This window comes from Amycolatopsis mediterranei (genome assembly GCF_026017845.1).
Taxonomy (GTDB): domain Bacteria; phylum Actinomycetota; class Actinomycetes; order Mycobacteriales; family Pseudonocardiaceae; genus Amycolatopsis; species Amycolatopsis mediterranei.
This window is the reverse complement of the sequence record NZ_CP100416.1, coordinates 5,886,158-5,943,828: the sequence shown is the minus strand read 5'-3', so window position 1 is coordinate 5,943,828 and position 57,671 is coordinate 5,886,158. Positions and strand designations below refer to the sequence as shown.

Sequence of the window (57,671 nt, the reverse complement as noted above, 5' to 3'; positions counted from 1 at the left end):
CGTCCGGCGTGGCCTGCACCGAGCGCTGGTACCAGCGGCGTCGCCAGGAGAGGTAGCCGTTGACCACCATCTTCCGCAGGTACAGCTCCGGCCGGTCGGCCGCGGCCACCCGGCGCCACTGCTGGTGCGCGCGCACGAGCGCGTCCTGCACCACGTCCTGCGCCAGTTCGCGGTCGCCGGTCAGGACGGCCGCGAACCGCACCGATCCGGGCAGTTCCGCCCGTGCGAACTCTTCGAAGTGCACATCAAGTCAGATGCGCCGACCCCGGCATCCTGTTGCGTTTCCGCCGGAAATTCCCGGCGAGCCGTGGGACCGCTCCCAGAATCTCGGACGCCGGCGCAACAGAGTGCGCGGCAGGCGGCGTCTTGAGGGTGTGCGGTGCGAAGGGTTCTCCCGGGGACAGCGGCCCGGGGCGGAGGAGAGTGCGATGGCCGATCTCGACGAGTTGCGCCGCACCCTGCGGGCGCAGGAGGCCTTGGCGCCCGATCCCGGTGCGGTTCTCGCCGCCGCACTCCGGCAGCTGCGGCGACGCGGCCGGGGCAGCCGGTGACCAGGGATCCGGCAAGGGCCGGCAGCGCGCGGACGGCGGCACCTCGGCCGCCGGAGGCAGGAACGTCGATTGCGGTGCAGGGCAGGAAATCCACCGGTGGTCAGCCGAGGATTCCCGCGCTGCCGCTGAGCTGAATGGGGGTCACTCCGATGATGTCCGAACCAGGCGCCAGTTCCCGGAGAGCGGTGTTGAAGTACCTCGGCGCGGGCGGTGGCGTGGTGGCCGCCGGCGCCGTGCTGTCCGCGTGCACCGGGGTCCAGCAAGCCCAGAACGGCGGGCATTCCGGGCCGTTCCCAGGCAATCCGGGGTGGCGGTTCGTGTTCGTCAACCACGTCACCACCAACTCCTTCTTCGTCCCGACCCGGTCCGGGCTCGCCGACGCGGCGGCGCTGCTCGGCGTGCCCGAGCCCCAGTGGACCGGCTCGGAAAACGGCAACGTCGCCCAGATGGCGAGCGCGATGGAGACCGCGATCAACAGCAAGGTCGACGGCATCGCCGTCGCGCTGACCGACGACCACGCCTTCGTCGAGCTCACCAAGCGGGCGCTGGGCCAGGGCATCCCGGTGATCGCCTACAACGCCAGTGCGGCCGGCAACTACCCGCTCACCTACGTCGGCCAGGACCTGTACCTCTCCGGTTTCCGGATGGGACAGCGCATCGCGCAGAAGATCACCTCCGGGGACATCCTGGTCGGCATCTCCCAGCCGGGCGGCAACAACGTCCAGCCGCGGCTGGACGGCATCACCGATGCGCTGAAGCAGACCGCGCCCGGCGTGCGCGTCCAGTCGGTGAACACCGGGGCCGAGCAGGCCGGCGAGCTGAACGCGATGACCGCCGCGTTCACCGGGAACTCCGCGGCGAAGGGGATCTACGCGGTCGACGCCGGCAGCACCGCCGCGTGCGCGAAGCTGGTCGCCGATCGCGGCCTGGCGGGCAAGGTCGGCGCCGGCGGATTCGACCTGCTCGACGACACGGTCGCCGGAGTCAAGGGCGGCGCGCTCGACTTCACCATCGACCAGTCCCCGTACCTGCAGGGGTTCCTGTCCGTGCTCTACCTGTACCTGTTCCGGCTGTCCGGCACGCTGGTCGCGCCGCCGGCCACCGACACCGGCCTCACGTTCGTCACCAAGGAGAACGTCGGCCCGTACGCGACGGCCCACAGCCGGTTCGAGGGCGGCGACAACAAGGACGTCATCGGGATGCCGAGCGCGATCCCGCTGCCGCCGGCGTCGGTGCCGGGCCGGTAGCGGGGGGATGTCGATGAGACCCTGGCTGCTCGGCGTGATGCGGGTCAAGGAACTCAGCATCCTGCTGGTCACGATCGCCGCCGGAAGCTACTTCACGGTGACCAGTGCCGCGTTCAACTCCCCGGACAACTACCAGACGATCGCCCAGTACGTCGCCCCGTGGGCGATCATCGCCGCGGGGCAGGTGATGCTGCTGATCTGCGGCGAAATCGACCTCTCCGCCGGGTTCGTGTTCACCCTCGCCCCGTTCCTGCTCATGCTGTTCTTCGTCAACGGCTGGCCGCTGTGGCTCGCGCTGCCCGGCGCGATCGTGGTGAGCACGCTGGTCGGGGTGGTGAACGGGCTGATCCGGACCCTGCTGAACATCCCGTCGTTCATCACCACCCTGGGCATGGCGTTCCTGTTGCAGGGCCTGGTCCTGATCATCTCGAACGCCCGCCCGGTCGGTGCGCCGAAGGACAGCTGGGTGGTCGACGTCTTCGGGGGCGCGCGCTGGACCGAGTTCCTGTGGGCGGCCGGGGTGGTCGTCGTCATGCAGGTGGTGCTCTCGGCGACCCGGTTCGGCATCCACACCCAGGCCACCGGCGGGAACCCGGTCGGCGCCGCGGAGTCCGGCATCGCGGTGAACCGCGTGAAGGTGGTCAACTTCGCGATCACCAGCACCCTGGCCGGGCTCGCCGGCATCCTGCAGGGCACCCGGGTCGGCTCGTACGACCCGACCAACGGCGGGTTCACCACGATGTTCTTCGCGGTCGCGTCGGCCGTGATCGGCGGCACGGCGCTGCTCGGCGGATCCGGCACGGTGGTCGGCGCGTTCCTCGGCGCGCTGCTGCTCGGCATCGTGTTCGACGGGTTCAACCTGACCGGGGTCAGCGCGAACGCGTTCAACATCGTCCTCGGCGCCGCCATCCTGGTCGCGATGGTGCTCAACGTGACCCTGATCATGGTGCGCAAGCGCGCCGGCTCCCGGGAGCTGACATGACCGCCGACGTCATCCGGGTCGAGGGGGTCCGCAAGCAGTTCGGCCCGGTCACCGCGCTCGCCGACATCACCCTCCACGTGCGGCGCGGCGAGGTCCTCGGGCTCATCGGGGACAACGGCGCCGGGAAGTCGACGCTGATCAAGATCCTCACCGGCTACCACCAGCCCGACGGCGGCCGCATCCTGTTCGAAGGCGAGCCGACGACGCTGAAGTCGGTGGTGCACGCGAGGTCACTGGGCATCGAGACGGTGTTCCAGGACCTGGCGATGGTCGACGACCTGCCCGTCTACCTGAACCTGCACCTGAACCGCGAACTGACCCACCGCCCGCTCCCGTTCCTCAAGCGCGGCGAAATGAAACGCCGCGCCCGGGAGGCCCTCGACTCGATCGGCATCGACATCCCGTCGGTGACCGCCGAAGTGGGCATGCTCTCCGGTGGCCAGCGCCAGGCGATCGCGGTCGCCCGCTCGGTGTATTCGAAGGCGAAGCTGCTGCTGCTCGACGAACCGCTCGCCGCGATGGGCGCCAAGGAAAGCGCGCTGATCCTGCGCCTGCTGCAGGAGCTGAAACGCCGCGGCGACATCGCGATCATCCTCATCGCCCACAACTACGGGCAGGTGATCGACGTCTGCGACCGGGTGAACCTGCTGCAGCACGGCGAGATCACCTTCGACCGCCCGGCCGCGGAGACGTCGGTGGCCGAGCTCCTCGAGCTGGTGAACGCGGAGTACCGCCTCGGCGGATCGTGAAAGCCACGGTGGACTCCTGGTCAAGCTCGGGCCGCGGCCCACCGCGTGCGGTGGACGATCCCGGCGACCAGGGCGATCAGGAGCGCCGCGGCGCCGACGACGAGCAGGGCCGGGGAGAGGCCGGTCGTGGCCGCGGCCAGCGCGAGCACGATGAGCGGGCTGGCGAACTGGCCGATGAACAGCGCCGAGGTCCAGATGCCGGTGCCCCGGCCGCGCTGGGCGAACGTCAGGCTGCCCAGCGCCCAGGTGAGCAGGGCGGGCAGCAGCAGCCCGTTGCCGAAGCCGGTCACGACGGCGCCGAGCACCACGACCGGGACCGAGGTGGCCAGCGCGAGGACGAGGATGCCGAGTCCGCACAGGACGAACGCCGCGGGGATGGTGGCGGCGGGACCCCGCTTGGCGAGCCGGGGGAACAGGTACGCCGCGACGGCGGTGGCCAGTGAGCCGGCCGCGCTGACCAGCCCGACGGTGGCCGTGGCGGTGACGCCGATGCCGTCGAGCACATAGGACAGTTCGACGATGAGGACGTAGAACACGAGGCCGCCGGCCAAGGTGACGCCGACCGGCGCCAGGAAAGCGCGCCACGGCAGGGGCGGGAGCTTTTCCCCGGTCCGGGTCTGCGACGGCGGCCGGATGACCCGCGCGGCGGCGAACGCGAGCGGCAGGCTGACCGCGTAGAGCCAGAACGGCGTCCGCCAGCCCCACGAGCCGAGCAGGCCGCCGACGGCGAAGAAAACCGTTGCGGCGACGGTGGTGTAGACGGTCTGCAGGCCGAAGTACCGGTCCCGCTCGGCTCCGTGGAAGTAGTCGGCGAGCAAGGTCGTGCAGCACGTCATGATCGCGGCCTCGGTGAGCCCGACCAGCACCCGGCTCGCGACGATCAGCGGCAGGGACGACAGCCACAGCGGCGCGGTCCCGAGGAACGCGTACACGACGAGCGCGCCCACCAGCAGCCGCTTGCGGCCGAGCCGGTCGACGACGCGGCCGGCGATCGACGCGGTGAGCCCGATGACCAGCGCGGGCACGGTCAGCACGATCGGGGTGAGGGTGGCGACGCCCGGCGTGCCGGCGAACGCGTCCTGGATGCGGGGCAGGACGGGGGCGAGCAGCACCGCGCCGAGCACCGAAAGGCAACTGGCCAGCAGCAGCACGACCGCCTGGGCGGGGCCGGCCTGCCGGCCGCCGGCGGGATCGGTGGTGAGCGGGGGAGCGGAGACGGACTGATCGGACACGGGCAGCTCCGGGAGACACCGAGCCGGTCTTCGGCGACCGGCGTGTGCGTCGAAGTGTCAGCCCCGGTGCGGGGATACGGAAATCACTTCCGCCGAAGCGGCGCATCGACGCCGTCGATGCCGATCACCGCCGCCACCGTCCGCATGACGACGTCCCGCAGGTAGCGGTGCTCGGGGTCGGCGTCGTACATCGGGTGCCACCACATGGCTTCGACCAGCGGGGCCGCATCGAACGGGCACGCCACGGCGCGCACGCCGAGCTCGTCCGGGATCCCGTCCGCCAGGCGCCGCTGGAGCAGGGCGACCCGGTCGGTGCCCGCGATGAGCCCTGGCACGGTCAGGAACGTCTCGGTGACCACCTGGACGTGCGGCTCGATCCCGAGCATGCGCATCTGCCGCGCGGCGGGCGTGGACGCGGTGGGGCCGTGGTAGGTGACGACCCACGGCATCGTCTCCAGCTGCGCGACGGTCAGCGACGCCCCGACGCCGGTGTTGTCCGCGGCGACCAGGCACACCCATTCGTCGCGGTAGAGGTCCGCGTGCGGCAGGTCGTCGACGAACCCGTGCGGGATGACCAGCAGGTCGGTGTGGACGAGTTCGTGCACGGCCGCGTCGACCATCTTCGGGGTGTTCGCGGGGAACCGCAGCCGGGTGCCCGGCGCTTCTTCGGCGAGCCGGGCGGCGATTCCCGATCCGAGCACGGCGATGCCGTAGTCGCTCATCAGCATCGAGAACTCGCGGGTGGACGACGCGGGATCGAAGTCGGGTTCGGCCGCGAAGACCCGTTCGGCGCCGGACAGGGCGACCCGCACGCGTTCCTTGAGCTGTACGGCCAGCGGCGTCAGCCGGTACTGGTTGCCGGCCCGGGTCAGCAGGTCGTCGTGGAAGTGCCGGCGCAGCCGGCCCAGCTGGGCGGACACCGCCGGCTGACCGAGTCCCATCCGCTCGGCCGCACGCGTGACGCTGCGCTCCTGCAGCAGCGCGTCCAGGGCCACCAGCAGGTTCAGGTCCAACCGGGCGAGGTTCACAGCCGACCACAGTATCAACGCCGCTGATACCGCACATTAACGATTTCGTCTTCCCTGATACCGCCCGCGCACCGAGAGTGAAGGCGTGGACCGAACCGATCCCGAGGGCGCGATCGCGGCGGCGGCCCAGCGGTGCTCCAACTGGGGCCGCTGGGGTGCCGGCGACGTCCTCGGCACCCTGAACTTCCTCGACGACGCCAAGCGCCGCGAAGGCGCCGCGCTCGTCCGGCGCGGCGCGAGTTTCTCGCTCGCGCAACGCTTCGACGCCGACGGGCCGCAGAAGGGCTGGCGGCGGCGCACCAACCCGGTGCACACCATGCTCGACACCGGCACGGACGCCGAACGCGGCACGCAGGGCTTCCCGCACGGCATCGGCGGCGCCGACGACGTGGTGTCCATGCCGCTGCAGGCCTCGACGCAGTGGGACGGCCTCGGGCACATCTTCGACCACGGCCTCGCCTACAACGGCCGGCGCGCGGGGGACGTCGTGACCAGCGAGGGCGACCGCGTCACCGGCATCGAAACCACGGCCGGGCTGCTCGCGGGCCGTGGCGTGCTGCTGGACGTGGGCCGGGTGTTCGGAACCGGCGGCGAGCTGGCCGACGGCTTCGCGATCACCGCGGACCACCTGGAGGCGACGATCGCCGAGCACGGCAGCACCGCGCGCGTCGGCCGCGGCGACCTCCTGCTGGTGCGGACCGGGCGGCTCGCCCGCGCCCGGCGGGAAGGCTGGGGCGACTACGCCGGCGGCGACTCGCCCGGCCTGTCCTTCTCCACAGTGGACTGGCTGTACGGCTCGGAGATCGCCGGCGTCGCGACCGACACCTGGGGCGTCGAAGTCCGGCCGAACGAGTTCGACGACGCCTTCCAGCCCCTGCACCAGGTGGCCATCCCGCACCTCGGCCTGTTCCTCGGCGAGATGTGGGACCTCGACACCCTCGCCGCCGACTGCGCGGCCGACGGCGTCCACGAGTTCTGGCTCACCGCCGCCCCGCTGCCGGTGACCGGCGCGGTCGGCGCACCGGTCGCGCCCATCGCCGTCAAGTAACGCCCAGGACGAAGGAGTCCTCACATGCCCGCGGTAACGAAGGTGCTGGTGGTCGGCGGCGGTCTCGCCGGGGCCGCCACGGCTGTCCTGCTCGCGCAGGAAGGCGTCGCCGTCGACCTCGTCGAGCTCAAGCCGGACGTCGCGGCCATCGGGTCGGGAATCACGCTGCAGGGCAACGCCTTGCGCGAGCTGCGCCGGCTCGGGGTGTGGCCGCGGGCCGAGGCGGCCGGGTACCCCTTCGACTGCCTCGGCCTGTGCGCACCGGACGGGACCCTGCTGGCCGAGATCCCCGACGTCCGCAGCGGCGGGCCCGACCTGCCCGCCTCGATGGGCATGCCGCGGCCGGCGCTGGCCCGGATCCTGCTGGACCGCGTCCGCGAGACCGGCGTGAAGATCCGCTTCGGCGACACCGTGACCCGGCTCGACCAGGACGGCTCCGGCGTCGGAGTCGCGCTCGCCTCGGGGACGGCCGGCCGGTACGACCTCGTGGTCGGCGCCGACGGCATCCACTCGGCGATCCGCGGAATGATCGGCATCGACGTCACGCCGCAGCCGATCGGCATGGGGATCTGGCGCGCGTTCGGGCCGCGTCCGGCGTCGATCACCCACACCGACCTGTGCTACGGCGGCCCGTCCTACATCGCCGGGTACACACCGACCGGTCCGGACTCCCTCTACGCGTTCGTCGTCGAGGACTTCCGGGACCACAGTGGACTGACGCCGCCGGAGCGGCTCGCCACCCTGCGCCGGCTCGCCGCCGCCTACCACGGGCCGTGGGACGAGATCCGGTCCACATTGGATGATGCGAGCCGGGTGAACTACACGCGGTTCGAGACGCACGTCGTGCCGAAGCCGTGGCACCGCGGCCGGGTCGTGCTCGTCGGCGACGCCGCGCACTCCTGCCCGCCCACCCTCGCCCAAGGCGGCGCCCAGGCCCTCGAAGACGCGGCGGTGCTGGCCGAGCTGCTGCTCAGCCGGGACGGTGTCGACGACGACCTCTGGGCGGAGTTCACCGCCCGCCGCCACGACCGCGCGAAGACCGTCGTCGAGGCTTCCAACCGGATCGGCCGGTGGCTGCTCGACCACGAGCAGGGCGACGTGCCCGGCCTGGTCCGCCGCATCGGCGACCTCGTGTCCCAGCCCGCCTGACCAGCCGCCTGAAAGGACGAAGACCGTGACCGACCGCCTGATCACCCACCTGCGGCACGTCGACCTCGCCGTGCCCGACCTCGCGCGCCAGCAGGACTTCTACACCGGCGCCTGGGGCCTCGCCGAGGAGCACTCCGACACCGGGATCACCTTCCTCGCCGCCGAAGGGTCGCCGGAGCAGTACGTCGTCCGGCTGCGGCACGCCGCGGACAAGCGGATCGACCTGATCGCCTTCGGCGTCGCGACGGCCGCCGACGTCGACACCCTGGCCGGCCGCCTGGCCGCGGCCGGGATCACGCTCGTGCACGAGCCCCGCGCGCTGGACACCCCGGGCGGCGGATACGGGTTCCGGTTCTTCGACAACGAAGGCCGCACGATCGAGATCAGCGCGGACGTCGGGACGCGCGCCCACCGCCGGATCGAGGAGGGCGAGTCCGTCCCGGTGCGACTGTCGCACGTGGTCGTCAACTCCGCCGACCCCGAAGGCACCCGGGCCTTCTACGAACGCCACCTCGGGTTCCGCCTCTCCGACACGCTGATGCACCCGCGGATGGGGGCGATGATGTACTTCCTGCGGATCAACGCGTGGCACCACAGCCTGGCGATCGCCCGCGGCCCGCACCCGGCGCTGCACCACGCGTCGTTCGAGCTGCGCGGCCTCGACGAGTACATGCGCGGCACCGGGCGGCTGCTGCGCGCCGGCGTCGAGAAGATCTGGGGTCCGGGCCGGCACCTGGCCGGCCACAACACCTTCAGCTACTTCCTCGACCCGCACGGCAACACCGTCGAGTACACCACCGAGCTGGAGCAGGTCGACGAGGACGGCTGGCACCCGCAGCTGCACGACTTCTCGAAGCCGGAGGTGTCCGACCAGTGGGGCACCGCGAACGCGATGAACGAGTTCGTCGCGCGGAAGTCGTTCAACGACCCCGACAAGGGCCTCTTCGTGGCCCCGCCGGTCTGATGCGGCTCGCCACCTACGAACACCGCGGCGCGGTGCGCGCCGGCGTGGTCTCCGGTGACGGCGTCCACGCCTTCCCGGCCGGGGTGACGGTGCTGGACCTGGTGCGGTCCGGCCTGCCGGTCGCCCTCGATGCCGGTGTCCTCGATGGACCGTCGGTGCCGCTGACCGAGGTGCGGCTGCTGCCGCCGCTCGAACCGCCGTCCGTCCGGGACTTCGTCGCCTTCGAGGAGCACGTCGAGGGCATGGTCGCTCCCGGTCCGGTGCCGCCGGAGTGGTACGAAGCGCCGACGTTCTACTTCACCAACCCGGCCGCGCTGGCCGGCGCGCACGACGACGTCCCGATCCCGCCCGGCTCGCGGTTGTTCGACTTCGAGCTGGAGGTCGCGGCCGTGCTGGGCCCGGACGGCATCTTCGGCTACACCATCTTCAACGACTGGTCGGCCCGCGACCTCCAGCGCCGCGAGATGAAGGTGGGACTGGGGCCCGCGAAGGGAAAGGATTCCGTCACGACGCTCGGGCCGTGGCTGGTGACCGCGGACGAGTTCACTGTGGACGAAGACGGGTTCCTCGATCTGGACCTGCGGGTGTCGGTCAACGGCGTCGAGATCGGGCACGACCGGCTGGCCAACATGGGCTGGCCGTTCGAGGAGCTCGTCGCCTACGCCGCCCGCGGCACCCGGCTCCGGCCCGGCGACGTGCTGGGCTCGGGTACCTGCGGCAACGGCGGCTGCCTCGCCGAGCTGTGGGGCCGCCGCGGTGCGCAGGACCCGCCGCCGCTGCGGCCCGGTGACGTCGTCGAGATGACCGTGGAGGGCATCGGCAGCATCCGCAACACGGTCGTCGCCGGGATCGACCTGCCGCCGGTCCGCCCGGCCCGCACCCGGGACCGGGCGCGGTGAGGGGCAAGACCGTGCTGGTCACCGGCGCCGGGCAGGGCCTCGGCGCGGCGGTGGCCCGGCGCCTGGCCGCGGACGGCGCCACGGTCATCGGCGCCGACCTCGCCGAGACCGCGGACCTGCCCGGCGTCGACTACCGGCAGCTCGACGTGACGGACTCCGCCGGGTGGGCCCGGCTCGTGGCCGGGCTGGACCGGATCGACGGCCTGGTCGCGAACGCGGGCGTCACCTGGCGGGCCCGGCTCGGCGAGCTGGACCCGGCCGACCTGGCCCGCGTGCTGGAGGTCAACGTGGGCGGCGTCCACCGGGCGGTGCGGGCGGTCCTGCCGGTGATGCCGACCGGCGGGTCGATCGTCGTGGTGGGCTCGGCCGCCGCGCTGACCGGCCACTTCCCGGTGGCTTACACCGCGAGCAAGTGGGCGTTGCGCGGCTTCACCCGGGCGGCCTGCCTCGAACTGGGTGGCCGCGGCATCCGCGTCAACGCCGTGCACCCCGGGTACGTCGACACGCCGATGACCGCGTCGGCACCACCCGCGTTCCGCGCGGCGAACGTCGCCGAGACCCCGCTGGGGCGGACCGGTACGGCCGCCGAGGTCGCCGCCGTCGTCGCGTTCCTGCTCGGCGACGAGGCCTCCTACATCTCCGGTGCCGACATCCCGGTGGACGGCGGGATGACCGCGCACGGCGGTGTGAAGTCGATCAGCGAAGCAGCACGAACCTGAGAGGAACCCCCGTGTTCGAGTACTTCCCCGGCAACTACGTCTGGAACCTCGGCGTCGTCGCCACCCTCAACAGCGGCGGCCTCATCGACGAGGTCGACCGCGCCTGCCGTCCCATCCGCGAAGCCGCCGCCCAGGGCGAGGACGCCGGCACCCGGGATTTCCTGCGGGCGTGGACGGCGCTGACCGACCAGCTCGTCGGCCAGGCCGAAGAGGCCGAGAAGGCCGGCCACGCCCGCACCGCCGGGCAGCTCTACGCCCGCGCGGCCAACTACCTGTGCCAGGCCGAACGCTTGCAGAGCGCGTCCACGCCCGGCCGGCTCGACACCTACCGCCGCGTGCTGGAACTGCAGCAGAAGGCCATGGATCCCGCGGTGACCCGCGTGGCGGTGCCCTTCGAGCGGACGACGTTGCCCGCGTACTTCAGCTCGGCGGGCCCCGGGGCGCCGGTGATGATCATGTGGAACGGCCTGGACTCGACGAAGGAGCACATGTATTCGTCCGGGCACTGGGCCGAGCTGGCCGCCCGCGGCATCTCCTGCCTGATGGTCGACTGCCCGGGTTCGGGCGAGGCGCTGCGCGTCCAGGGCCTGACGGCGCGCGTCGAGACGGAAGGCTGGGCCACGGCGTGCGTGGACTACCTGGAATCCCGCAACGACGTCGACCCCACCCGCATCGGCCTGGTCGGCTGGTCCTTGGGCGGCTACTACGCCCCCCGCGCGGCGGCGTTCGAGAAGCGCCTGGCACTCGTGGTCGCCTGGGGCGCCAACCACAACTGGGGTGCGGTGCAGCGAAGGCGTCTGGAGCGCGAGGGCGAACGTCCGGTGCCGCACTACTGGGAGCACGTGCTGTGGGTCTGGGGCCACGACAACCTCGAGACGTTCCCCGAATTCGCGGACGCGGTGCACCTCGACGGCGTCGTCGAGCACATCACGGTGCCGTTCTTGATTTGCCACGGCGAAAACGACCGCCAGATCCCGGTGGCCTACGCGCGCCGTTCGTACGAGCAGGCGGTGAACAGCCCCCACCGCCGGTTGAGGCTGTTCACCGCGGAGGAGGGCGCGACGGAGCACATCGGCCTCGACCACCTGTCCCACACGAGCACGTACATCGCCGACTGGGTCGCCGACACCCTGGCGCAGTAGCCGCCGGCACGCTCTCAACCCCGAACTCGTCGGGCCTGGTCGATCCCGTCAGAGGAGCTCCGCATCTTGCTCGACGCAGAGGAGGGCCGGGCCGTCGGCGGCGAAGAGCGCCGCCATGGCTTCGTCGAGCTGGTCGCGTGCGGTGACGCTGATGCCCGTCGCGCCGCAGAGTTCGGCGTAGGCGGCCCAGTCCGGGTTGACCAGGGACGTCTGCCACACCGGGTAGTCCCCGGCAAGCTGCTCCTTGCTGATCTTGCCGAGGGCGTTGTTGTTCAGCAGCAGGTGCTTCACCGGGATGCCGTACTTGACGGCGGTGGTCAGCTCGGTCGCGTACTGCCCGAACCCGCCGTCGCCGGTGACCGCCACGATCGGACGGTCCGGCGCCGCCGCCCACGCGCCCAGCGCGGCCGGGTAGCCGAATCCGATGGAGCCGAGGTAGCCCGACATCAAGACCGGCTGGCCCTTCGACTCCAGGTAGCGTCCCAGCGAGTACGCGTGGTTGCCGACGTCCACCGTCACCACGGCGTCCTCCGGCAGGTGCCGGGACAGCGCGTCGAACACCGCCGCCGCCGAGACGCCCCGGCCGCGGTCGTCGGCGACGCGGCGGGCCTTCTCGGCCCGCCAGATCGCCCAGCGGGCAGCGACGTCGGGCCGCTGGTCCTCGGCCTTCGTCTCCCGCAGCTCCGCGGTCAGGGCCCCGAGGGCGAGCCGGGCGTCGCCCAGCAGCGCGGTCGTCACCGCGTCGAACCGGCCGATCGCGGCCGGGTCGTCGTCGAGCTGCAGGATCGGTTTGTACGCGGCGATGCCGGTGTGGTTGCTGAACGACGCACCGACGGCGATCAGCAGGTCGGCTTCGTTCATCAGCCAGCTGGCCGCCGGCGTCCCGCTGCGGCCGAGCACGCCCGCGCCGAGCGGATGGGTGTCGGGCACCAGTCCCTTGGCCTTGAACGTGGTGAGCACCGGGGCGCCGAGGCGTTCGGCCAGCGCGGTGACCTCGGCGGCGGCGTCCCGGGCGCCGTGGCCGACGACGAACACCGGCCGCCGGGCGTCGCGGACGAGCGCGGCCGCCGCGGTGACCGAGGCGGCGTCCGGTGGCCCGGACCGGCGCACCCAGCGTCCGTCCGGGGTGGCCGGCGTGGCGTCGCTCGGCTGCACCTGGACCTCGTCGGGCAGGACCAGGTGCGCCACGCCCCGCCGGTCGAGGGCATGCTTGACCGCCAGCGCGGCCAGCTCGGCGTGGTCACTTCCACTGTGGACGGTGGTGGTGGACACGGCGACGTCGCGGAAGACCGCCGAGAGGTCGACGTCCTGGAACGCGCCGCGGCCGAGGACCTTCGACGGCACCTGTCCTGAGATCGCGAGCACCGGCGCGCCGTCGAGCTTGGCGTCGTAGAGCCCGGTGAGCAGGTTCGTCGAGCCCGGCCCGGCGATCGCGAAGCACGCCGCGGGGCGTCCGGTGAGCTTGCCGTACGCGCTCGCCGCGAACGCCGCCGCGCCTTCGTGCCGGATCCCGACGTACGTCAGCTCGCCGCGGGCTTCGGCGCGCCGCAACGCTTCGGCGAAGCCGAGGTTCGAATGCCCGACCATGCCGAACACGTGCCGGACACCCCAGGCGACGAGCGTCTCGACCAGCACATCGGCGACCGTCCGCACCGCGGCGGCGGGCTCGGGCAGCTCCACGAAGACGCCGTCGGGGCGTTCCTCGACCGGGTAGGTGGTGACGGCGTCCCCGAAGCCTTCGGGTGGCTGCCCGGTCAGCGGGTCGTAGTCGTAGCCGTGCCAGGGGCAGCGCAGCCAGCCCTTCTCGATCGAGCCTTCGCCGAGCGGCCCGCCCTGGTGCGGGCAGCGGTTTTCCAACGCGCCGAGCCGCGCGCCACACCGCGACAGCGCGACGCTGCGGCCGTCCACGGTGACGCTGCGCACGCGGCCGTCCGCGGGCACGTCGGCGGGGTCCACCCGATGCCAGTCCGCCATGTAACGCCTCCAGGGTTCCGGGACACTGCGGTGACGGCTGGCTCAGTGCCCGGAACCCTCCCGGGCGTTACACGAGGAGTTCGAATGGACTGGGAACCCACCAGGCGGTCCCTGCACGGGGTGGCCGAGCTGCTGCTCGCCGGCCCGCAGCACCGCGCGACCGGGCGCATCGACCTGTCCGTGGTCGACGGCGGTTTCGCGACGGCCGCCGAGCCCGCGCTGCGCGTCGAAGGGGACGAGCTCCGTGCGGGTTCCGCCCGGGTGCGACTCACCGGGCGCACGTACACCGACGTGGCGGCGGAGGTGGGTCTCGAGGCGGGCGAACCCGCGGGCGTCTACTCCGGCGGTCCCGGCGTCCGGCCCGGCGAGACGATCGTCTTCGCCGCCGACCCGCTGAAGCTCCTGCTCCGGGCCTTCGCCGACGGGGACCGCGCGCTGCGCGAGTTCGCGCCGGACGCCGCCCCGGTGCTGTGGCCCGAACACTTCGACGTCGCGATCGCCGTCGACGAGGTCAACTACGGCGTCTCCCCGGGCGATGGCTACCTCGGCGAGCCCTACGCCTACGTCGGCCCGTTCGAACCGGAGAGCGGCGAGTTCTGGAACGCCCCCTTCGGTGCCGCCCGCCCGATGCGCGAGCTGACGGACGTGGCCGCGGTGGTGCAGTTCTTCGCCACCGGCCGGCGTCTCGTCCACGAACGGTGACACGAAGGCAGCTGACCGCCGGCCTGTTTCCCAGTGGTTCTTACCAATCGCTTACGTTGGCCGATCGGCGGTGTCTGCCGAGGTGGTGAGTCTCTAACGTCAGTCTGTGCCGCCGTCCCGTTTTCCCTTGTACAGCAAGGAAAGGACGAGTACATGGACACGTCTCTGGTTCGTCGCCTGGTGGCCGAGCTCGCCGGCACGGCCATCCTGTGCCTGTTCGGCATCGGCGCCGCGGTTGCCGTCGCGGCGGCCCGTGCGGGTGGGCCCGGTCTGCTGATCGTCGCGCTGGCGCACGGGCTCGCACTGGCCGTCGCGATCTACGCCTTCGGTTCGGTGTCGGGCGGGCACTTCAACCCGACGGTCACCGTCGCACTGGCCGCGCGCGGCCGGTTCTCCTGGCGGGAGGTCCCCGCCTACGTAGTCGCGCAGCTCGCCGGCGGCGTGCTCGGTGCCGCGCTGGTCTATGCCACCTACGCCGACACGGCCACCGCGGCCGGGCTGGGCGCCACGACCTTCGGCGCCGGGGCCGGCTACGTCCAGGCGCTGGTGGCCGAGGCGATCGGCGCTTTCATCCTGGTCACCGCGGTGTTCGCGCTGGCTGTCGCGCCGGACGCGCCCAGGGGCGTGGCCGGCATCGGGATCGGGCTCGCGCTGGCCACCCAGATCATGGTGTTCGGTCCGCTCACGGGTGCCTCGGTGAACCTGGCCCGCACCTTCGGCCCGGACATCGTGCTGTTCTTCGCCGGCCAGGGTGTTGCGTGGTCCCAGCTTTTCGCCTATCTCGCCGGCCCGCTCGTCGGCGGTCTGGCCGCCGCGTTCCTGAGCGACTACCTCGTCACCCGCCGCCCGGCGGTCGAGGCCGGGGTGTGACGTGAACGGCGACGACCCGTGCCGCACCTGTGCTCTGCGAACCGCCGCGGCGCTCGGCTGGACCCTCGACGACGCCCCGCCCACGGTGGTGCCGCGACATCGCTGTCCGGTGCAGCGGAACGATCGGGCCAAGCCGACGGACAAGGGGGAACGACCGATCGCGGATGGCTGAGCCGCCGGAGCTGCCGGCCGGGTACCACGCCCGGGCCTTGCGCTGGACCCGCTCGATCTCGCTCGGTCGTCCGGGTCCGGGCAGCCGCCTACGATGGTTGTCCAGGGAGGTCCTGGCTGACCATGAAGACTGGTGATACTCAGGCGCACCGGGCCGGTGCGGCCGATCCGGTGGCGACGCCGTCGACTTTGCTGTACCTGGTGAAGCAGGTCGAACTGTCCGTGCGCGCCGGACTCGACGCCCTCGTCCGTCCGGCGGACATCACGACGCTGCAGTACACCGCCTTGACCGTCCTCGAACGCCACCCCGATCTCACCGCCGCGCGGCTGGCCCGGCACTCGTTCGTCACCGACCAGAGCATGGCCGACATGGTGACGACGCTGCTGAACCGCGGCCTGATCGAGCGCCATCGCGACCCCGCCGACCGCCGCCGCCTCGTCATCGCCCTGACGCCCGCCGGGCAGCGGCTGCTCGACCGGCTCCGGCCGGAGGTGGCCGCGTTGCAGGACCGGATGCTCTCGCTGCTTTCCGACGGCCAGGCCGGCGAACTGCAACGCTCGCTGGAACTGTGCCGTCGCGCCCTGCTCGAGCACGGGGTCGAAAGTGACCCCGCACCTCGCGCGGTGGACGAAAAATCACGGAAGAAGCCCACCTTCAGGCGATAGTCAGGAAACCTGTACATCTGGTTTTCGGTGTGGTTTGCTTCACAATCGTGAGTGAGACCGTCGCCCCCTCCGGCCCGGCTGCACCAGTGGAGCTCCGACGGGGCACCTTGGTGTCTGCGGCAGCGGCCGTCGCCATCGCCCAGATCGGCCTGTCCATCCCGGCCGTCATCAACGGCTTCATCAACCAGGACCTGCACACCTCGTCGACGACGCTGACCTGGATCTCCGACGCCTTCCTGGTTCCGGTGACCCTGCTCGAGCTGTCCTTCGGCGTGGTCGGCGACCTCTTCGGACGCAAGCGGCTGCTGGCCGCCGGCGCCGCGCTGATGGCCGTGGGCGGGTTGCTCGGCTTCTTCACGCCCAGCGGCGGCACCGGGGTGCTCATCACCGGTCAGGTGGTTTCCGGCATCGGAGCCGCGGCGATCTTCCCGACGTCGATCGCGATGCTCGCCGCGGGTACGCAGAGCGTCCGGCAGCGCGCGCACTCCATCTCGATCTGGGCCGCCGCCCTCACCGGCGCCGGTTTCATCTCGCCGGTGCTGGCCGGCCTGCTGGCGCGCATCCCCCATTCGGGCGGTGCGTACGCGAGCTGGCGCTACGCCTTCCTCGCCATGGCGGTCCTGGCCGTGGTCAGCTGTGCGATCACCCTGGTGGGTGCGCAGAACTCCGCAGCGCCGGTGGGCCGGTCGCTGGACTGGCCGGGCCAGATCACCATCGCGGTGTCCCTGTTCGCGCTGCTGTACGCGGTGATCCAGGGAGCCGACGACGGCTGGGGCAGCGTTCCGGTGATCGGCGGGTTCGTCGTGGCCGTCGTGTTCATGGTGCTGTTCGTGGTGATCGAGCGCCGGGTGGACCGGCCGTTGATCCGCTTGGACCTGTTCGGCAACCGGATGTTCACGGTCTCCGCGGTGGTGACGGTCGTCGGCATGTTCGCCTACCTGGGCACCGCGTATGCGACGAGCATCCGGCTGTCGGCCATCCAGGAGTACACCCCGCTCGCGACGTCCCTCGGCTTCTTCTGCCTGAACGTGATGGGCGTGGTGCTGTTCCCGGTCAGCACCCGGGTGGTCGAGCGCTTCAGCCCCGGCGTCGTGCTCGGCACCGGGATGGCGCTGATCGGGATCGGCGACTTCGTGCTCGCCGCCATCCCGGCCACGAACCTCTCCATCGGGGCGGTCGCGGCTCCGCTGCTGGTCGTCGGCGCCGGGTTCAAGCTGGCCGTCACTTCCATCACCGTCGTCGCGGTCAACAGCGTCCCGACGTCCAAAGCCGGCATGGCCAGCGGGGCGACGAGCATGTTGCGCGACGGCGGCCTGACGCTCGGGCCCGCCATCGTGGGCGCGATCGCGCTGACGAACGCCGCGAACGCGATCAACGCCGAAATCGCCTCGTCCCCTTCTCTCAAGTCCGCATTGGACAGTTTCTACGCCGCACCGCAGCACGTCCCCGCCGCCCAGCGCCCGGCGGTGGAAGCGGCCGTCCACGCGGTGAAGTCCGGCCCGCTCGGGGAGAACGGCGTCCCGGCGACGGTACCGGGACCCGACGGCACACCGATCCCGTTCAACCCCCTCAAAGACGTCGCGTTCCACGCCCTTTCCCACGCCTACGCCATCGGCTACCTGGTGTGCGGCATCGCCGCCGCGGCGGCCGCCCTCATCGCGTTGACGCTGCTGGGCCGACGGCGAAACCAGGACGTGTTCACCGGACCCGACGCGGACGAACGGCCCTGAGCGCAGCCGGCACGGCCCGCCGCAGAACAACCTGAAGCGCTTGTTCAATCGACGTTCGTGTAGAAGGAGTGGAGGGCCGCCGCGAGCTGGCCGGGGGCTTCCATGGCCACGTAGTGGCCGATCCGTTCGATGTGAACGGCGGTCACGTCGGTGGCGACCTGCTGCAGCGTGGCGGGTGTGAAGTTCGCCGAGCGACCTGCCACCGCGAGTACGGGCATGTCCAGCTTCCGAGTCGCGAGCCGGCGGAGTTCTTCGCCGTCGGAGAGCAGCGACCGGTACAGGCCGGCGGCGCCGGCGAAGGCGTCGGGTCGGGCGTAGGAGCGGACGAGCTCGTCGATGTCGGCGTCGGTGAACGCGCCGGGGTTCGCGGTGAGGGAGGGGATCGCGTAGTCGGCGATGAACTCCCGCTCACGTCCGGCGAGGAGCATTTCCGGGATGCCGGGAGCGGCGAGGACGCCGATGTGCCAGGCGCCGCCGTGGGTGACGTCGGCGAGCCTCTCGGCGCCGAATCCCGGGAGTCCGGTCTCGATTCCGGTGTAGCTGCGGACGAGTTCGGGGTGGGTTGCGGCGACCCGGAACGTCGCGGGGCCGCTGATGTCCTGGCCGGTGAGGTGGACGGGACCGACGTCCAGGCGGGTGATCAGGTCGCTGAGGTCGTTCGCCGCGGTCGCGCTGTCGTGCTCGCGGGTGGCGGTGGCGGAGTCGCCGAATCCGCGAAGGTCGACGGCGAACACCCGGTGGTGCGCGCTGAGCAGGGGGATCAGCTTGTGGAACACCCACCAGGTCTCGGGGAAGCCGTGCACGAGCAGGACGGGAGATCCGGTGGTGCCGGCGGCGACGTAGTGCAGTTCGGTGTCGTTGAGGCTGATCCGGTGGTGGTCGACACCGGGGATGGTGGCGGCGAGGCGGTCCATGAGGTCCCTTCGAGCAGATGGACAAGTTACTTGTCGAACCCTAGGGGATGGACAAGTAACTTGTCTATATGGCCGGGCCTCGTATGATCGGCCGCATGGCGCAGTCCAGTGGTGCCGAGCTCGCGCTTCTGCTGCTCGGCGGGTTCCATTCGATGGTCGACGAGGTGAACGTGGAGCTCGCGAAGCGCGGCCACCGAGGCGTCCGCCCGGTGCACGAGTTCGCGTTGCGCGCGGTGGAGGCGGGTGCGGACACCGCCTCCGAGCTCGGTCGCCGGTTGTCGGTGACCAAGCAGGCGGCGGCGCAGACCATCGCCGTGCTGGAGGACTTCGGCTACGTCGACCGCGAGCCCGACCCGAGCGACGGACGCCGCAAGCGCGTGCGGGTCACTCCGCGAGGCCGCGAGCTGATGGCCATCGGCGGTGCCCTGTTCGACGACGTGCGCGGCCGCTGGGCAGCCCGGATCGGACCCGAGCAGCTCGAGACCCTGGAAGCGCACCTGGCCCAGCTCACCGAACGACGCTCGTTCACCGCGGAGGACCTGCAGGACTGATCCCGCGGCCCCGGCCGGGATCAAGTTCGCTCGGGGACTCAGTGCCCGGTCCAGCAGGCCATGATGTCGGCACCGACGCGGCGGGCGGCTTCGGACCTGGACAGCGGCGGTTGCCCGAACCGGCCGGGCAGACCGCCGACGTCGATCCGCAGGACCATGAAGTCCTTGTGCACGACGAGTGATCCGTCCGGTTCGCGGTAGGCCTCCTGGCCGAGGCCGGGCACCGTGACCGGCCGCGTGACGTGGCTTCGCAGGGCGGTGAAGTACGAGGCCGCGGCGGCGGTGCCGGCGAGTTCCTTGACCGACAACGTCATCGTGCCGACCGGGTAGGGGTAGCGGCAGGAGTACAGGTGGTCCGACCAGGTCGGCGTCACCGGCCGGGCGAGTTCGAGCTGGAGGCTGAGCGAGATCTCGTGCTGCGCCTCGTCCGCGCAGACCATCGACGCCGCCTTCGACGGCGTGTCGGAGGGGAGGTGGGACGGCGCCGCGGACGGTGGGCCGGCCGGAGCCGGCGGCCTGCCGCAGCCGGCGGCCACGACCGCGGCGGCCGCGAGCAACGAGACCACGATCAGCCGGATCACGGGAACCTCCGTCCGGGGGCGGGGATGTCGGCGTCGAACCTCGCCGGCACCACGGGCGAAGGGGATGCGCCGGTGGTGCCGCATCCCCTCGGCGCCGGGCGCGGTCGACCGTCGCTACTGGACACCGGTGGGCCGGCCGCAGTCCTTGCCCGCGTCGAGGCACATGGTGACCATGTGCTGCAGCTCCTTGACGTCCCAGGCGTTGAAGAAGTCGGCGTGCATGCTGTAGGTCCCCATCCCGGCCGAGGTCTTCAGGACGGCGCCGTTGGCGGTGGGGTACTTGAACAGGATGCTCAGCATCGGAATGGGCACCGGGAACCCGGCCGGGCACACGTTCTTGGTGCTGTAGGCGACGTGGCTGACGTGGTCGGGGCTGTCCAGGTGGACACCGTCCCAGCAGTCGGCGAAGTTCACCCGCACGTGCAGCTGCTCGCCGGAGGCGCAGTTCGGTGCCTCAGGCAGTGTCGGTGCGGTCGTCGAGCAGCCCCACAGGATGTTCTGGGCCTGCGAAGGGTTGGTGGCCCTCGCGTTGCCGGCGATCTCCTTGAAGCCGAACGGATAGGGCTGCACGTTCTTCTTGCCGTTGGTCAGGTAGTAGATGGTGTCGCTCGCGGTGTGCACCGCCGTGGTGCCGCTGTACAGCGTCGGTGCCCAGTACGAGGCGAAGTCGAGGTTGTTGACGCAGTTGGTGGTTCCGGCCCGGAGGCTGGCCGCGGTGGAGTTCGCGTCCGCCGCGGGATTGGACACGTAGTCGTGCAGGTGTGCCGACGCGCCGGGCTGGTTGGGGAAGAGAATGGCGTCGTCCTGATTCGTGTGCGTGTAGCTGCACAGGTTTTCGAACTTTCCGGTGAAACCGCCGCCGCCCACCGCGGCCGCATCCGGCACGCCGGTCGCGATGAGGCAGGCGAGTGCGACGCCGCCGGCTGCGACTGTGCGGGTTGCCGGACGTCGAAGAGACTTTCGTAGCCCGAGTCGCATGGTCTTGGTGCTCCTTCGCTGGAGTTGCAGGCCCGCGCTCAGCGTAGAGCGGTGACGATGTGGTGATCATGTGGAGCAGATTTGAATTCTCACATCTTGCCTTCGCCTCCATTCGAGCAACGCCGCGGGCGCGTCTCTGGCGTTCGACGATCACGCTCGTTAAAATGCACTCACCATGCGGCTGCTGATCGTCGAGGACGAGGGTTACATGGCGAAACTGCTGGGCCGTGGTTTCGCCGAAGAAGGCTACGCGACCGACATCGCCGAAAGCGGTTCCCAGGCACTGGTGACCGCCGCGTCGATGGAACACGACGCGGCGATCCTCGACGTGATGCTCCCGGACGTGGACGGCTTCGAGCTGTGCGCCCGGCTGCGGCAGTCGGGCTGGCACGTGCCGGTCCTGATGCTCACCGCCCGCGACTCGGTGTCCGATCGGGTCAAAGGCCTGGACGCGGGCGCCGACGACTACCTGTGCAAGCCCTTCAGCTTCGTCGAACTGTGCGCGCGGGTGCGCGCGCTGACCCGCCGCGCGGGTATCGGGCGTGACGTCGCCGTGCGGCTGCAGGCCGGCTCGCTCAGGCTGGACCCATTGAGCCGCCGGGTCTGGTCCGGCCCGTCGGAGGTCTACCTCTCGGCGACGGAGTTCACGCTCCTCGAACTGCTGATGCACCACCAGGACCAGGTGCTGACCCGCTCGCGGATCCTCGACCAGGTCTGGGGCTACCGCTATCCGGTCACCTCGAACGTGGTCGACCAATATGTCCGCTACCTGCGGCACAAAGTCGGCCAGGACCTGATCGAGACCGTTCGCGGCGTCGGCTACCGGTTGCGGGTCACGTGCCCCTGAACCTTCCGGTCCGGACGCGCTTGACGGCCGTGTACGTGCTCACCGCCGCGGTGCTCACGGCGATCGGCATCGTCCTGTTCGCGGCGACCCTCGACCTGGGTCTGGACCACCGGCTGGACGGCCAGCTGCGGTCGCGGGCGGTCCGGCTGGCCAGGGTGGTCGCGCGGGACGGCCCGGCCGCCGTGCACGCCATGACCCCGGCGCACGCGAACCTGCTGATCCAGCTGATCGACCCGAGCGGGAAGGCCGCCGCCGGGTCCCCCGACCTCGGCGGCGTCACGCTCCTCGACGCGGGCCAGGTCAAGTCCGCCCGGCGGGGCGGCGGCTACCGGACGGTCGGCACCGGGCCGGACTACCGCCTGTACGCGACACCGGCGGAAACCGCGGCCGGCACCTGGACCGTCGTCGTGGCGACGCCATTGGACCTGCAGAACGACCTGACCAGGCGCGTGACCTGGTGGCTGAGCGGTGCCGCGGCCGTGACGGTGCTCGTCGGCGGCTGGGGCGCCTGGCTGCTGGCGGGCGCCGCGCTGAGACCCGTGGAACAGCTGCGCCGCGAGGTCTCCGGGATATCCGAGACCGATCCGTCCACGCCGGTGCGGGTGCCCGGCACCGGGGACGAGGTCGCCGCGCTGGCCGAGACCATGAACGCCCTGCTGGCCAGGATCTCGGCCGGACTCACGCGCCAGCGGCAGTTCGTCGCGGATGCCTCGCACGAGGTCCGGACTCCGTTGACGAACCTGCGGACCACTTTGGAGCTGGCCGGTGCGCCGGGTCGCAGCTTGCCGGAGTTGCGGGAGGCCGTCCGCCATGCGGAACAGGAGACGATCCGGCTCGGCCGGCTGGTCGACGACCTGCTGGTGCTCGCGGCCGACGACGACCACGTGCCCGTCGACCGGATGCCGGGCCAGCCGGTGCTGCCGTTGCTGGACGCCGCCGTCACCGCCGCCCGGCCGGTCGCCGCCGGGAAGGAAGTCGACCTGCGAGTGGTGGCCGACGGCAGCCTGGCGGCGCCGCTGCATCCGGGACGGATCCGCCAGGTGCTGGACAACCTGCTCGCCAACGCGCTCCGCCACGCCCCGCCGGGGTCGGAAGTCGTGCTCTCGGCCACCGCTGACGGCGACGGCCTGCTGATCGAGGTGGCCGACGAGGGACCGGGATTCGCGGACGGATTCGCCGAGCAGGCGTTCGAACGCTTCCGCCGGGCCGACACCGCCCGCTCCCGCGCCGGTGGCGGCAGCGGCCTCGGTCTCGCGGTGGTGCGGGCCGTCGCGCGGGCACACGGCGGCGAGGCGGCCGCCGCGAACCGGCCCTCCGGTGGCGCCCGGGTCGGCATCCGGATCCCGCTCGGCTGACGCCGGGGCGCTTCGGTGTCCGCGGTGGTGCTCAGTCGGCGGTCGTGCGGGCGCCGAGCAGTTCCCGGATGTGTGCCGTGGCGGTCGCGAACCCCGGTGCGGCCATCGTCGCCACGTAGTCCCGGTCCCGGGGGAGGTCGACGTCGACGATCTCCAGCACGCTGCCGGGCCGGCTGCTCATGACGATCACCCGGTTCGACAGGTAGACGGCCTCGGCGATGGAGTGGGTGACCAGCAGGACAGTGGTCGCGGTCTCTCGCCAGATCCGGCGCAGCTCGACGTTCATCTGCTCACGCGTCAACGCGTCGAGCGCGCCGAAGGGCTCGTCCATCAGCAGTACCGGCGGCTCGTGCACCAGCGCCCGGCACAGGGAAACCCGTTGCTGCATACCGCCGGAGAGCTCGTGCGGCAGTGCGTCCTCGAACCCCCGCAGGCCGGTCATCCCGATCAGCGCCTCGACCCGTTCGCTCGCGCTGCCCCGGGGCAGGTGCCGCAGTTCCGCCTGCAGCGCGATGTTGCGCCGGACGGACCGCCATTCGAGCAGGGCGGCGCGCTGGAAGACGTAGCCGATGTCCGGCCGTGGCGCGGTGACGGGCAGGCCGAACAGCGACGCGGTGCCCGCCGACGGCTTCGTCAGGCCCGCGATCACCTTGAGCAGGGTCGACTTCCCGCAGCCCGAAGGGCCGACGATGGAGACGAACTCACCGGGTGCGACGTCGAAGGACACGTCCCGCAACGCGGTGACCCGGGTGCGGCGGGCGGTGAACCGCACCGACACCTGCTCCATGGTCACCGCGGCGGAGCCGTCCCCGTCCGGCCGTGAGGTCGCATCGGGCCGGAACCTCGTCCAGGTCGTCATTTCACGCCTTCGGGGCAAAGCCGGCGTCCCAGTATTCGCTGGGGGAGCCGGGGTTCTTCAGGACTCCGGACCTGGCGAACGTGTCGATGGTCGCCTGCCAGTCTTCGGCGGTGTCGACGCCGGGCGCCGAGGTTCGGGTGCGGTCGGTGTGCAGCAGCTTGATGGTGTCCTGCCACGACGTGGTCAGCACGCCGGCCGGGGGCAGCTGGGGGTTCACGCCGGCCATCGAGGCCACCGCGGCCGCCGGGTCGCCGATCGCGGCGGTGAAGGACTCGCTGACGGCCGCCACCAGCTCCCGGACCAGGCCGGGGCGGCTCTTGATGGTCGAGTCGTTCGCGACCAGGCCGGTGCTGTAGAAGTCCAAGCCGTGTTCGGCGAACCGGAGGAAGGACACCTGCTTGCCGCTCTTGTCGGCGAGGGTCGGGCCCTGGTCGTGGAAGAACCCGAGCAGTGCGTCGGCGCCTCCGCTGATGACCGCGGCGATCTTGCCGGCGGCGTCGACGTTCTGCAGGGTCACATCCTTTGTGGACATGCCGAAGCCCCGCAGGAACGTGGGGAAGGTCGCGCTCAGCGCGTCCCCGGCCGTGGTCGCGATCGTCTTGCCCTTGAGGTCCTGGGGTCGGGTGATGTTCCGGTCGGAGAAGAACTCGACCGAGGCGGGAGTGCTCTGGAGGAACACCCCGACACTGTGGACCGGCAAGCCGCTCGCGACGCCGGAGAGCAGCGCCGGCGTGTCGGCCCAGCCGAAGTCGGTCTTGCCGCCGCCGACCGCTTGCACGGTCTTGCCGGAGCCCTGCCCGGCCTGGATGGTCAGGTCGAGGCCGTGCTTCTTGAAGATCCCGTGGGCCAGGCCGTAGTACAGGGGCGCGTGCTCGCCGTAGGGGTACCAGTTGAGGGTCAGGGTCAGCTTGCTCAGGCCCTGGGCGTCCGGGGCGGTCGCGGCCGGACCGCCGCAGGCCGTCGCGAGCAAGAGGATCAACGGCGCGCACAACCGGCGCAGAGCACGGCTTCTCATCGGTGCGGGTTCTCCAATCGGGCCGGAAGATCAGTAGGTGGCGGTTACCGGGCTGCTTCGCCTGCTCGAATGCCACGGCAGTAGGAGGTGTTCGGTGACCTCGATGACGGCGAACAACAGCACGCCGAGCAGTGACATGATGATGAGTCCCGCGAACAGCATCGGGGTGTCGAGATTCCCGTTCGCCTGGAGGATCACGTAGCCGAGGCCCTCGTTCGCGCCGACGAACTCACCGACCACCGCGCCGGTGACGGCGAGGGTCGCCGCGACCTTGAGCCCGGAGAACAGGTGCGGCAGGGACGCCGGGAACCGGATCTTGCGGAACGTCTGCAGCGGTTTGGCACCCATCGTGGCGACGAGTTCGAGCAACTCGGAGTCGACCGACCGCAGCCCGGTGACCCCGGAGATGACGATCGGGAAGAAGGCCATCAGCACCGCCACCACGATCTTGGGCGGGGTGCCGAACCCCAGCCAGACGATGAACAGCGGCGCGATCGCGATCTTCGGAACCACTTGGGCGAACAGCAGCAGCGGGTACAGCGTCCGCTCGACGGTCACCGAGTAGACCATCACGACGGCAGCCAGCACCCCGGCCACCGCGGCGAGGACGAAACCGAGGAGCGTCTCCCCGGTCGTGGTCAGCGTGTTCTGCCACAGGTAGCCGCCCTGCTCCACCATGACCTGCCAGGTGCGTCCGGGTGACGGGACGAGGTAGCCCGGTACCCCGCCGAGCGCGGTGACCAGCCACCAGAGGAACCCGCACGCCGCGATCAGCGCCAGGGGACGCCACAGCCGGTCCACCCCGTCCCGCAGCCGATCGCGGGTGCGGGGGCCCGGCCGGACGGAAACGCCCCGCAGACCGGCGTCCGGCTGCAACGCTCGTCCGTCGCCGCTGGTCGTGGGTACCGTCACGGTCGGGATCCTCCCATCGGGAAAGCCTGCTGCGGCCGGATCGCCCCGCTGCGGAAAGCGCTTTCAGCACCGAGCGGAACGATCTGACGGGTGACTGTCAAATTCCTAACACCACTGGGGGAAGTACCGGCCGGCATTTGAGGATTCACACCGAACTCACACGGGTGGCACATCGTCGTCGCCCTAAAGTGAATCTCCCCAGCGTGGATCCACCTGATCGAGGAGCGGGCCAGTGACAGGTGCGCCCAGTGCCGGCGACCGGGCCGATCCGGCGGAGTTCGTCGTCGATCGGGTCGAGGCCTGGGCGATCGCGCTTCCCGCCGTCCGTTCCTTGGAGCGCCGGACTGCGCCGCGCATTCTGGTCAAGGTCACCGCCGGCGGTGTAACGGGCTGGGGAGAGGCGACCCCCGCACGCACCTGCGAAACGGCCGAATCGATCCTGGCGACGATCAGGTACCACCTCGCCCCGGCGCTCGTCGGCCGGTCGGCATGGGACCTCGACGGGATCACCTCGGCCTTCGACCGGGCCGTCAACTGCGGGTTCACCATCGGTGCCCCGCCGGCCAAGGCGGCGGTGGACATGGCGGTGCACGACCTGCTCGGCCGGGCGCTGGGACTGTCGCTGGGGGTGTTGTGGGGCGCGCGGCGGACGGATCGGCTCGAGCTGGGCTGGACGGTGGCCGGGCGGAGCGCCGCGGAAGCGGCCGACTCCGTCGCGGAGGGGCTCGACCACGGCTACCGGGCGTTCAAGGTCGACCTCGGCGGGCTGGGCCGGCGCGAGGATGCGGGGATCGTCGAGGCGGTTCGTGCGGCGGCCTCCGACGCGGTGCTCTGGGCCGACGGAAACCAGTCGTACACAGTGGACAGTGCGCTGCGGGTCGCGGGACCGCTGGCCGACGTCGGCGCGACCGTCTTCGAACAGCCGTTGCCGGCCAACGACATCGCCGGCCTCAAGCGGCTGCGTGACGCGTCGCCGGTGCCCATCGCCCTGGACGAGGGCCTGCCGCACCCCAGCGATCTGGCCACCCTCGTCCGGCTCGACGCGGTCGACGTCGTGGTCGCCAAGGTCCAGCGCAGCGGGGGCCTGACGCTGTCGCGGCGGCTGTGCGGCTTCGCCGAGGACTGCGGCACGCGGCTCATGGGCTCCGGGCTCGCGGATTCGGATCTCGGGCTCGCGGCATCGTTGCACCTGTTCGCCGCCTACGACATCGGCACGCCGGTCGACCTGGCCGGGCGTCAGTTCGTCCGGTCCCCGTATGCCACCGGCCGCACGGTCACGGTCGTCGACGGCGCGGCCGAGGTGCCGACCGGTCCGGGACTCGGCGTCGACGTCGACGAGCAGGTCGTGCGGTCCCTGGCCGTGGACCTGCCGGGCTGATCGGCGGAGGCGACTCGTGCGACACGTCAGCGACCTCCATGGCGAACCCGGCCGAAGAGAAAGCGCTTTCATGACCGCTCACCGGGAAACCGCACGCCGGGAACCGGACCGGTGGACCCACATGACCCTCGAGGACGTCGCGAAAGCGGCCCGGGTGTCTCCGGCCACCGCGTCGAGGGTGCTGAACGGCAGCGCGACCGTCCACGCCGAGCTGGCCGCACGGGTGCACGAAGCGGCGAGCCGGCTCGAGTACACGCCGAACGCCCACGCGCAGGCGCTGGCCGGCTCCTCGCACCGGACCGTCGGCGTGATCTGCCACGACATCAGCGATCCCTACTTCGCCGCCATCGCCCGCGGCGTGATGCAGGTCGCCGCGGACGAAGGGATGCTGGTCCTGCTGGCCAGCACGTTCCGCCGGTTCGATCGGGAGATCGAGTACGTCTCGATGCTCCGCGCGCAGCGCGCCCCGGCCATCCTGCTGATCGGCTCGGGCATCGAGGACCGCCGCTGGGAGCGGCGGATGGCCGCCGAGCTGAACCCCTACCTGCGGGGCGGCGGCCGGGTCGCGGTGATCAGCAGGCATCGGGGTCTGCGGGTGGACAGCGTGCTCCCGGAGAACCGGGCCGGCGCGGCCGCACTCGCCGCGGCGCTGGCCGGGATGGGGCACCGGCGGTTCGCCGTGCTGACCGGACCCCGCGTGCTGACGACGGTGGCCGACCGGCTCGGCGGCTTCCGCGACGGCCTGGCCGCCGCCGGCGTGCACCTGGCCGACGAAGACGTCGTCGAGGGTGCGTTCACCCGGGACGGCGGATACGACGCGATGACCCGCCTGATCGAGGTCGGCCTGCCGGCCACCTGTGTCTTCGCGGTCACCGACGTGATGGCGATCGGTGCCTGCGCCGCGATCCGGGATCGGGGACTGTCGGTGCCCGGCGACGTCTCCGTCGCCGGATTCGACGACATACCCGGCGTCCGGGATCTGACACCGCCGTTGACCACGGTGGCGCTCCCGCTCGAACGGCTCGGTGAACGTGCCCTGCGACTGGCGCTCGACGGGAAGACCGGCAAGCGCGCCCAGAACATCCGGATGGCCGGCGAGGTCGTGATCCGGGCCAGCACCGCGACGCTGCCAACGACGGAAGGACTAGCCATGACCGTGCGGACGTCCCCATCGGACACGGAGGTCGCCTCGTGATCGCGGACGGCCGGACGCTGACCGGGCTCACCATCGACCGGGTCGAGACGTTTGCCGTCGCGCTGCCGACGGTGCGTTCCTTCGGCGTCTCCGGCGGCTCCATCGCCGTAGCCGGGCAGCCGAGTCTGCGGATCCTGGTGAAGGTCAGCGCGGACGGAGTGGCCGGGTGGGGGGAAGCGACCCCGATCCCGGCCTGGACCTACGAGACGGCCGAGTCGATCGTCACCACCATCGACCGCTACCTCGCCCCGGCGATCCTCGGCCGTCCCTGCTGGGACCTGCGCGGTGTGAACAACGCGTTCGACCACGCGATCAACCGGGGCTTCAGCATCGGCGCGCCGCTGGCCAAGTCGGCGGTGGACGTCGCCCTGCACGACCTGCTCGGGCACGCGCTCGGCGTGCCGGTGGGCGTGCTGTGGGGCCGGCGGCGTCGAGAAATCATCGAGCTGGGCTGGGTGGTGTCCGGGCAGACCGAGGCCGAGGTCGCCGCGTGCGTCGCCGAAGGGCGCGCGCTGGGCTACCGGGCCTTCAAGGTCAAGGTGGGCTTGCACACCGCGCTCGAGGATCTCGCCGTCGTGCGCGCGGTGCGCGCGGCGAGCGGCGCCGCACCGCTGTGGGTGGACGCCAACCAGGCGTACACGGTGGACACCGCGTTGTGGCTGGCGCGGCGGCTGGTCGAGCTGGACGTGACCGCGTTCGAGCAGCCGTTGCCCGCCAACGACATCGTCGGGCTGCGCCGGCTCCGCGACGTGTCCCCGATCCCGGTGGCGCTGGACGAGAGCCTGCGCCACCCCAACGATCTCGCGACGTTCGTGCGGCTGGACGCGGTGGCCGTGGCCATCGCGAAGGTCCAGCGCAGCGGCGGGCTGACGCTGTCGCGCCGGTTGTGCGTGCTGGCCGAGGACAGCGGGGTCCGGCTGATGGGGTCGGGCTTGACCGATTCCGACCTCGGCCTCGCCGCGTCGCTGCACCTGTTCGCCGCCCACGGGATCGACACCCCGGTGGATCTCAACGGCCGGCAATTCATCGGCTCCGTGTACACGACCGGCACGACGGTGGTGGTCTCCGACGGCGTCGCGCAGGTGCCGACCGGCCCCGGTCTCGGCGTGGAGGTCGACGAAGCGGCGGTTCGTGAACTGGCCGTCGATGTCCTGTGACGAGCCCGCCGGTGGCGGCCGTCTCGGGTCGAGGCGGCCGCCACCGGGCACCGGTCGCGCTCAGCGGCCGGCAGGCGGCGTCTTCGTCTGGGCCAGTGCGGTCCGGACCTGCGCGAGGAACGCGCTGATCTCGCTGTAGGGTGGAGTCTTCTGCGTCTTCGGGTTGTCCGGGTCGGTCTTGTCCCAGAGCCGTTCCAGCGGAAGGTAGCCCTGGTAACCGCTCGCCCGCACCGAGGTGAAGAGCTTCTTGAAGTCCATCAGCGGCGCGGCCGAGTCCTCGCCCGCCGGCTTCAGTTTGACGTAGGCGTTGCCCGAGTAGGGCAGGACGGCCGCGATGTCGGAGTACCACGGGTAGTTCGCCCCGGTCGTCGCCTGGAACGGCCGGAAGTACCCGGTGTCGTCGATCAGGTCGAAGTTGGGGCTGTCCACCCACTGCGCGATCTGGATGGTCTGGGCCGCGGTCGCCGTCATGTCGCCGTGGTTCTGCAGCCCGATCCTGACCCCCTTGGTCGCACCGTAGTCGGCGACCTGGCGCAGGGCCGGCACGATCCGGGTCTGCGCGATCTTCGCCCAGCCGAGCTGGTCGATGTCGGCTGGTACCGAGCCGGAGAAGACCCGCAACTCGGGCGCGCCCATCTCGGCGGCGATGTCGATCCAGAACTCGGCCCGCCGGACGTCGAGCGCCACGCGGGACGGGTCAGGGGCGGCGAAGTCGTCGAAGTTCCCGGTCCCGCTGATCCCGAGACCCAGCTGCCGGGTGAGTGCCTTGATCTCGTCCGCGGCCGCCAGGATCTGCGCCTTGGGGACCGTCGGCATGGTGGCGTTGTCGTAGCCGGGCAGGTAGTACGCGGTGATGTCGACCGCGTCGAAGCCGGCCGTCTTGGCCCACTTGATCGCGTCGGTCGGGCTGATCGGCGGGGCGCCCTTGCGGTGCTTGAGGTAGGCGTTGAGGTTCACGTTGAAGCTGTAGAGCTCGAGGCTGACCCGGTAGTCGCCCGAGTAGTACGGCGCTCGGCCGCTCAGCGGTGCGGCGGCGGCGCTCGCCGGGAGCAGGGCCGCGAGTGCGAGGCACAGCGATGAGCAGAACGATTTCCTCGTCATGACAGTGGCGCTCCTCGGTGGTCGGTCGATGCGGGCGTCGGGTCGGCGGGTGGTCCTCCGAAGACGTCGGTGAAGGAGGTGAGCAGCGCGCTCATGCGCCGGGTCAGTTGCTGTTTCGCGATGTCGGAGAAGTGACTCCGCGGTCCGGGGTTCGCGACGCGGTGCAGGAAGTCCCGCATGCGGGCGATGGCCTGGCCCGGCTGGGCCTCCCGGTAGTGGCCGTCGGCCTGGCCGAGGATCTCGTAGAGCTGTCCACGGACCGGCCCGGCCACGTCGCCGGACCCGGCGAGCGTCCGGATGTCGTTCCGGAGCACGTCGAACGGCTCGGTCTTCGTCTCCGCCAAAGCCGTGTCGACCTTCGTCTTGAACGCGGTGATCTGGTCGAACGGAGGGGCCGGCAGGTCACGGGGGTAGCCGGGCTGCCCGGCCACCCAGAGCAGTTCCAGCGGGATGAAGCCGCGGTAGCTGCTCAGCCGCATGTCGATGAAGAGCCGGTCCAGGTCCATCGGGACGTCGGTGCCCTCGCCGGCGGGCAGCTGCTTCACCTGGATGCTGTCGGAGCGAGCCAGTGTCCGGGCGATGTCCGGATACCAGTCGTAGCCGAGGCCCGTGTCGGCCTGGAACGGCCGGAAGTAGCCGGTGTCGTCGATGACGCTGATGTTGCGGCTGCCCACCCAGTCGAGCATCCGGAGGGTCTGATCGGCCGTGGCGGCCATGTCGCCGTGGTTCTGCAGCACGATCTTGACGCCCTTGGTCGCGGCGTAGGCGGTGACCTCCTGCAGTGCGGGCACGATCCGCGTCCGCGTGATGTCCGCCCACCCGTACTGGCCGATGTCGGCCGGGACCTTGCCCGAGAACACGCGCATGACCGGCGCACCCATCCGGGCCGCGACGTCGGTCCAGAACTCCACCCGCCGGATGTCGAGGGCGCGCCGCGCGGTGTCCGGGTCGGCGAAGTCGTTGAAGACGCCGGTGCCGCTGATCGCGACGCCGAGCTGCTGGGTGAGGGCCTTGATCTGGTCCGCGTAGCCCATGATGTCCGCGGTGGGGACCGTCGGCATGGTGTGGGTGTCGTAGCCGGGCAGGTAGTACGCGGTGATGTCGACGGCGGGGAAGCCGGCCGAGGCCGCCCACTTGATCGCGTCGACCGTGGTGATCGGCGGGACACCCTTGCGGCCCTTGATGGCCGCGTTCAGGTTGAGGTTGAAGCTGTACATTTCCAGGCTCGGCAGGTAGTCACCGCTGAAGTATCCGAGGTGGTGTGCCGGGCTCGCCGCGGCGGCCGGTGCGGTGGCCAGGGGAACGACCAGGGCCGGCACCAGGGCCAGCACCCGGCGAATCGAGAGTTTTCTCATGCTGCTCCAAGTCGGCGTCGAGGGTCAGGTGGTCCGGAGGGTGACGTTGGTCGGTGCGACGTACTGCTTGCCTTTGGTGTACGTCCCTTCGAACGTGACGACGAGGGTGCCGCCGGCGGCGATGGTGGCGTCCGCCGCGGTGTTGGTCAGGGTCCAGTGGTGCGCGCTGGAAGTGACCACGGCGTTGGCCGCGCTCGTGACGGTCATCCGGCCGCTGAGGTCGAACTGCACGTTCCAGCCGTGCACGTCGGCGCCGGAGTTGTTGGTGATGACGGCCTGGTCGGTGTAGGTCCCGGTGCCGGTGTCGGCGGTCTTGGTGACGGTCACGGTGGCCCCGCCGCCGGTTCCACCGCCGGTCGTTGCGGTGACTGGGCCGCTGTGCGGTGATTCGAGGCCGGCGGCGTCGACGGCCGTGACGGTGTAGGTGTGGCTGGTGCCGCCGGCCAGCCCGCTGATCGTGGCCGTCGTTCCGGTGGGGGTGGCCACCACCGCGGAGCCTTCGTAGACCTTGTAGGACACGGCCGGGTCGGTGTTGTCCTGTTCGGTCCACGACAGGCCGATGCTCGAGTTCGTGGTGCCGGTCACCGACAGCGCGGCCGGTGCGGCCGGGCCGGTGCCGCCGCCGGGCGGTCCCGTGGGGGACCAGTAGTCGCCGGCCATCACGATGTAGACGAGCATTTTGATGGTCTCGCCGTAGTACGGGTCACCGAAGGGGTTCGTGGCGAGTTCGTTCCAGATGGCGTCGGTCCACGCCTGGTCGCCGGCCGCCATGGCGGCCGGCCCGATCGCGTCGCCGGCTTCTTCGGCCTGGGTGTCGGAATGGCCCGACCCGTCGGTCGGGTGCGGTGTGCAGTCGAGGTTGGTGTGCGGGTAGACCTTGGTGGGCACGCCGCCGGACTGCGCCTTGAGACACGCCGATTCCTTGGTGGCCAGTGACAGTTCGACGGCGGCCGCGCTGCCGTTCAGCAGCGCGTCGGTGCCCAGGTGCCACGGCACCCGGATGGAGTTGTAGCCGACGATGTTGTCCGGCTGGTTCTCCCGGTACTTCGCCGGCGCGGGGGACGGGCTGCCGGTGTCCGCGCCGAGCACGAAGTCCGACAGCAGCCCGGTCGCCGGCGAGTACTTCGCGGAGAACGCGGTGTCCACGGCTTCGGTCCGGGTGATGACCTTGTTCCAGTCGTGCGCCTTGTCGTACGCGGCGAAGGCGCGCAAGTGGTCGTACATGTGGTCCGACGGCCGGGTGACGTTGTCGTCGCCGTCGTCCTCGGCCTTGAGGTGCCCGTCCGGAGCGACGTCGGCGGCGTAGAACTTCGCCAGCCAGTCCGTCGCGGCGGCGGAGTAGCCGCCCCACTGTTTGTCGGCCAGCAGCAGGCCGTAGCCGATGTCGAGGTCGCCGTCGGTCGCGCTGTCGGGGGTACCCGAGTCGGCGTACTTGCAGGTCTTCCCGTCGAGCTGCCACTGCATCATGCCGTGACCGTCGCGGTGGGTGCTGACGAGGTTCCAGAGCCCGTCGAACTCGGCCTTGGCGTTGACGTCGTAGCCGGCCATCAGCGGCACGATGTTCATGCCGTAGCCCTGGCTTTCCGAGACGGGGCCGTTGTTCGGGGCGTCGTCGTCGCCCTTGGTCGAAACGTAGTACTGGCCCGCCGCGCACCCGGCGACGAGGTAGGTGGCTTTCCAGGAGTCGTACTGCCGTTCCACCGCGGTGTCGCGGGCGGCCTGGCTCGCCGAGGGCAGTACTCCGGTGGCGTAGGTGACGTGGGCGGGGAAGGGGTGGTTGACCGTCTCGAAGGGACTCCGGCTCGCGGCGGCGGCCGGCCCGGTACCTGCCGTCGCGGTCGCCGCGATGAGTGCGAGCGCCACACCGCCGGCTCGCGCGGTCCTTTTGCAGCGTTGTGTCATGCCACTCCCTCTCCGTTTGGAAACCTTCTTTACGATTGGCGCCATGGTATCCGGGGCGTGCGCTTCCGGGCACGGACCGTACGAAAATGTGGAGATTCACATGCCCCCCAAACGGTTCTCACATTCTGCTTGCCACGCCGACGATGTGACTCCGATGTGAATCCCCACATCTGGGGCTCGCCGGCGTCGGCCCTGTGCGAATCTCGGCACGTGGCCAGTGCCACCACCCACGCCGCAGAGCCCGGTCCAGCCCTTCACGTTCTGGAGGCAGCATGCGAAGAAAATTCCTGGTGCTCGCGGCCGTAACCTTGCTCGCGGTAGCCGGACACACCGCGAGCGGCGCCGCCACGGCCGGCCCGTCGGCGCCGGTGCCCCGGTTCGCCGCCGGTGCGGCACCCGGGCTGTCCACTCTCGGCGCCACCGGCTGGAAAGTGCTCAGCAGTGCCACCGCGGGCCAGGGCGGACAGCAGATTTCGACACCGGGCTTCGACACCGCCGGCTGGCTGCCGGTGGCACCGGACGACGCCGGAGCGCCCGGAACCGAGATCACCGCGCTCCTGCAGAACGGCAAGTGCCCCAACGTCTTCTTCGCCGACAACATGAAGACCTGCTTCGGCACCCAGAAGAAGATCGGGCCGGAAACGGTCCCGCAGTTCATGGTTCCGTGGTGGTACCGCACCGACTTCACGCCCGGCCTGCAGGCCGGCCAGACCGCGAGCTTGGTCGTCAACGGGATCGTCGGCCAGGCCGACGTCTGGGTCGACGGCAAGGAGGTCGCCACCCAGGCCAGCGTCACCGGTGCCTACACGCGCTTCACCTTCGATGTCACGAGCCTGATGCTGACCGGCACGAACTCGGTGGCGCTCGAGGTCTACCCGAACGACCCGTCGAAGATGCTCACGCTCGACGACGTCGACTGGAACCAGATCCCGCCGGACAACAACACCGGCATCCAGTTCCCGGTCCAGCTCGACGTGGCCTCCGCGCTGGGCGTCGGCAACGCGCACGTGGTGCCGAACACCAGTGCCGACCTGAGCAGTTCGGCCTTGACGGTCAAAGCCGATGTCACCAACAACTCGGCCGCCTCGCAGACCGGTTCGATTACCGCGACGGTGACCCCGCCGAGCGGCGCGGGGCCGCCGATCGTGGTCCAGCAGCCGGTGACGGTCGCCGCGCACGCGACGCAGACGGTGTCGTTCACGCCGGGGCAGAACCCGGGCCTGACGATCGCTCACCCGCAGATCTGGTGGCCGTACCAGCTGGGCGCGCAGCCACTGTACACATTGGACACCGTGATCGCACAGGGCGGCGTCGCGACCGGCTCCACCCACGAGACGTTCGGCATCCGGACGGTGACCTCGGCCCTGGTCGGGAAGTCCACCGGGGCGCCGAGTGGCGTACGCAGCTTCAGCGTCAATGGCAGGCCGGTCGTGATCCGTGGCGGCGGGTTCGCCGAGGACCTCTTCCTGCGCTACTCCTCGTCCGGCATCGCCCGGCAGATCGCGCTGATGAAGAACCTCGGCATCAACCTCGTCCGGATCGAGGGGCACTTCTTCCCGGACGACTTCTACCAGCAGATGGACGCCGCCGGGATCATGGTCGACTCCGGCTTCCAGTGCTGCGACGCCTGGGAGAACGACAGCCCCGGTGCGGCCGATCTGGCCGTCCGGAAACTGTCGTCGCTGACGATCGCCCAGCACGAACGCAACCACCCCAGTGTGATGTCTTTCAGCTGGAGCGACAACGCGCCCGGCGCGGCCGAGGAGGCCGGCACGATCGACGCGTTCGCGCAGGCCGACTTCGCCGTGCCGCTCATCGCGTCCGCCGAGTACAACGGCAGCCCGAAACTCGGTGCGTCGGGGGAGAAGGAAGGCCCGTACGACTACGTGCCGCCGAACTACTGGTACGACACGAGCCACTTCGACAAGTCGGACTCGACGCGCACCAACGCCGGCGGGTCGTGGGGCTTCGACAGTGAGCAGAGCGCCGGCGACACCGTGCCGACGCAGGACTCGATCAGCCGGTTCCTGTCCGCGTCGGACCAGGCCGCTCTGTGGCAGAACCCCGGGTTCAACCAGTACCACGCCAACTACGAGGCCGGGCACGGCGGCTACAAGTTCGGCACGCTCTTCGTCTTCGACCAGGCGCTGACCAGCCGTTACGGCGCCTGGTCCGACCTGAGCGGCTACGTCGAGGAAGCGCAGGTGCAGAACTACGAGAACACCCGGGCGCAGTTCGAGGCCTTCATGGACCACTCGACCAATGCGGCCGCGCCGTCCACCGGCACGGTCTACTGGCAGGTGAACAAGGGCTGGCCGACCGTGCTGTGGGACCTGTACAACTACGACGGTGACCAGGCGGGCAGCTTCTTCGGCGCCAAGAAGGCCAACGGGACACTGCACGCGCTCTACGCCCTCGACAACGACACCGTGACTCTCGACAATCTCGGCGGCACGACGCAGAGTGGCCTCACCGTGGAGTCCAAGGTGTACGACATCGCGGGCACCCTGCTCGACGACCAGCAGGCCGCGGACCTCACCCTGAACAGCCAGCAGGTGCGCAACGCCGTGCTCACGCCGAAGGTGCCTGCCACCACGACACCGCCGGCCGCGGCGAAGACGTACTTCGTGGAACTGCTGCTGCGTCAAGGGAACGCGGTCGTGGACCGCAACGTCTACTGGCAGTCCACCCAGCAGGACGTCGTCAACTGGGCGTCCACGCTCGGCAACCCGCAGGCGTCGATGACGCAGTACGCCGACCTGCAGGCGTTGAAGTCGCTGCCGCAGTCGACGATCGGCGCGGTGGCGAGCACGCGAAGCCAGCCGGGGCCCGACGGCGCGGACACCGTCAGCACGGTGACGATCACCAACACCAGCAAGACGCCGGCCGTGGGCTTCTTCCTGCGCGCGGACGTCCGCCGCGGCAACCCGGACGGCACGGAGCAGCCGGGGGACAACCAGGTGTCCTCAGGGCTGTGGGACGACAACGACGTCACCTTGTGGCCGGGAGAATCGCAGACGCTGAATGTGTCGTACCGCGCGGCGGACCTGCACGGCGCGACCCCGGTGATCAGCCTGTCCGGCTGGAACGCGGCCAAGATCGACGTACTCGCGGCCGGAGGCTCCGGCACCGCGCCGGCGACGCCGGTCGATCCGACCGCGTCGGCGACATCGGGCTCGACGATCGAGGTGGGCTGGACGGAGCCCGCCGGTGCGGATCCCGCGGTGTCGTACCAGGTTTACGAAGGCGGCACGGTGGTCGCGGCGTCGACGACGACCAGCGCCACAGTGAGCGGGCTGGCCGCGGGGAGCACGCACGCGTTCACGGTGACCGCGCTGGACGCGGCGGGCCACGAGTCACCGCCGAGCGCGCCGGTGACGGCGACGACACCCGGCGGTGGCACCGTGTCGGTGACCATCACCAAAACGGCCGACACCGGGAGCACCTACACCGACACGGCGACCATCACGAACAACTCCGGCAGCGCCGTCAACGGCTGGAACCTCCAGTTCGACCTGGTGGGAAGAATGACCGTCACGAGCGCGACGGGCGCCACCGTCACCTCGAACGCCCACCACTGGACGCTCACGAGCATCGCGTCGGACGCGGCCATCCCGGTCGGCGCGAGCATCGCCATCCGGTTCGGCGGTGGTTACACCAAGGGCAAGGGGTACCAGCCGCCGGTCAACGTGACCTTCACCGGCCAGAGCGCGCCCGGCGGGGCGTCGTCGGCGAGCACACCGTCGCGGACCCGGTTCCGCCCGGTGTGACCGGACCTCGGTGACGCACGTCATCGCCGTCGGGGTGCGTCACCGAGGTTCGTGTCCGTCCTGAAGGGAGCGACAGAGGATGATCAAGCTGAAGTCCCCGGCCCGTGGTCGTGATCGCGATCGTGGCGCTCGCCCTGGGCGGCCACGCCGGTGCGGCCCGGGGCGATGCCGGCCGGACAGCGCCGCCCGTGACCGGCATGAACGCCCTCGTGCCGCAACCGGTCGCCGTTCAGCAGGCCACCGGAACCGGCTACGCGATCACGGCGAGCACGACCATCCTGGTCGAGCCCGGGTCGGCGCCCGTCGAAGAGATCGGCGTCGAGCTCGCGAGGGTTCTCCGCCGCTCGACGGGCTACGCGCTACCGGTGGTGGCCGCCCCCGGCCGGGAAGCGGCCACCGCCGACGGGATCTCGCTGCTGTTGTCCGGTGCGGGCGCCGAACTCGGCGACGAGGGCTACCTGCTGGACGTGAGCGCGGGCGGCGTCGTCGTCCGCGCGAACCAGCCGGAAGGCCTGTTCAACGGGGTGCAGACGCTGCGCCAGCTGCTGCCGGCGGCCGCGGACAGCGCCACCATCCAACCCGGACCGTGGCCGGTGCCCGCCGGGCACATCGAGGATCACCCGCGCTTCCCCTACCGCGGCGCGATGCTCGACGTGGCCCGCCACTTCTTCCCGGTCGCCACCGTGGAGCGCTACCTCGACGAGATCTCCCGGTACAAGGTGAACCGCCTGCACCTGCATCTGGCCGACGATCAAGGCTGGCGCATCGCGATCACCAGCTGGCCACAGCTGGCGACCGTCGGCGGCAGCACCGCGGTCGGCGGGGGCCCCGGCGGCTACTACACCCAGGCCGACTACCGCGCGATCGTGGACTACGCGCGGGCGCACTACGTCACGATCGTGCCGGAGATCGACGGCCCGGGGCACACCAACGCCGCCCTCGCCTCGTATCCGGCGCTCAACTGCACGGGAACGGCGCCACCGCTCTACACCGGCACGGATGTCGGATTCAGCTCGCTGTGCGTCGGCAAGGACATCACCTACACCTTCCTCGACAACGTGCTCGGCGAGCTCGCCGGGCTCACCCCCGGCCCCTATCTGCACATCGGCGGCGACGAGGCTCAATCCACCAAGGCGAAGGACTACACGAGCTTCGAAGGCAAGGAACTGCCGCTCGTGGCCGGGTACGGCAAGGCGCCCATGGCCTGGCACGACATCGCCGCCGTCACCCCGCCGGCCTCGACCGTGCTGGAGTACTGGGGAACGACGACGTCCGAGCCGAAGACCGCGGCCGCGGTGGCGCGGGGGAACAAGGTGGTGCTGGCCCCGGCGAACAAGGCGTACCTGGACATGAAGTACAGCCGCAAGACCAAGCTCGGGCAGAACTGGGCCGGCTACATCGAGGAGCAGACGGCCTACGACTGGAACCCAGGGTCCTATCTCAGTGGCGTCGGGGAGTCGGCGGTGCTGGGCGTGGAAGCGCCGCTGTGGTCGGAAACCCTGGTCACCCTCGCCGACCTCGAGTTCATGACCTTCCCGAGGCTGCCGGCCATCGCCGAACTGGGCTGGTCACCGGCGGCGACGCACGACTGGACGTCGTTCCGGTCCCGCCTCGGCGCACAGGGGCCGCGCTGGACGGTGCTGGGGATCGGCTTCTTCGCCTCGGCGCAGATCCCCTGGGCCCCGGGAACCCGCGCCGGCTGAGACGTGTGACGTGAGTTCGTCCTGCTCCATCCGGCGGACGTGCAAATGTGGTAACGAAGCATTACTAGACATGGTAATACCTCGTTACTAGAGTAAGGGTGTGCTGAGTGGCGTGGTGACGGGTTCCCTGCTCAGAGAGGTGAACCTCCAGGTCGTCTACCGGGCGGTCCGGGAGGCCCACCCGGTGTCACGGGCGCAGCTGGCGCGCCGGCTGGGCACGTCCAAGCCGACCACCGGCCGGTCCGTCGACGCGTTGCTCGCCGCCGGGCTGATCCGCGAGGCCGCCCCGCCGGCCGACGCGACAAGCTACGGCGCGGTGTTCTTCGAGCCTTGTCCGGACGCCGCCGTCGTGCTCGGCCTGGACGTCGGCAGCAGGTACGTGCGCGGCCTGCTCGTCGACCTGGCTGGTGTCGAGCTCGCCCGGGCCGACCTGCCGCTGACCGCGGCCGGCGGGCCGGCGGTGCTGGCCCGTGCCGTCGAGGTGCGAGACCGGCTGCTGAAGCAGGCCGGGGTGGCCGACGTCAGTGCCGCGGCCGTCGGGATCGGCGGCGTGATCGATCCGCGCACCGGCGAGGTGCGGGTGGCGAACCAGCACGAGCTGAACGGGTTCGCGGCCACCGCCGGATTCCGGGCCGCGCTCGGGGTGCCGGTCGTCGTGGAGAACGACGTCAACCTGGCCGCCGTGGGGGAAGGGGCCCACGGTGCGGGTGCGGGGGTGCGGAACTTCGCGTTCCTCTCGGTCGGCAGCGGCGTCGGAGCCGGGCTCGTGCTGGCGGGGGAGTTGCACCGGGGGCAGCACGGCGCCGCGGGCGAGATCGACTACGTCCGCGCGGACCGGGAGTTCGACCCCCGGAGCCCGGCGGCCGACGCTTTTCTCGCGCACGCCGAGCAGCGGCTGGCCCGCTCTTCCGGCAGTGTCTCTTCCGGCAGTGTCTCTTCCGGCACTGTCCTGCGGAGCCCCGTCACCGCGGAGGCGGTGATGGCCGCGGCCCGGACCGGCGACGCACTCGCCGTCTCGCTGGTCCGGCTGGAGGCCACCCGGATCGCCCGGGCCGCCGCCGGGCTGACCCGGGTCGTGGACGTCGAACTGATCGTGCTCGGTGGCGGCCTCGGCCTCAACGGCGACCTGCTGCTGGAGCCCGTCCGGGCCGCCCTGGCCGAGCTGACCCCGTACCCGCCCCGGGTCGAGGTCTCGCGGCTCGGGGCGGCCACCCTCACCGGCGCGGTGGTCGTGGCCCTGCGCGCGGTGCTCGAAGACCTGGTACCCAGCCGGGTGGCTGCCGCTGGGTGAGCAGGATCCAACCGGTCAGCGTGCGGCCGCCGCCCGCGCCCTGGTGATCTCGTGGAGGAATCGATGAGACTGGGAATTCGCACGGCGGTCTGGACGGCGCTGCTGGCCGGCGCGAGCCTGGCGCCACCCGGCGCGGCGTACGCGGCATCGGCCGATCTGCTCGCCGGGCACGACTGGGCGCACTTCTCCGGTGCCGAACCGACGGCGGCCGGGGTGAAGATCACCCCGCTGGACCGCTGGGTGACCACGCCGGAAGGCAAACGCCTCCAGCCCAACCCGCCCGCCAACCTGGCCGGTCCGCACCTGGACGTCAGCGGCGACTTCGGCGTCGACGCGCTGATGTCGGTGACCGGCGGCAAGTCCGCGTACCTGCAGCTCTACGGCAGGCTGCCGGTGATCTACGACGAATGGCGGCAGGAACGGCCGAGCGTGCGCGTCGGGGTCGTCGGCGGGAAGCTCGAGGTCGCGGTCTGGGACGGCGGATCCGACAAAGCCGTGGAGACCAGGACGTTCGGCTCCGGTCTCGCCGGCGACGTCGCCGTGTCGATCAGCCGCAGCGGCGGCAAGGTGACCGTCTCCGCCGGCGGCAAGCAGCTCGGCAGTGTGGGCGAGCACGGCGCGTTCTCCGCGGGCACCGTGTGGTTCGGCGCGGACGCGCAGGTCGGCGGCGGCTGGACGCTGCGCGCGTTGACCGCGTCCGGCAGCGCGAAGATCGTCGACGCGCCCGCTTGGGCCCAGCAGCCGTCGAGCACGTCGTTGCGCGCCAAAGCTTCCGCACTGCCCCGGCCGGTCCGCGTGGGCTCCGCCATCGCCAGCACGCCGCTGGTCGACGATGCCGCCTACCGGACGATCGCCGGGCGCGAGTTCGACGCGCTCACCCCCGAGAACGACATGAAGCCGGAGTTCGTCCAGCCCTCGCGGGGGGTGTTCGCGTTCGCCGAGGGCGATATGCTGGTCGACTTCGCGCGGGCGAACGGGATGGCCGTGCACGCCCACACCCTGGTGTGGTTCGAGGCCCTGCCGACCTGGATGCGCTCGGCGCCGGACAAGAAGACGGTGATGCTCGACCACATCAAGGCGGTGGCCGGCCACTTCGCCGGCCGGGTCGCCGAATGGGACGTCGTCAACGAGCCGATGAACGAGGACAACTCCGACGGCCTGGAACACAACCTCTGGTACCAGGCGATGGGGGTGGCCTACATCCCGCAGGCGTTCCGGGCGGCCCGGGCGGCCGACCCGGCCGCGACCTTGTACCTCAACGAATACGGCGTCGAACAGAGCGGCCCGCGCTGGGACGCGCTGTACAAGCTGGTGAAGCAGCTCAAGGCGGACGGCGTCCCGATCGACGGCGTCGGGATGCAGAACCACGAGTACGAAAAGGGCGACCGGACCCCGCCGGAGACGTTCCGCAAGCACGTCCAGGCCCTCGCCGCGCTCGGGCTGAAGGTCCGGGTGTCCGAAATGGACGTCGTGTCCGGCGGGGACACGACCATGCAGGCCAAGGAGTTCGCCGGAAAGCTCGCCGTCTGCCGGGACGAGCCGAACTGCACGACGTTCGGGATGTGGGGGTTCACCGACCGCTACGGCTCGACGGCCGACATCGGGCAGTACCCCCTCGCCGTCGGGGACGCGCTGCCCTGGGACCAGAACCTCAAGCCCAAGAAGGCGTACTCGGCCATGCTCGCCGAGCTGAACTGACCGGAAGGAGCGAGATCATGCGTGCGTTCCCTTCACGAGTGCTGCCGGTGGTTCTCGGCTGCGTCCTGTTCGCCGGGGTGGTCCCGGCTGCCTCGGCGACCCCGGCCCGGACCGTCCTCTGGAGCGACGAATTCGACGGCCCGGCGGGCACCCTGCCCGCGGCGGCGAACTGGATCTTCGACACCGGACACTCCTATCCCGGCGGCGCGAGTGGCTGGGGCAACGGCGAACTGGAGACCTACACCAAGGACCCGGCGAACGTCAGCCTGGACGGCACCGGCGCGTTGAAGATCACCGCGACCAAGGACAAGTCCGGACAGTGGGCGTCGGGCCGGATCGAGACCCAGCGCTCGGACTTCCAGCCGGCGCCCGGCGGGAGCCTGCGCATCGAGGCTCGCTTGCAACTGCCCGACGGTGGTGGCCCCGGCTACTGGCCGGCGTTCTGGACCCTCGGGGCGCCGTTCCGCGGCAACTACACGAACTGGCCGCAGGCCGGCGAGATCGACGTCATGGAGAACATCAACAGCCAGAAGATCGTCCACGGAACCTTGCACTGCGGCAAGACGGAGTCCGGCGGCCCGTGCCGCGAGGACACGGGGCTCACCGGCCAGACCCCGCTCGCCACCGGCGGATTCCACACCTACGCGGTCGAGTGGGGCCCCACGCAACTGCAGTGGTCCGTCGACGGCGTGCCGTACTGGACGGTCACGGAATCGACGGTGGGCAGTTCGACCTGGAAGTCGACGTTCGCCCACGGCTATTTCGTCCTGCTCAACCTGGCCATCGGCGGCGACTGGCCGGGCAAGCCGACCAAATCCACGGTGGCCGGGAAGTCGCTCTTGGTCGACTACGTGCGGGTCTCGCGCAGCGGCTGACCAAAGGCGACGGCGTGGCCGGTCCGGTGCCGGAGGGATCTCTCCTTCCGGCACCGAACCGGCCGGCCCAATGAGCATCGGCGGTATCAGGCGTCCGAGCGGGGACGCTGCAGGGTGAAGGTTTCGAAGGGCTTCAGGGCACCGTCGGTGCCGACGACGTCGTAGTAGGTCACCTGCATGGTGGTCGTCCCGCCGTGGTGGGTGCCCGGGTCGACGGTGAAGGCCGCGAAGCCGTAGGAGTTGGCCGCGTCGCGGACCGCCGACCAGGGGGCGTCTTCGGTGACGTACACCGGGGGCCGTTTGCCGGTCTTCGGGTCGGGGTCGCCGACCTTGGTGATCACCCGGCAGCGGGGCGGGGTGAAGAAGAGCTGGTTCGACGGCGCGGACGTGCCCCCACCGCCGAGGACCATGTGGACGGTGCCCTTCGTGGTGTCGACGACGTCGGTGCGGGTCGACGCCGGTACCGGCGTGCGCGTCGGGGTGGCCGCCGCGCCTCGGATCGGGTGGGACCGCTCGTAGTGGTGCTCGTGGCCGCAGACGACGAGGTCGACGCCGTAGCGGTCGAACAGCGGCACCCATTCTTCGCGGATGCCGAGGTCGGCGCCGTTGAACTGGTCGGCGGTGCTGATCGCGACCTGGTGCATGCAGACGACCACCCAGTCGACGCCGCGGTCGCCCCGCGCCGTCGCCAGCTCCCGCTCCAGCCACGCCTTCTGCGCGCCGTTCGAGTAGCCCCGGACGTAGGAGTTGCCACCGTCCTGGTAGCAGATGTCGTCGTTGGCGAGGCTGATCACCCGCACCGAACCGACGGTGAAGGAGTACCAGAGGCCGCGGGTGGCGTCGGTCTGCCCGGACGCCGGCGGTACCGAGAAGTACGTCTGGTAGGCGGCGTAGCCGATCGGGCCGTTGCCCAGTTCGTTCTCGTGGTTGCCGGCGGCCGGCATCCACGGCCGGTTGCGTGCGCTGCGGCTGTTGTTGGTCCAGAAGTCCCACCAGGTGCGGACGCGGTCGGTGGCCAGGTTGGCGTAGCAGAGGTCGCCGTTGAAGAGGTGGAACAGCGGCCGCACGCGCTCGACGCCGGCGGTGGTGTCGCCCGCGGCGGGCGAGCCGAGGTTGTCGTTGACCAGTGGCGGGTTCGGCAGCGTGACGCCGGCCGGCGGAACGTAGCGTTTGCCGAGCGTGGGGGTGCCCTGGTCGCCGAAGCTGGTGAAGGTGAACTTCCCCCGGCCGCGCGGCGCGGTGCGGAACGTCGCGAGCACCGGCTCGGCACCCTCGTGCAGCGCCGCGTAGAGGTACTCGCTGTCCGCCCGGAGCCCGCGAACCGCCGCGTGGAAGGCGTAGACGACCTGGCCGGACTTCGCGTCGGTGTAGCTGACGGTCTTCGCCGGGACACTGCGCTCGTACCGGCCGTCGGCCCGCCCCAGGAGCACGCGCGCGTTGCGCGTCGGCTGCAGCGCGTGCCACGAAACGACCACCTCGTCAGCGGCGTCGGCGCCGAACTGCAGGTGCAGACCGGCGACCGCCGGGCTCTTCGCCGGGTCGCCGGTGGTCGTCGTGAGCTCCACGGCCGGCTCGGCTTCGGCGGTACCGGCGAGCGGCCCGGCGGCGAGCGTGACACCCGCGGCGGCGAGGAAGCCGCGGCGGCTGACGTGGCGGTTGAAGATCTTTTCGTCGTCGGTCATCCGCACACGCTCATCCACCGCTGCCGGACTTTCCACCCCTTCCCGGTGAACGACTTCGGAACGAACGCGCGTGCCCGCCGGTGCTCTGTCCGTTATGCGCCGAACATCACGAGCTTCCCGGGCCGAGAGGTGTCCGCGGTTCCGATCAGGTTTCCCCCGCCGGATAGGCTGCCGCGGCCGAGCACGTGAACCGATGGGGGACAAGGCATGGACAGCACTTCCGGCACGGACAGAGTCCGCGTTCACGAACCCGTTCCGAACGTGCCGTCCGGGGCCGAACCGCTGTTTGCGGGGTTTGTCCAGAAATTGACCGGCCTGACCATTGTCCGCATGGGGCTCAGCGGAGCGCTTGTCATGCTGGGTTTGCTGCTCGTGCTCACCGAAGGGTGGGGGAGCACGCTGCCCTACATCTACTTCGGCACCTTCGGCGGCATGCTGGCGATGTGGACTTACGTCCTGATCCTCTACCGGCGCGTCCGAAGTCACTTCGGGGAGCCGTACCACCGGCTCGACGTCGCTCCGGACGGGTTGCTCACGAAGGGTGCACGGGTATCGGTGCGGCTGCCGGACGGACGGTGGCTGCGGACCCGGCTCCCCGACGGGCCGCGGGTGCAGCTGGCGGGCGAGCGACGGCTGTGGGTGCTCGGCACGGGCCGGCGGGTCTTCGTCCGCCCGCCGGGGGCGATGTGGTTGCGGTCCGGGCGGATCGAAGACGCGCCCGTTTCCGGGGCGACGCTTGCCGAGTTCGTCTCGCGCCACCCGACACCGCCCTCGCGTGATCCGGTGCTCGCCGCGCACCGGGCGTTCCAGGTCCGGCGGGCGGCCGTCACCGGGGTGACGTTCCTGGTGCTGGGTGCGGCGGGGCTCGCGCTCACGTCGTCGGTGGAGCCCGAACCCGGTGGCGTCGCGGACGCGGCCGGGGTGGGCGGCATCGCCGGGGGCAGCGCGGTGTTCGTCATGCTGGGGCTGTTGACGGCCGTCGGCAGCCTGCGGATGCGCCGTCCGATCACCGGAGACAGCTGGGTGGAACTGCGGGTCGCACTCGACACGCCGTTCGTACCACGAGCCCGCACCGCGGTCCGGCTGACGGGCTGGGCGTTGTACCCGGACGGCCGGCAGACGCGGTTCCGGCTGGTCGCCGACATCTCGCTGGCCACGAACGTCGCGGTGACCGGGCAGCTGTGGTTGGTGGGTTACCCGCCGCCGGGCAAACCGGCCAGAGCCGCTCTTCCGGGCCACCCCTGCCTGGGCAGCTTCCGCCCGGCCTGAGCCCAGACGTCCGAGAGGGTATGCGGCATCCCCTCGGCATGCTCCTGAAGGGCAGGTGCCGGCTGGAGCGGTTCGCCCACCAGGCCTGACCCGCTTCGGTCATCGAGCCGTGTCACAGAGCCGTCCACGGCGGCGATATGTCCTCGGAGGATGTCTCGCCGTCGTTCTTGATCTGGCGCGGTTATGCCAGATGGCGGCGGTCAGAGGCGCAGGCGTTGCGCGATGGGGCGGTGACACCATCGATGGTGCGGCCGCCGTGCAGTTCGAGGTCGATTGTCCGTTGTCTGGGTCGTGTGGTTGGGGAATCCCCTCAAGGTTGAAGGCTTTCCCGGTCTGAGTGACGTCGTTCTGGTGAGTTCTGTCGGCGGGGTCCATGCCTGGCCGACTGCTCATGTCGCGCCCGTGCGCGTGAAAGACGATCGGCACGTCCCAAGGCTCGGTTCAAGGATTAATTGAAGGGCTCACTTTGATTGCTTGCGAGTGGCACTCCGGCAGTAGACAGGTCGCCATGGATAACGTATGTGCCGGCTCCCGGTGGAAGGGGAACCCACAGGTCGACTGTTGTGGTGTCCTTGCCTGTCGTGGGACGGAGATTGTACGCGAGGTTCTCGTTGAGCCACTGGCCGTGTAGGCGGGTCTTGCCCTCTGTCTGCCACATGGACCACGTAAGCGAGACTGTCTTGCCGCGGAGGCCATTCAGTTCGACGTCGGCACTGACGACTACGCCGACCGGCTCCGTGCTGCCCTCCACTTGCCGGGCGTCGTGGAGTACTTTGAGTACTCGTTTGGCGGCCTCCTCAGGAGGGACGATTTTGCCGGATTGATCAGTGGAGCTGCCGACAACTATCGTTTCAAGAGCTCGAATGCCGGCGCGCCCTCCCTTGACGCGCCTGCTGACTGTCTCTGTTGTGTCGTCGACGTCACGGTCGGTCATTCCGGCAGGTACCCGGAGTTCTCCAGGTGCAGAGGTTGAGACCGGTCCGGCTGACGTGATGGCGGGGTTTGCCGGCTCAGTCGGACTAGGCGGGGTCGTCGAGGTGGAGTTTGGTGAGTGTGTCCCTGTACCGGTACGCCCGGCGCTTGATGAGGGCGGGCGACTCTGGCCGCCGGATGAGGGCAGGTGAGCGGACGAGATGAGGGCCTGTGGCTGGACGGCAGTGGTGCTGATCCGTTGCTGGTACTCGCTGAGCGGAACCCCGGGGACGACGCGGAGTGAGACCGTGGCACTGTCTTCCGGATCGGGAGCCGGCCAGAGCGTCACGATGGCCGTGATCGCGGCCGCCATGGCTCCTACGCTGAGGAGGGCGGTTTTGAAGCGCTCGAGTCGCTGCAATATCGGCTTGGGAGCAGCAGGTGGGCTCGATGGCCGGCTGGCCCGGCGGCCACTTGCCTTCCTTGCGCTCTTCTTGGTCATTTAGACGCCCCTCGAATAGTTCAAAAGTAAGAGTAGTCTCGTTCCGGGCGCACCGTGGCATGTTTTCGGTCACGATGCGCGTGATTCTATTGAGGGGGTGGCGACCCTCTTGGTGGGTTCGGAGATGACGCGGCCGGCGTTGGTGACAGTTGGCACTCGCCAACTCGACTCTGGGTACTGAATGGATCTTGAAGCCTTCGGTGTGCTCGTCCGGCGGCGCCCGCGATCTTCCCAAGATTGAACCGCGCCTGCGCACTTCCGAGTCAGGTGTGCGCGGACACTTGGATGACGCAGTTGCTGTCGAAAATGTAGACTTGCGTTCGGCCCTGCGGGTTCAGGGTGACGGCGCCCATACCTGGCGCCCATTTTGTTACGTCCAGTTCTTGCCCGTTCGTCGCGTCAAGGAGGCGTAGCGTGCAGATCCCCGAATTGTTGTCCTTCACTTGGACGACCACGCCTTGATCGGGTGCAAGGAAAGCGTCGGTGTCGCCGTTTTGTTCCTGGGTGAACGGCAGGACGGCCGTGCCGGAGCCGGCGAAGGGTGTGACGAAGCAATTCCGATCGTTGGCTTGCCACTTGAATGACCCGGTATTGTCGATCTGATATTGCGCGACGCTGTAGATGTTGCCGGGCACGGGGATCGCTTCCCCGGAAGCCGTGTCGGTCAAGGTCACGGTGCAGCCGTTTCCGTAGCCGGTGCCGTCGACGCGAATCCGCCAGGGCGCGGTGGCGGTGTAGGACCCGCTGCCGGGCGTCGCCGCGTGGTCACCCGAGTCGCCGGACGGAACCAGCAGCACGGCGGCGGCGACCCCGGCGGCGATCACGCCGGCCGCGGCCGCGGCGACGATCGCGATGCGCCGTCGAGACCAGCCACGCTGTCGCCTCGTAGGCGAGGTGACGGCCTCGATGGAAACGGGAGGTACCACCGTCGACGGCGGCACCTGGTCTGCTCCGGCGCCGTCCGCAGGGTGAGCCGCCGGTCCTATGTTGCCCGCGGCGGTGCCGGCTTGCTGACGCCTGGCCAGGTGCAGGTCCCCGTCGCCGTCCACCCGTCGCTGAGGTATCTGCTTTCCGTCTTCGCGCAGACAGCGGTCGACATAGGCGTAGACATCCGAGAAGCTGACGTAACCATCCCCGTCCTGATCGGCGGCGTACAGAAGACCCTCGATCAGATGCTGGGTGAAAAAGCTCGTACCATTGTCGACGGACGCGTCATTCGCCAGCTGCGTCCCGCGGCAGCTGGTCATCACATACCGGCCCGGACCGGCAACGGCGTCCCCGAGACCGCCACCACGGAACGCCCCGGCATAGCAACAATCAAGGATGATCACCACATTGCGGGCCCGAGACGCTTCGACGAATTCGTTGATCCGCATGCTGCTGACGGCCGTGGACAGCAGATCGGTCGTCTCGGTGTCGTGCATGCACAGGTGCAGGCGACCCAGCTGATCGAGCTTGCCGTGACCGCTGAAATAAAGCAGCAGCACGTCGTCCCGATGGGCCTTCGTGAAGAAAGCGCCCAACGCGCGCACCGCCCGGTTGGACGTCGCTTCGGGAAGTAGTGTGACGTCGACATCGGCGAACAAGCCGGTGCCCTGATCGGCTAACGCCTGGTTCAGCACCGCGATATCCTTCACCGGCCCCTAGAGCGTCTGAAGGTTGTGCTCGTCCGCCGGATAAGTCGAGTTGCCGATCAGGAGGGCTCTGTAGCGGCCGGCCATGCCTGACCCCCTATTCGCGCCGCAGCCGCCCGAGCGATCTCTCGCACCGTCTCGGAGTCCACGGCGACCCCTGGAATGTCACGAACCGCTCAACCCCATCTTCGTCCCACCGCACCTCGATGCGCCGACTCTTGTCGCGTCCCAGCCACGCGCGGATACACTCGACCATCGCGGTGAACGCACCAGCGCTGCCCAAACCGACAATCAGCTCGTCGATCGTCCCCTTCGCGCCCGGTACCAGCCGGCCGCGGTCAACCGTGTCCACCTGTTCCTGCAGGTCGCGACGCAGCGTCGTGACCTGGGCCCGCCACCGATTGTCGTCCCGGCTGTATTCGTCTGTGTGCGGCTCAATGACCACCTCGAACTCGCGCTGCATGGGGGCATCCGGCATCACTGCCACCTCTCCACCGCCCGACCCACAAGTCAAACAACAAATTCTACAGCAAAGAATGACAGCCGGAGCCGTCATTTTTGTGCCGTTGATCGTGCAGACCGCTTGTTAGTGGCTTGTCTCAGTAGGTTGACCCGGTAATTGATCTTGGTGATCGTGGGATGAGGCCGTCTCCTGTCGATCAAGTGTGGGAGGTGGTTGTGGCTCGTCGACCCGAGGTGTTCGTCCGGACACCGTCGATGGAGGAAGGCCGCAAGCTGGCGCAGGTGACGAGGACTGCGAAGGATCCGATCAGGGTGCGGCGGGCGATCGTGGTGAAGATGTCCGGCCGGGGCAGGCCGCGATGGGGTCGCGTTGGCGTCTCGTTCGCGGGCGGTGATCGGCCGCCCCACTGAGAACTCGCAGCTCACCGCCTGCTCGCGCAAGGACCGGACATGCGCGAGGAAACCCTTGGTGCAGCCGGCGGTGTCAGCCCGGATCAGGATCGGGGTGCCGTGCCGGTGACCGTCGGGGATCTGCGCCAATGCCTGCTCGAGCACGGCGATGTGATCATCGGCGTAGTTCGCGCCCGCATTGCCGCGACGCAGCTGACCAGTGAGAAACTCCCCGGTGTCGTCGCAGAACGCGAGCATCGGGTGATGGCCAACGACCCCTTGAACGTTGCCGCTGCCAGCTCCTTCTCCGAGTGACAGACCACGATCGAGGCATCCAGGTCGATCACCAGCACCGGCAGCTCCCGGCCGGCGACCCTAGCCGGCGGGAACCCTGCCCCGCGGGTATTGGCGTGCCGCGCCAGACGACGTCCCGCGCCCGGGCGCGAGCCGCCACGACCGCCGCCAGACGGGTCTCGTTGAGCTGATCCAGCAGCCGCCAACACGTCGAATCCGACGCCACAGCCTCGAACAATCCAGATTGATCGACCAGCACCGCAATCTCGGAGATCGTAGTCGCGCCGTCGGCGACCGCGACCGCCAGATCGACGAGCACCCGGCCCGGGTCATGCCGAGCTCACGGCTTCCGCTGCCCCCGACAACGCGACCGACAACTCACCAGTCAGCGTGGTCCGGGGCGTAGATGGCGAGCGAGCAGCGGCATGGATTTCGCACCCGGAGTTTCGGAGGGATTCCTGCTGTCACTGCGTCCAAACGGGTGGTCCCTTCGTTTCGGCTACGGCCAAAAAGGTGGTGCGGGACTACCCTCTTGTACGCGCGGCTGGCTCGATGTCACAGTTTCGACAGATCAGGACCGTGGCGGGCGTCGACGGCGAGGTCTAGTCTGATCCACCTGCTACGGGCGACAGCGACAATCACATCACGGGGAATATGATGACCGATGAGGCGCAGTCAAGCAACGGTGAGACCGCTGAAACCGAGGCCGTTGTGACCAGTTCTAAACTAGAGGAAGTTCTAAGCGCATCGACAGATGAACTGGAGCCGGAGGAAAAGTCAGATACCGCTGCCTTTCAAACTGCCGAATTCATGTGGGGCACCCCTCTCAGGAGTGGCGATTGCACGCTGTCCGGCCTTATAAACGGCACCCTGGACAAGGGTCCAACCCTTAGACTTCACGACGACGGGACGGCAGAGTTGCTGTCACGATTCTTCTCAACCGACGACGGAGATGCTTGGGTTGTCGTGCGTCTTGCTTTGTTGGACCGTAATCGAACGACTCTCTTCACGTTTCCGCGCTTTTCGAGCCCCGGGACTGTTGCGGACAATCAAGTTATCAACTGGATTGCCGAGCTCGGCTTTCCGGCTGTCTTCTTCTCGTCAGTCACCGGAGCAAATATGACATTCAGTTGTTAATTCGACGTTTTCATGATGCGGCGGGGATCTTGGGGAACTTGCGCCCGAAGGCCTGACTGGCCGATATTTCACCTTGCCGAGTGGTCCTCAGCGAAATACTTGAGTCGCTCGTCCAATGTGCGCGGCCGTTTCCCTGTCACGGTGGTTCCGCTGACGTTCCCCTGACTCATCGGCGTGGCGCGGCATCGCCCCCGTCGATTCATGGCTGCGGACCGTAGGCGGCGCTGCCGAGCGCGATGATTCCGGATGCGATCGCCACCAACAGCGCGGCCAAGTCCATGACCGGACACAGTAGACCCGTGGCAGCGACAGGGCTCGGTGATGGTGACCTCGAACTGCCGTTCGGGCGCTGGGGAGAGACCCTCTCCGACGACGTTGTCGCCGCAGCCATGATCGACCGCCTGGTCCGCCACGCCGAGGTCCTCACCCTCACCGGCGACTCCTGCCGCACCCGCCAACGCCGCAACCTGCTCCGCGACCTGAACGGAAACGCCACCGTCACACCTCCCGTGCTGCGCTCGATCAGCGTGTACCGCTCGGTCCGAGCCGGAAACGACACGAAGACACGGAAGTCCCGACGGGGCCTGGCGATGCCGATGCGCTGCGTGGTGGCGCTCAGGCTGCACCGGATCCGCCAGGAGGCCATCAAGAAGCGTGCGCAGGAACGGCACCGCCGTGGCAAGGGCAAACCGTGGCAGGAGAACGGGCTCGTGTTCGCGTCTGCGGTCGGCACCGAGCTCGACGCGCACAACGTCCGGCGCGGCTTCCGGAAGGTGGTGAAGGCGGCCGGCCTGGTGCCGGAGGAGTGGACGCCGCGGGAGATGCGGCACAGCTTCGTGTCCCTGCTGTCGGACGCCCGGGTACCGATCGAGGACATCGCCAGGCTCTTCGGGCACAGCGGGACGGCCGTCGCGGAGCAGGTCTATCGGCACCAGATCCGGCTGGTGATCGTGGAGGGTGCGCTGGCGATGGAGAGCATCTTCTCGGCAGGGGGTGGTGAGGCTTAGTCACCCAGTTAGTCACTCGCGCCGGATCTTCGCCCCGAGCGCGAGTCCGAGAAGGTGCAGGGGGGTAGGTGCAGCTAGGGCCCGTGAGCTGCGGTTATGCTGCTCACGGGCCCTGCAAGTGTGTCCGTCGGGCTGACAGGATTTGAACCTGCGACCCCTTGACCCCCAGGCACTTAACAGGCGTAAAAGTGCTGGTCAAAGCCGCTATCTGCCTGACTGTAGCAGTCCGCTGACGTCCGTCCATGTCCGCTGGAGTCTTCGGTCATCGTCAGGCAGTTGGTCAGGCAGCGGGACGTGCTCAGACTCACCGTGTGGGAGATTTTGGAGCTGCCTCGCTGCCTGCCCCATCTCAGAGTCAGTGCGCCTTCTGCGACGGCCGGCCGGGAAGGGTCTGCTGGTGCAGGGCGATTGCTTCGTTCAGGCGTCCCGCCGACTTGTAGGCGTCGGCGAGGTTGTTCCGCGAGGTCAGGGTATCCGGGTGCTCGGTTCCCAACAGCCGCTCGCGATCGGCAAGGGTCTGCTGGTGCAGGGCGATTGCTTCGTCCAGCCGTCCCGCCGACCTGTAGGCGTAGGCGAGGTTGTTTCGCGAGGTCAGGGTGCTCGGGTGTTCGTCTCCCAACAGCCGTTCGCGATCGGCGAGGGTCTGCACGTACAGAGCGATCGCCTCAACCAGCCGTCCCGCCGACTCGTAGGCGCCGGCGAGGTTGTTTCGCGAGGTCAGGGTGCTCGGGTGTTCGTCTCCCAACAGCCGTTCGCGATCGGCGAGGGTCTGCTCGAACAGGGCGAGCGCCTCGTTCAGGCGTCCCGCCGACTCGTAGGCGCTGGCGAGGTTGTTTCGCGAGGTCAGGGTGCTCGGGTGTTCGTCTCCCAACACCCGCTCGCATACGGCGAGGGACTGCTCGTGCAGCGCGAGCGCCTCGTTCAGGCGTCCCGCCGACACGTAGGCGCTGGCAAGGTCGATTTGAGAGGTCAGAGTGTCGGGGTGCTCGGCTCCCAACACCCGCTCGCGATCGGCGAGGGTCTGCTCGTACAGGGCGATTGCTTCGTTCAGGCGTCCCGCCGACTTGTAGGCGCCGGCGAGGTTGTTTCGCGAGGTCAGGGTGTTCCGGTGTTCGGCTCCCAACACTCGCTCGCATACGGCGAGGGTCTGCTCGTACAGGGCGATTGCTTCGTCCAGCCGTCCCGCCGACCTGTAGGCGTAGGCGAGGTTGTTTCGCGAGGTCAGGGTGCTCGGGTGTTCGTCTCCCAACAGCCGCTCGCGATCGGCGAGGGTCTGCTCGTACAGGGCGATTGCTTCGTTCAGGCGTCCCGCCGACTTGTAGGCGCCGGCGAGGTTGTTCCGCGAGGTCAGGGTGTCGGGGTGCTCGGCTCCCAACAGCCGCTCGCGATTGGCGAGCGTTTGCTCGAACAGGGGCAGGGCGCGGGTCAGGTCGCCGGCTTGCTCCAGCAGCCCGGCAATCCAATTGGCTTGGGCAAGCAGCAGTGGCGACGGCTCGTCGGTATGGCCGAGTACGGCGTCGAGGTGGGCGGCGAGTTCGTCCAGCTCATCACGGCGCAGTGCGACCTGGTCGCCGGGGAAACGCTCGGTGAGCGCGTCCAGCAGTCCGGCCGCCGTGTCCAGGGCGGCTTTCTGATCATCACCGGGCGGCTTACGGGCTTCGTGACGGACCACCAACGCGGTGAGCCGGTGCACCGCGACGACCCGACGGTCCTCGCCATAGGCGGCGGCTTGGGCGACACCGCCGAGCGTGACCAGCGATGCCGTCACCAACGTGCTGACTGCAGGCCACACTCCGCTGTGCAAGCCGAGTTGCGGCTCGGCCTGCACCAGCAGGTCACGGCTCACCCCGTCCGGTGACAGCAGCGACAGCACACGCAGCAACCGGGCCGCGTCCCCGCTATGGTCCGTCTCGGCCAATCCTGTCAAGCTGAGCTGGGTTGCCTTCAGTACTCCAGGGTGGTCGGCTCCGGCCTGCTGACGCAATGTTTCGTTCAAGTCCTGACGCTGCAGCAGCCGCGCATATTCGGCATAGGAGATCCCGGTCCGGGCGATGAACGCGGCAGCCTGAGCCAACCCCAGCGGCAGCCAGCCCAGCTGCTCACCCAACCGTGCCCCATCGCCGGCCGGGTCCAGGCCGGTCGCCCGGGCCAGGAACTCCCTTGCTTCAGCGGGAGAGAACATGCCGACCTCGACCACAGCGATCCCGGCCATCGTCATGAATTCCCGCCGGTTGGTGGTAATCAGAACCTTTGTCGAGCCGGCCGACGGGACGTAGCCGTGCAGTACGTCCGGATCGTCGACGTTGTCGAACACCAGCAGCCGCCGGGCTCGGCCGTCCCGCTCGAGCCACCGGCACACCGCGGCCGCCGCCTGTTCTGGCGCCATCTCCGCCACCCCCGGCAGCCCGAGATGGGCCGCCAGCGCCGCCAGCTCGGACACGGGCCCGGACTCCGCATTGATCCACGCCACCAGGTCATAGCCCTGATCGAGGCACCACCGGGCGTAGCCGGCAGCCAGCTGCGACTTGCCTGCGCCTCGCGCACCCGGCAACGCCACCAACGCCGTTCTGCCCCGCCGCCCCAGCGCCTCCCGCACCGCCTTTTCCTCCAACGGCCGCGGCTGCCACTGCCACGCCTGACGGGGAAGCGCCCCGAACACCCGAGACTGCACTTCGACCGGACGTAGCTGCGCCTGGATCCGCTCGGCCCGATGCCGCACCGTCTCTAGCACCACCACTCCGGCCACCAGCAACCCCAGTGCAGCGAACACGGCTGGGGGCCACCACGGCTGCTTAATTTCGACCAGGCCGGTGGCCAGGTTGCCCGCCAGCGCGACAGCAACACCCAGCAGCGCTAGAGGTACCGGTGAGGGCACCCACCGTCGCGCACCCACAACCAGCCTCCGAGCACTAGGACCGACCTCATCGCGAGTCGTAACCAAGGTCGGGCTGCCTAGGCTCGTCGTTACTGCCAGCTGAGCCAGGTCGCTCCCATAAGGGTGCCCTCGGCAGGATTCGAACCTGCGACACCTGCCTCCGGAGGGTTAGACACGGTTACGCTTCGGCAGTGGCTCTGACCTGCGAAGACTCGTCAGAAAGCACTCGCAGCATTGGGCGTTTGGGAACGCATTGGGCACGCCGCCGCAGATTAGTTAACTAGGACTTCCGTCATCCGGCCGTATGGTCAGGGCTGGTCAGGCTCAGCGACCAGGCGCGTTGCCGGTATGCGAAAGCGCGGCTAACGGAAGGACTGTCATTCTGGCGCGTCCTCGCCATCGTCGAGGGCCTTGCGGTCGGCGGCGGGATTGCCGGCGGTGGTGAGCGCGCTGAGGCGGTCGCCGCCGAGAACGCGTTTGAGGCGGGCGAAGGTGTCTTCGCTCAGTTCGCGGGCTTGCCCGTACTCGCCCAGCTTATTAAGGGCGAGGGCGAGGTGGCCGGCGGTGGTGAGGGTAGTGGGGTGGTCGTCGCCGAGAACGCGTTTGAGGCGGGCGAGGGTGTCTTCGCTCAGTTCGCGGGCTCGTTGGTGTTCGCCCAGTTCGCTGAGGGCGACGGCGAGGTTGCTGGCGCCGGTGAGGGTGTCTGGGTGGTCGTCGCCGAGAACGCGTTTGGAACGGGCGAGGGTGTCTTCGTCGAGTTCGCGGGCTTGTTGGTGTTCGCCTAGCTTGCTGAGCTCGACGGCGAGGTTGCTGGCGACATGGAGGGTGCTGGGGTGGTCGTCGCCGAAGACGTGTTTGAGGCGGGCGAGGGTGTCTTCTTTCAGTTCGCGGGCTTGTTGGTGTTCGCCCAGTTCGCTGAGGGCGACGGCGAGGTTGCTGGCGGTCGTGAGGGTGTCTGGGTGGTCGTCGCCGAGAACGCGTTTGAGGCGGGCGAGGGTGTCTTCGCTCAGTTCGCGGGCTTGCCCGTACTCGCCCAGCTTATTAAGGGCGAGGGCGAGGTTGTTGGCGCTGGTGAGGGTGCTGGGATGGTCGTCGCCGAGGACGCGTCTGCGGCGGGTGAAGGTGTCTTCGTGCAGTTCGCGGGCTTGTTGGTACTCGCCAAGCGTCCTGAGATGTATGGCGAGGTCGTTGACGATCATGAGGGTTCCGGGGTGGTCGTCGCCGAAGACGCGTTTGTAACGGGCGAGGGTGTCTTCGCTCAGTTCGCGGGCTTGCCCGTACTTGCCCAGCTTGCTGAGGTCGACGGCGAGGTTGCTGGCAGAGTTGAGGGTGTCTGGGTGGTCATCGCCGAGGACGCGTTTGCGGCGGGTGAGGACGTCTTCGTGCAGTTCGCGGGCTTGTTGGTGTTTGCCCAGTTCGCTGAGGGCGACGGCGAGGCTGCTGGCGACGCTGAGCGTGCTGGAGTGGTCCTCGCCGTAAAGATCCTTAAGAAGTCTGTATGCACGCTGGAACAACGGCAGCGCGGTGCGTGCGTCCCCACGGGTCTGGAGATAGGCCGCAACGCGGCTGAGCAGGTAGGCGACTTCTGTTGTAACTGGTTGCCACGGGCGCTCGGGATCGCACGCGAAGAGCAGGTGCGGTAAGAGCGCTCGCCAGCTCGGCCAGCTCGGCGGGTTGATCCAGGGATCCTCGGGTAGACCAGCAGCAAGCAGCCGGACCGTTGTGACGGGCCATGTGGCGTCCTGGTCGTCGTCCGCGGTGATGTCGCGGCGGGTGCGTGCTCGAAGCAGTGCTGCAGGTACGCGGTGGAGCTGGATGGTGGTCGTGGTGACTTCAGCCATGCCGCGGATTCGCAGGGTGGTGGTGAGTTCAGCGAAGGCCAGCGGGTCCTGGGCGATGGTGCCGGCTTCGCCGGCCTGGTGGGTGAGCAGGGTGAGTGGGACTGGTTCGGGAGCCAGCCAGGCTAGGAGGGTGAGGGTGTAGAGGGCGGCTGGGTGGTCACGAGCGAGCTGATCGAACGACACTGTCCAGGCAGCGGTGAGCGAGACGGGGTCGCCAGCGGCGGGTGCCTGCCGTGCTAGCAGTTCGTCGGTGCGCTGGGTGAGCAGGTTGAGGTAGGTATCGGCGGTCCAGCCGGTAGCGGCTAGCAGCCGAGCGGCTTGGGCGACGGCTAGGGCCTGTATCGAAGTTGTCTCCGGCAGGTTGAGCTGGAGTTGACCGTGCTGGGCGTGTCGGCGGCCGAAATAG

Annotated in this window: 47 protein-coding genes and 2 pseudogenes (1 of these 49 cut by a window edge); 29 read left to right on the top strand and 20 right to left on the bottom strand. The window is 69.8% G+C overall.

The window, feature by feature from the left end:
* Window positions 1-244 carry the 5' portion of a SigE family RNA polymerase sigma factor gene (locus ISP_RS26560; RefSeq protein ID WP_013226925.1) on the bottom strand. It extends 254 nt beyond the left edge of the window, so only the first 244 of its 498 coding nucleotides appear in the window; it begins with the start codon at window positions 242-244; its stop codon lies off the left edge, out of view.
* A gap of 184 nt (window positions 245-428) precedes the next feature.
* On the opposite strand from ISP_RS26560, the gene ISP_RS26555 reads away from it, so the two are divergent.
* The 4 genes from ISP_RS26555 to ISP_RS26540 all read left to right on the top strand — a co-directional run bounded on the left by ISP_RS26555 (window position 429) and on the right by ISP_RS26540 (window position 3,529).
* Window positions 429-551, top strand: coding sequence for a hypothetical protein (locus ISP_RS26555; protein WP_014467205.1), 123 nt, complete (start codon window positions 429-431; stop codon window positions 549-551).
* A 185-nt stretch (window positions 552-736) separates the two neighbouring features.
* Window positions 737-1,798, top strand: a complete 1,062-nt coding sequence (locus ISP_RS26550) for a sugar ABC transporter substrate-binding protein (protein ID WP_013226924.1) — start codon at window positions 737-739, stop codon at window positions 1,796-1,798.
* Between the two features lie 13 nt (window positions 1,799-1,811).
* Window positions 1,812-2,780, top strand: a complete 969-nt coding sequence (locus tag ISP_RS26545; RefSeq protein ID WP_034286165.1) for an ABC transporter permease — start codon at window positions 1,812-1,814, stop codon at window positions 2,778-2,780.
* Window positions 2,777-3,529 carry an ATP-binding cassette domain-containing protein gene (locus tag ISP_RS26540; protein WP_013226922.1) on the top strand — a complete coding sequence of 251 codons (753 nt, stop codon included), beginning with the start codon at window positions 2,777-2,779 and terminating at the stop codon, window positions 3,527-3,529. The genes ISP_RS26545 and ISP_RS26540 overlap by 4 nt, the downstream gene beginning before the upstream one ends.
* 20 nt (window positions 3,530-3,549) lie before the next feature.
* On the opposite strand, the gene ISP_RS26535 is transcribed toward ISP_RS26540, so the two are convergent.
* Both ISP_RS26535 and ISP_RS26530 read right to left on the bottom strand, forming a co-directional pair.
* Entirely contained in the window at window positions 3,550-4,761 is a 1,212-nt protein-coding gene (locus ISP_RS26535; protein ID WP_013226921.1) for an MFS transporter, read from the bottom strand.
* A gap of 83 nt (window positions 4,762-4,844) precedes the next feature.
* Window positions 4,845-5,789, bottom strand: coding sequence for a LysR family transcriptional regulator (locus ISP_RS26530; protein ID WP_013226920.1), 945 nt, complete (start codon window positions 5,787-5,789; stop codon window positions 4,845-4,847).
* 85 nt (window positions 5,790-5,874) lie between these two features.
* On the opposite strand from ISP_RS26530, the gene ISP_RS26525 reads away from it, so the two are divergent.
* From ISP_RS26525 to ISP_RS26500, 6 genes are read left to right on the top strand one after another with little or no spacing between them, the layout of a single operon-like run.
* Window positions 5,875-6,837 carry a cyclase family protein gene (locus ISP_RS26525; protein WP_013226919.1) on the top strand — a complete coding sequence of 321 codons (963 nt, stop codon included), beginning with the start codon at window positions 5,875-5,877 and terminating at the stop codon, window positions 6,835-6,837.
* Between the two features lie 24 nt (window positions 6,838-6,861).
* Window positions 6,862-7,986 (top strand): FAD-dependent oxidoreductase, encoded by a 1,125-nt coding sequence (locus tag ISP_RS26520; RefSeq protein WP_013226918.1) that lies wholly within the window; start codon window positions 6,862-6,864, stop codon window positions 7,984-7,986.
* A 25-nt stretch (window positions 7,987-8,011) separates the two neighbouring features.
* The gene (locus ISP_RS26515) at window positions 8,012-8,950 is read left to right on the top strand and encodes a VOC family protein (protein WP_013226917.1); all 939 of its coding nucleotides are present in this window, start codon (window positions 8,012-8,014) and stop codon (window positions 8,948-8,950) included.
* Window positions 8,950-9,849, top strand: coding sequence for a fumarylacetoacetate hydrolase family protein (locus tag ISP_RS26510; RefSeq protein WP_013226916.1), 900 nt, complete (start codon window positions 8,950-8,952; stop codon window positions 9,847-9,849). Before ISP_RS26515 ends, ISP_RS26510 begins: the two co-directional genes overlap by 1 nt.
* Complete coding sequence (locus tag ISP_RS26505; protein ID WP_230468359.1) at window positions 9,846-10,568, top strand: SDR family NAD(P)-dependent oxidoreductase; 723 nt, start codon at window positions 9,846-9,848, stop codon at window positions 10,566-10,568. The genes ISP_RS26510 and ISP_RS26505 overlap by 4 nt, the downstream gene beginning before the upstream one ends.
* A gap of 11 nt (window positions 10,569-10,579) precedes the next feature.
* A complete protein-coding gene (locus ISP_RS26500; RefSeq protein ID WP_013226914.1) occupies window positions 10,580-11,710 on the top strand; it encodes an alpha/beta hydrolase family protein in 1,131 nt (376 codons plus the stop codon).
* A gap of 48 nt (window positions 11,711-11,758) precedes the next feature.
* Here ISP_RS26500 and ISP_RS26495 read toward each other — a convergent pair whose 3' ends face one another.
* A complete protein-coding gene (locus tag ISP_RS26495) occupies window positions 11,759-13,684 on the bottom strand; it encodes a thiamine pyrophosphate-binding protein (RefSeq protein ID WP_013226913.1) in 1,926 nt (641 codons plus the stop codon).
* 84 nt (window positions 13,685-13,768) lie between these two features.
* Between ISP_RS26495 and ISP_RS26490 the strand changes: the two genes are divergently transcribed.
* From ISP_RS26490 to ISP_RS26475, 4 genes are all read left to right on the top strand, one after another.
* Complete coding sequence (locus ISP_RS26490) at window positions 13,769-14,386, top strand: hypothetical protein (RefSeq protein WP_013226912.1); 618 nt, start codon at window positions 13,769-13,771, stop codon at window positions 14,384-14,386.
* Between the two features lie 153 nt (window positions 14,387-14,539).
* Window positions 14,540-15,256 (top strand): MIP/aquaporin family protein, encoded by a 717-nt coding sequence (locus ISP_RS26485; protein WP_013226911.1) that lies wholly within the window; start codon window positions 14,540-14,542, stop codon window positions 15,254-15,256.
* A gap of 294 nt (window positions 15,257-15,550) precedes the next feature.
* Window positions 15,551-16,093: a MarR family winged helix-turn-helix transcriptional regulator gene (locus ISP_RS26480; RefSeq protein WP_049878148.1), complete on the top strand. Its 543-nt coding sequence runs from the start codon at window positions 15,551-15,553 to the stop codon at window positions 16,091-16,093.
* Between the two features lie 110 nt (window positions 16,094-16,203).
* The gene (locus tag ISP_RS26475; protein WP_013226909.1) at window positions 16,204-17,823 is read left to right on the top strand and encodes an MFS transporter; all 1,620 of its coding nucleotides are present in this window, start codon (window positions 16,204-16,206) and stop codon (window positions 17,821-17,823) included.
* A 44-nt stretch (window positions 17,824-17,867) separates the two neighbouring features.
* Here the strand turns inward: ISP_RS26475 and ISP_RS26470 are convergent, their stop codons facing one another.
* Window positions 17,868-18,737: an alpha/beta fold hydrolase gene (locus tag ISP_RS26470; protein ID WP_013226908.1), complete on the bottom strand. Its 870-nt coding sequence runs from the start codon at window positions 18,735-18,737 to the stop codon at window positions 17,868-17,870.
* Between the two features lie 95 nt (window positions 18,738-18,832).
* On the opposite strand from ISP_RS26470, the gene ISP_RS26465 reads away from it, so the two are divergent.
* Entirely contained in the window at window positions 18,833-19,288 is a 456-nt protein-coding gene (locus ISP_RS26465; RefSeq protein WP_230468358.1) for a MarR family winged helix-turn-helix transcriptional regulator, read from the top strand.
* 38 nt (window positions 19,289-19,326) lie between these two features.
* On the opposite strand, the gene ISP_RS26460 is transcribed toward ISP_RS26465, so the two are convergent.
* Both ISP_RS26460 and ISP_RS26455 read right to left on the bottom strand, forming a co-directional pair.
* A complete protein-coding gene (locus tag ISP_RS26460) occupies window positions 19,327-19,869 on the bottom strand; it encodes a hypothetical protein (protein ID WP_013226906.1) in 543 nt (180 codons plus the stop codon).
* A 114-nt stretch (window positions 19,870-19,983) separates the two neighbouring features.
* Entirely contained in the window at window positions 19,984-20,754 is a 771-nt protein-coding gene (locus ISP_RS26455; RefSeq protein ID WP_230468357.1) for a DUF1996 domain-containing protein, read from the bottom strand.
* A 268-nt stretch (window positions 20,755-21,022) separates the two neighbouring features.
* Between ISP_RS26455 and ISP_RS26450 the strand changes: the two genes are divergently transcribed.
* Window positions 21,023-21,694, top strand: a complete 672-nt coding sequence (locus tag ISP_RS26450; RefSeq protein WP_013226904.1) for a response regulator transcription factor — start codon at window positions 21,023-21,025, stop codon at window positions 21,692-21,694.
* A complete protein-coding gene (locus tag ISP_RS26445; RefSeq protein WP_013226903.1) occupies window positions 21,685-23,049 on the top strand; it encodes a sensor histidine kinase in 1,365 nt (454 codons plus the stop codon). The genes ISP_RS26450 and ISP_RS26445 overlap by 10 nt, the downstream gene beginning before the upstream one ends.
* 31 nt (window positions 23,050-23,080) lie before the next feature.
* On the opposite strand, the gene ISP_RS26440 is transcribed toward ISP_RS26445, so the two are convergent.
* Genes ISP_RS26440 through ISP_RS26430 form a run of 3 tightly spaced genes read right to left on the bottom strand, consistent with a single transcriptional unit; the run spans window position 23,081 to window position 25,835 of the window.
* Complete coding sequence (locus ISP_RS26440) at window positions 23,081-23,908, bottom strand: ABC transporter ATP-binding protein (RefSeq protein WP_013226902.1); 828 nt, start codon at window positions 23,906-23,908, stop codon at window positions 23,081-23,083.
* Between the two features lies 1 nt (window position 23,909).
* Window positions 23,910-24,923 (bottom strand): ABC transporter substrate-binding protein, encoded by a 1,014-nt coding sequence (locus ISP_RS26435; protein ID WP_034286161.1) that lies wholly within the window; start codon window positions 24,921-24,923, stop codon window positions 23,910-23,912.
* A gap of 30 nt (window positions 24,924-24,953) precedes the next feature.
* Window positions 24,954-25,835 carry an ABC transporter permease gene (locus ISP_RS26430; protein WP_013226900.1) on the bottom strand — a complete coding sequence of 294 codons (882 nt, stop codon included), beginning with the start codon at window positions 25,833-25,835 and terminating at the stop codon, window positions 24,954-24,956.
* Between the two features lie 232 nt (window positions 25,836-26,067).
* Between ISP_RS26430 and ISP_RS26425 the strand changes: the two genes are divergently transcribed.
* The 3 genes from ISP_RS26425 to ISP_RS26415 all read left to right on the top strand — a co-directional run bounded on the left by ISP_RS26425 (window position 26,068) and on the right by ISP_RS26415 (window position 29,565).
* Window positions 26,068-27,213 (top strand): mandelate racemase/muconate lactonizing enzyme family protein, encoded by a 1,146-nt coding sequence (locus ISP_RS26425; protein WP_013226899.1) that lies wholly within the window; start codon window positions 26,068-26,070, stop codon window positions 27,211-27,213.
* A gap of 70 nt (window positions 27,214-27,283) precedes the next feature.
* Window positions 27,284-28,408, top strand: coding sequence for a LacI family DNA-binding transcriptional regulator (locus ISP_RS26420; protein WP_013226898.1), 1,125 nt, complete (start codon window positions 27,284-27,286; stop codon window positions 28,406-28,408).
* On the top strand, window positions 28,405-29,565 hold the full coding sequence (locus tag ISP_RS26415) for a mandelate racemase/muconate lactonizing enzyme family protein (protein WP_013226897.1): 1,161 nt from the start codon (window positions 28,405-28,407) through the stop codon (window positions 29,563-29,565). The genes ISP_RS26420 and ISP_RS26415 overlap by 4 nt, the downstream gene beginning before the upstream one ends.
* A gap of 60 nt (window positions 29,566-29,625) precedes the next feature.
* On the opposite strand, the gene ISP_RS26410 is transcribed toward ISP_RS26415, so the two are convergent.
* Genes ISP_RS26410 through ISP_RS26400 form a run of 3 tightly spaced genes read right to left on the bottom strand, consistent with a single transcriptional unit; the run spans window position 29,626 to window position 33,884 of the window.
* Complete coding sequence (locus ISP_RS26410) at window positions 29,626-30,666, bottom strand: sugar phosphate isomerase/epimerase family protein (protein ID WP_013226896.1); 1,041 nt, start codon at window positions 30,664-30,666, stop codon at window positions 29,626-29,628.
* Window positions 30,663-32,021, bottom strand: coding sequence for a sugar phosphate isomerase/epimerase family protein (locus ISP_RS26405; protein ID WP_230468356.1), 1,359 nt, complete (start codon window positions 32,019-32,021; stop codon window positions 30,663-30,665). The genes ISP_RS26410 and ISP_RS26405 overlap by 4 nt, the downstream gene beginning before the upstream one ends.
* A 24-nt stretch (window positions 32,022-32,045) precedes the next feature.
* A complete protein-coding gene (locus ISP_RS26400; RefSeq protein ID WP_013226894.1) occupies window positions 32,046-33,884 on the bottom strand; it encodes a glycosyl hydrolase family 8 in 1,839 nt (612 codons plus the stop codon).
* A gap of 311 nt (window positions 33,885-34,195) precedes the next feature.
* Between ISP_RS26400 and ISP_RS26395 the strand changes: the two genes are divergently transcribed.
* From ISP_RS26395 to ISP_RS26375, 5 genes are all read left to right on the top strand, one after another.
* On the top strand, window positions 34,196-37,693 hold the full coding sequence (locus ISP_RS26395; RefSeq protein ID WP_230468355.1) for a glycosyl hydrolase 2 galactose-binding domain-containing protein: 3,498 nt from the start codon (window positions 34,196-34,198) through the stop codon (window positions 37,691-37,693).
* Window positions 37,694-37,797: 104 nt separating this feature from the next.
* The gene (locus ISP_RS26390) at window positions 37,798-39,396 is read left to right on the top strand and encodes a beta-N-acetylhexosaminidase (protein WP_013226892.1); all 1,599 of its coding nucleotides are present in this window, start codon (window positions 37,798-37,800) and stop codon (window positions 39,394-39,396) included.
* A gap of 100 nt (window positions 39,397-39,496) precedes the next feature.
* Complete coding sequence (locus ISP_RS26385; protein WP_013226891.1) at window positions 39,497-40,687, top strand: ROK family transcriptional regulator; 1,191 nt, start codon at window positions 39,497-39,499, stop codon at window positions 40,685-40,687.
* Window positions 40,688-40,750: 63 nt separating this feature from the next.
* Entirely contained in the window at window positions 40,751-42,385 is a 1,635-nt protein-coding gene (locus ISP_RS26380; RefSeq protein ID WP_013226890.1) for an endo-1,4-beta-xylanase, read from the top strand.
* A gap of 17 nt (window positions 42,386-42,402) precedes the next feature.
* Window positions 42,403-43,260 (top strand): glycoside hydrolase family 16 protein, encoded by an 858-nt coding sequence (locus tag ISP_RS26375; RefSeq protein WP_013226889.1) that lies wholly within the window; start codon window positions 42,403-42,405, stop codon window positions 43,258-43,260.
* A gap of 86 nt (window positions 43,261-43,346) precedes the next feature.
* Here the strand turns inward: ISP_RS26375 and ISP_RS26370 are convergent, their stop codons facing one another.
* On the bottom strand, window positions 43,347-44,942 hold the full coding sequence (locus ISP_RS26370) for a metallophosphoesterase (RefSeq protein ID WP_014467199.1): 1,596 nt from the start codon (window positions 44,940-44,942) through the stop codon (window positions 43,347-43,349).
* Window positions 44,943-45,272: 330 nt separating this feature from the next.
* Between ISP_RS26370 and ISP_RS26365 the strand changes: the two genes are divergently transcribed.
* The gene (locus ISP_RS26365; RefSeq protein WP_230468354.1) at window positions 45,273-46,211 is read left to right on the top strand and encodes a hypothetical protein; all 939 of its coding nucleotides are present in this window, start codon (window positions 45,273-45,275) and stop codon (window positions 46,209-46,211) included.
* A gap of 448 nt (window positions 46,212-46,659) precedes the next feature.
* On the opposite strand, the gene ISP_RS26360 is transcribed toward ISP_RS26365, so the two are convergent.
* The 4 genes and pseudogenes from ISP_RS26360 to ISP_RS48490 all read right to left on the bottom strand — a co-directional run.
* On the bottom strand, window positions 46,660-47,145 hold the full coding sequence (locus ISP_RS26360; RefSeq protein ID WP_141748510.1) for a hypothetical protein: 486 nt from the start codon (window positions 47,143-47,145) through the stop codon (window positions 46,660-46,662).
* Between the two features lie 743 nt (window positions 47,146-47,888).
* Entirely contained in the window at window positions 47,889-49,262 is a 1,374-nt protein-coding gene (locus ISP_RS26355) for a caspase family protein (protein WP_265049861.1), read from the bottom strand.
* Between the two features lie 94 nt (window positions 49,263-49,356).
* On the bottom strand, window positions 49,357-49,737 hold the full coding sequence (locus ISP_RS26350; protein ID WP_230468353.1) for an effector-associated constant component EACC1: 381 nt from the start codon (window positions 49,735-49,737) through the stop codon (window positions 49,357-49,359).
* 350 nt (window positions 49,738-50,087) lie between these two features.
* Window positions 50,088-50,803, bottom strand: a pseudogene (locus tag ISP_RS48490) (transposase); the annotation flags it as partial.
* Window positions 50,804-51,062: 259 nt separating this feature from the next.
* Here ISP_RS48490 and ISP_RS26340 point away from each other — a divergent pair.
* The 3 genes and pseudogenes from ISP_RS26340 (at window position 51,063) to ISP_RS26335 (ending at window position 52,549) form a co-directional block, all read left to right on the top strand.
* The gene (locus tag ISP_RS26340) at window positions 51,063-51,542 is read left to right on the top strand and encodes a DUF6294 family protein (protein ID WP_141748509.1); all 480 of its coding nucleotides are present in this window, start codon (window positions 51,063-51,065) and stop codon (window positions 51,540-51,542) included.
* Between the two features lie 309 nt (window positions 51,543-51,851).
* Window positions 51,852-52,015 (top strand): annotated as a pseudogene (locus ISP_RS48485) (ATP-binding protein); the annotation flags it as partial.
* Between the two features lie 36 nt (window positions 52,016-52,051).
* The gene (locus tag ISP_RS26335) at window positions 52,052-52,549 is read left to right on the top strand and encodes a tyrosine-type recombinase/integrase (protein ID WP_431306511.1); all 498 of its coding nucleotides are present in this window, start codon (window positions 52,052-52,054) and stop codon (window positions 52,547-52,549) included.
* Window positions 52,550-52,904: 355 nt separating this feature from the next.
* Here the strand turns inward: ISP_RS26335 and ISP_RS26330 are convergent, their stop codons facing one another.
* Both ISP_RS26330 and fxsT read right to left on the bottom strand, forming a co-directional pair.
* Complete coding sequence (locus ISP_RS26330) at window positions 52,905-55,319, bottom strand: tetratricopeptide repeat protein (protein WP_014467196.1); 2,415 nt, start codon at window positions 55,317-55,319, stop codon at window positions 52,905-52,907.
* A 482-nt stretch (window positions 55,320-55,801) separates the two neighbouring features.
* Window positions 55,802-57,671, bottom strand: a 1,870-nt coding sequence (fxsT, locus tag ISP_RS26325; RefSeq protein ID WP_265049860.1) for an FxSxx-COOH system tetratricopeptide repeat protein, incomplete at its 5' end; no start/stop codon positions are given.

What these genes read in the sequence shown, in the direction of transcription:
- ISP_RS26555 (WP_014467205.1), top strand. Translation starts at nt 429, where the DNA reads ATGGCCGATCTCGACGAGTTGCGCCGCACCCTGCGGGCGCAGGAGGCC.
- ISP_RS26545 (WP_034286165.1), top strand. Translation starts at nt 1,812, where the DNA reads ATGAGACCCTGGCTGCTCGGCGTGATGCGGGTCAAGGAACTCAGCATC.
- ISP_RS26540 (WP_013226922.1), top strand. Translation starts at nt 2,777, where the DNA reads ATGACCGCCGACGTCATCCGGGTCGAGGGGGTCCGCAAGCAGTTCGGC.
- ISP_RS26520 (WP_013226918.1), top strand. Translation starts at nt 6,862, where the DNA reads ATGCCCGCGGTAACGAAGGTGCTGGTGGTCGGCGGCGGTCTCGCCGGG.
- ISP_RS26510 (WP_013226916.1), top strand. Translation starts at nt 8,950, where the DNA reads ATGCGGCTCGCCACCTACGAACACCGCGGCGCGGTGCGCGCCGGCGTG.
- ISP_RS26495 (WP_013226913.1), bottom strand. Translation starts at nt 13,684, where the DNA reads ATGGCGGACTGGCATCGGGTGGACCCCGCCGACGTGCCCGCGGACGGC.
- ISP_RS26490 (WP_013226912.1), top strand. Translation starts at nt 13,769, where the DNA reads ATGGACTGGGAACCCACCAGGCGGTCCCTGCACGGGGTGGCCGAGCTG.
- ISP_RS26485 (WP_013226911.1), top strand. Translation starts at nt 14,540, where the DNA reads ATGGACACGTCTCTGGTTCGTCGCCTGGTGGCCGAGCTCGCCGGCACG.
- ISP_RS26480 (WP_049878148.1), top strand. Translation starts at nt 15,551, where the DNA reads ATGAAGACTGGTGATACTCAGGCGCACCGGGCCGGTGCGGCCGATCCG.
- ISP_RS26470 (WP_013226908.1), bottom strand. Translation starts at nt 18,737, where the DNA reads ATGGACCGCCTCGCCGCCACCATCCCCGGTGTCGACCACCACCGGATC.
- ISP_RS26465 (WP_230468358.1), top strand. Translation starts at nt 18,833, where the DNA reads ATGGCGCAGTCCAGTGGTGCCGAGCTCGCGCTTCTGCTGCTCGGCGGG.
- ISP_RS26450 (WP_013226904.1), top strand. Translation starts at nt 21,023, where the DNA reads ATGCGGCTGCTGATCGTCGAGGACGAGGGTTACATGGCGAAACTGCTG.
- ISP_RS26440 (WP_013226902.1), bottom strand. Translation starts at nt 23,908, where the DNA reads ATGACGACCTGGACGAGGTTCCGGCCCGATGCGACCTCACGGCCGGAC.
- ISP_RS26435 (WP_034286161.1), bottom strand. Translation starts at nt 24,923, where the DNA reads ATGAGAAGCCGTGCTCTGCGCCGGTTGTGCGCGCCGTTGATCCTCTTG.
- ISP_RS26420 (WP_013226898.1), top strand. Translation starts at nt 27,284, where the DNA reads ATGACCGCTCACCGGGAAACCGCACGCCGGGAACCGGACCGGTGGACC.
- ISP_RS26410 (WP_013226896.1), bottom strand. Translation starts at nt 30,666, where the DNA reads ATGACGAGGAAATCGTTCTGCTCATCGCTGTGCCTCGCACTCGCGGCC.
- ISP_RS26405 (WP_230468356.1), bottom strand. Translation starts at nt 32,021, where the DNA reads ATGAGAAAACTCTCGATTCGCCGGGTGCTGGCCCTGGTGCCGGCCCTG.
- ISP_RS26395 (WP_230468355.1), top strand. Translation starts at nt 34,196, where the DNA reads ATGCGAAGAAAATTCCTGGTGCTCGCGGCCGTAACCTTGCTCGCGGTA.
- ISP_RS26380 (WP_013226890.1), top strand. Translation starts at nt 40,751, where the DNA reads ATGAGACTGGGAATTCGCACGGCGGTCTGGACGGCGCTGCTGGCCGGC.
- ISP_RS26375 (WP_013226889.1), top strand. Translation starts at nt 42,403, where the DNA reads ATGCGTGCGTTCCCTTCACGAGTGCTGCCGGTGGTTCTCGGCTGCGTC.
- ISP_RS26370 (WP_014467199.1), bottom strand. Translation starts at nt 44,942, where the DNA reads ATGACCGACGACGAAAAGATCTTCAACCGCCACGTCAGCCGCCGCGGC.
- ISP_RS26365 (WP_230468354.1), top strand. Translation starts at nt 45,273, where the DNA reads ATGGGGCTCAGCGGAGCGCTTGTCATGCTGGGTTTGCTGCTCGTGCTC.
- ISP_RS26360 (WP_141748510.1), bottom strand. Translation starts at nt 47,145, where the DNA reads ATGACCGACCGTGACGTCGACGACACAACAGAGACAGTCAGCAGGCGC.
- ISP_RS26350 (WP_230468353.1), bottom strand. Translation starts at nt 49,737, where the DNA reads ATGCCGGATGCCCCCATGCAGCGCGAGTTCGAGGTGGTCATTGAGCCG.
- ISP_RS26340 (WP_141748509.1), top strand. Translation starts at nt 51,063, where the DNA reads ATGACCGATGAGGCGCAGTCAAGCAACGGTGAGACCGCTGAAACCGAG.